Source organism: Natrialba asiatica DSM 12278, assembly GCF_000337555.1.
Lineage (GTDB): Archaea > Halobacteriota > Halobacteria > Halobacteriales > Natrialbaceae > Natrialba > Natrialba asiatica.
Genome location: NZ_AOIO01000009.1, coordinates 57,322 through 114,992 on the forward strand (window position 1 = coordinate 57,322; position 57,671 = coordinate 114,992).

The 57,671-nt window shown below is 57.7% G+C and carries 52 protein-coding genes and 4 pseudogenes (2 of these 56 only partly in view); 36 read left to right on the forward strand and 20 right to left on the reverse strand.

Annotation, left to right across the window (positions count from 1 at the left end):
* Positions 1-161 carry the 5' end (the start) of a TetR/AcrR family transcriptional regulator gene (locus C481_RS02880; protein ID WP_006107385.1) on the reverse strand. 478 nt of this gene lie to the left of the window's left edge, so the window shows 161 of its 639 coding nt (coding positions 1-161); its start codon is at positions 159-161; its stop codon lies beyond the left edge, outside the window.
* 108 nt (positions 162-269) lie between these two features.
* A complete protein-coding gene (locus C481_RS02885; RefSeq protein ID WP_006107387.1) occupies positions 270-1,247 on the reverse strand; it encodes a hypothetical protein in 978 nt (325 codons plus the stop codon).
* An 84-nt stretch (positions 1,248-1,331) separates the two neighbouring features.
* Between C481_RS02885 and C481_RS02890 the strand changes: the two genes are divergently transcribed.
* Positions 1,332-1,979, forward strand: coding sequence for a helix-turn-helix domain-containing protein (locus C481_RS02890; protein WP_006107390.1), 648 nt, complete (start codon positions 1,332-1,334; stop codon positions 1,977-1,979).
* Positions 1,980-3,171: 1,192 nt separating this feature from the next.
* On the opposite strand, the gene C481_RS02895 is transcribed toward C481_RS02890, so the two are convergent.
* Together C481_RS02895 and C481_RS22550 are read right to left on the reverse strand one after the other, a co-directional pair.
* The gene (locus tag C481_RS02895; protein WP_006107392.1) at positions 3,172-3,513 is read right to left on the reverse strand and encodes a hypothetical protein; all 342 of its coding nucleotides are present in this window, start codon (positions 3,511-3,513) and stop codon (positions 3,172-3,174) included.
* 88 nt (positions 3,514-3,601) lie between these two features.
* Entirely contained in the window at positions 3,602-4,111 is a 510-nt protein-coding gene (locus C481_RS22550; protein ID WP_241434638.1) for a hypothetical protein, read from the reverse strand.
* A gap of 255 nt (positions 4,112-4,366) precedes the next feature.
* Here C481_RS22550 and C481_RS02905 point away from each other — a divergent pair, with 255 nt between their 5' ends.
* The 6 genes from C481_RS02905 to C481_RS02930 are packed head-to-tail and all read left to right on the forward strand — an operon-like array spanning position 4,367 to position 10,905.
* Positions 4,367-5,476: a substrate-binding domain-containing protein gene (locus C481_RS02905; protein ID WP_049904377.1), complete on the forward strand. Its 1,110-nt coding sequence runs from the start codon at positions 4,367-4,369 to the stop codon at positions 5,474-5,476.
* A gap of 55 nt (positions 5,477-5,531) precedes the next feature.
* Entirely contained in the window at positions 5,532-6,665 is a 1,134-nt protein-coding gene (gene pstC, locus C481_RS02910; RefSeq protein ID WP_049904378.1) for a phosphate ABC transporter permease subunit PstC, read from the forward strand.
* Positions 6,665-8,233: a phosphate ABC transporter permease PstA gene (gene pstA, locus C481_RS02915; RefSeq protein ID WP_006107397.1), complete on the forward strand. Its 1,569-nt coding sequence runs from the start codon at positions 6,665-6,667 to the stop codon at positions 8,231-8,233. The genes pstC and pstA overlap by 1 nt, the downstream gene beginning before the upstream one ends.
* A 32-nt stretch (positions 8,234-8,265) precedes the next feature.
* A complete protein-coding gene (pstB, locus tag C481_RS02920) occupies positions 8,266-9,150 on the forward strand; it encodes a phosphate ABC transporter ATP-binding protein PstB (protein ID WP_006107398.1) in 885 nt (294 codons plus the stop codon).
* A gap of 5 nt (positions 9,151-9,155) precedes the next feature.
* Positions 9,156-9,824: a phosphate signaling complex protein PhoU gene (gene phoU / locus C481_RS02925; RefSeq protein WP_006107399.1), complete on the forward strand. Its 669-nt coding sequence runs from the start codon at positions 9,156-9,158 to the stop codon at positions 9,822-9,824.
* Between the two features lie 43 nt (positions 9,825-9,867).
* Positions 9,868-10,905, forward strand: a complete 1,038-nt coding sequence (locus C481_RS02930; protein ID WP_241434639.1) for a phosphate signaling complex PhoU family protein — start codon at positions 9,868-9,870, stop codon at positions 10,903-10,905.
* A gap of 1,428 nt (positions 10,906-12,333) precedes the next feature.
* Here C481_RS02930 and C481_RS02940 read toward each other — a convergent pair.
* Positions 12,334-12,681, reverse strand: coding sequence for a hypothetical protein (locus C481_RS02940; RefSeq protein WP_049904392.1), 348 nt, complete (start codon positions 12,679-12,681; stop codon positions 12,334-12,336).
* Between the two features lie 435 nt (positions 12,682-13,116).
* Positions 13,117-13,290 (reverse strand): hypothetical protein, encoded by a 174-nt coding sequence (locus tag C481_RS22070; protein WP_169331450.1) that lies wholly within the window; start codon positions 13,288-13,290, stop codon positions 13,117-13,119.
* Between the two features lie 503 nt (positions 13,291-13,793).
* Between C481_RS22070 and C481_RS02945 the strand changes: the two genes are divergently transcribed.
* Entirely contained in the window at positions 13,794-15,194 is a 1,401-nt protein-coding gene (locus C481_RS02945) for an ATP-binding protein (protein ID WP_006107405.1), read from the forward strand.
* Positions 15,195-15,676: 482 nt separating this feature from the next.
* Here the strand turns inward: C481_RS02945 and C481_RS02950 are convergent, their stop codons facing one another.
* Complete coding sequence (locus tag C481_RS02950; protein WP_006107407.1) at positions 15,677-16,582, reverse strand: helix-turn-helix transcriptional regulator; 906 nt, start codon at positions 16,580-16,582, stop codon at positions 15,677-15,679.
* A 150-nt stretch (positions 16,583-16,732) separates the two neighbouring features.
* Between C481_RS02950 and C481_RS02955 the strand changes: the two genes are divergently transcribed.
* A complete protein-coding gene (locus C481_RS02955; protein ID WP_006107408.1) occupies positions 16,733-17,815 on the forward strand; it encodes a class I SAM-dependent methyltransferase in 1,083 nt (360 codons plus the stop codon).
* A gap of 225 nt (positions 17,816-18,040) precedes the next feature.
* Here C481_RS02955 and C481_RS02960 read toward each other — a convergent pair whose 3' ends face one another.
* From C481_RS02960 to C481_RS02970, 3 genes are all read right to left on the reverse strand, one after another.
* Complete coding sequence (locus C481_RS02960) at positions 18,041-18,346, reverse strand: hypothetical protein (protein WP_152422136.1); 306 nt, start codon at positions 18,344-18,346, stop codon at positions 18,041-18,043.
* Between the two features lie 302 nt (positions 18,347-18,648).
* Positions 18,649-18,921 (reverse strand): PadR family transcriptional regulator, encoded by a 273-nt coding sequence (locus C481_RS02965; protein ID WP_006107410.1) that lies wholly within the window; start codon positions 18,919-18,921, stop codon positions 18,649-18,651.
* Positions 18,922-19,025: 104 nt separating this feature from the next.
* On the reverse strand, positions 19,026-20,069 hold the full coding sequence (locus tag C481_RS02970) for an NAD(P)-dependent alcohol dehydrogenase (protein ID WP_006107411.1): 1,044 nt from the start codon (positions 20,067-20,069) through the stop codon (positions 19,026-19,028).
* A gap of 167 nt (positions 20,070-20,236) precedes the next feature.
* Between C481_RS02970 and C481_RS02975 the strand changes: the two genes are divergently transcribed.
* The 6 genes and pseudogenes from C481_RS02975 to C481_RS20990 all read left to right on the forward strand — a co-directional run.
* Positions 20,237-21,301, forward strand: coding sequence for an amidohydrolase family protein (locus C481_RS02975; RefSeq protein WP_006107413.1), 1,065 nt, complete (start codon positions 20,237-20,239; stop codon positions 21,299-21,301).
* Entirely contained in the window at positions 21,301-22,101 is an 801-nt protein-coding gene (locus C481_RS02980; protein ID WP_006107415.1) for an iron-sulfur cluster assembly protein, read from the forward strand. Before C481_RS02975 ends, C481_RS02980 begins: the two co-directional genes overlap by 1 nt.
* Positions 22,102-22,489: 388 nt before the next feature.
* Positions 22,490-23,122: a hypothetical protein gene (locus C481_RS02985; RefSeq protein ID WP_006107418.1), complete on the forward strand. Its 633-nt coding sequence runs from the start codon at positions 22,490-22,492 to the stop codon at positions 23,120-23,122.
* 57 nt (positions 23,123-23,179) lie between these two features.
* On the forward strand, positions 23,180-23,425 hold the full coding sequence (locus C481_RS23145) for a transcriptional regulator (RefSeq protein ID WP_161605618.1): 246 nt from the start codon (positions 23,180-23,182) through the stop codon (positions 23,423-23,425).
* A gap of 778 nt (positions 23,426-24,203) precedes the next feature.
* Complete coding sequence (locus tag C481_RS21575; protein WP_152422137.1) at positions 24,204-24,665, forward strand: hypothetical protein; 462 nt, start codon at positions 24,204-24,206, stop codon at positions 24,663-24,665.
* Between the two features lie 117 nt (positions 24,666-24,782).
* Positions 24,783-25,212, forward strand: a pseudogene (locus tag C481_RS20990) (IS6 family transposase); the annotation flags it as partial.
* A gap of 219 nt (positions 25,213-25,431) precedes the next feature.
* Here C481_RS20990 and C481_RS02995 read toward each other — a convergent pair.
* Positions 25,432-26,085, reverse strand: a complete 654-nt coding sequence (locus C481_RS02995; protein ID WP_006107424.1) for a ribonuclease HI family protein — start codon at positions 26,083-26,085, stop codon at positions 25,432-25,434.
* A 495-nt stretch (positions 26,086-26,580) separates the two neighbouring features.
* On the opposite strand from C481_RS02995, the gene C481_RS03005 reads away from it, so the two are divergent.
* The 4 genes from C481_RS03005 to C481_RS03020 all read left to right on the forward strand — a co-directional run bounded on the left by C481_RS03005 (position 26,581) and on the right by C481_RS03020 (position 31,026).
* The gene (locus tag C481_RS03005) at positions 26,581-27,192 is read left to right on the forward strand and encodes a DUF1326 domain-containing protein (protein WP_083860877.1); all 612 of its coding nucleotides are present in this window, start codon (positions 26,581-26,583) and stop codon (positions 27,190-27,192) included.
* Positions 27,193-27,220: 28 nt separating this feature from the next.
* Complete coding sequence (locus C481_RS03010) at positions 27,221-28,018, forward strand: DUF2182 domain-containing protein (protein ID WP_006107427.1); 798 nt, start codon at positions 27,221-27,223, stop codon at positions 28,016-28,018.
* Between the two features lie 213 nt (positions 28,019-28,231).
* Positions 28,232-30,163 (forward strand): MEDS domain-containing protein, encoded by a 1,932-nt coding sequence (locus C481_RS03015; RefSeq protein WP_006107429.1) that lies wholly within the window; start codon positions 28,232-28,234, stop codon positions 30,161-30,163.
* A gap of 587 nt (positions 30,164-30,750) precedes the next feature.
* Positions 30,751-31,026 carry a hypothetical protein gene (locus C481_RS03020; RefSeq protein ID WP_006107431.1) on the forward strand — a complete coding sequence of 92 codons (276 nt, stop codon included), beginning with the start codon at positions 30,751-30,753 and terminating at the stop codon, positions 31,024-31,026.
* Positions 31,027-31,132: 106 nt separating this feature from the next.
* Here the strand turns inward: C481_RS03020 and C481_RS03025 are convergent, their stop codons facing one another.
* The gene (locus C481_RS03025; RefSeq protein WP_006107432.1) at positions 31,133-32,716 is read right to left on the reverse strand and encodes a potassium channel family protein; all 1,584 of its coding nucleotides are present in this window, start codon (positions 32,714-32,716) and stop codon (positions 31,133-31,135) included.
* A 680-nt stretch (positions 32,717-33,396) separates the two neighbouring features.
* Here C481_RS03025 and C481_RS03030 point away from each other — a divergent pair.
* Positions 33,397-34,017: a dihydrofolate reductase family protein gene (locus C481_RS03030; RefSeq protein ID WP_006107434.1), complete on the forward strand. Its 621-nt coding sequence runs from the start codon at positions 33,397-33,399 to the stop codon at positions 34,015-34,017.
* Positions 34,018-34,278: 261 nt separating this feature from the next.
* A complete protein-coding gene (locus C481_RS03035) occupies positions 34,279-35,508 on the forward strand; it encodes an HAD-IIA family hydrolase (protein ID WP_049904395.1) in 1,230 nt (409 codons plus the stop codon).
* 90 nt (positions 35,509-35,598) lie between these two features.
* On the opposite strand, the pseudogene C481_RS20995 reads toward C481_RS03035, so the two are convergent.
* Positions 35,599-35,814, reverse strand: a pseudogene (locus C481_RS20995) (transposase); the annotation flags it as partial.
* Here C481_RS20995 and C481_RS21000 point away from each other — a divergent pair.
* Positions 35,799-36,193: pseudogene (locus tag C481_RS21000) on the forward strand (transposase); the annotation flags it as partial. The pseudogenes C481_RS20995 and C481_RS21000 overlap by 16 nt on opposite strands.
* A 135-nt stretch (positions 36,194-36,328) precedes the next feature.
* Entirely contained in the window at positions 36,329-36,661 is a 333-nt protein-coding gene (locus tag C481_RS03040) for a DUF7344 domain-containing protein (protein WP_006107439.1), read from the forward strand.
* Between the two features lie 589 nt (positions 36,662-37,250).
* On the opposite strand, the gene C481_RS03045 is transcribed toward C481_RS03040, so the two are convergent.
* Both C481_RS03045 and C481_RS03050 read right to left on the reverse strand, forming a co-directional pair.
* Complete coding sequence (locus tag C481_RS03045; protein ID WP_006107441.1) at positions 37,251-38,564, reverse strand: hydroxyacid-oxoacid transhydrogenase; 1,314 nt, start codon at positions 38,562-38,564, stop codon at positions 37,251-37,253.
* Complete coding sequence (locus C481_RS03050; RefSeq protein ID WP_049904381.1) at positions 38,565-39,368, reverse strand: N-acyl homoserine lactonase family protein; 804 nt, start codon at positions 39,366-39,368, stop codon at positions 38,565-38,567.
* Positions 39,369-39,560: 192 nt separating this feature from the next.
* Between C481_RS03050 and C481_RS03055 the strand changes: the two genes are divergently transcribed.
* The 12 genes and pseudogenes from C481_RS03055 (at position 39,561) to C481_RS03105 (ending at position 50,858) form a co-directional block, all read left to right on the forward strand.
* Positions 39,561-39,899 (forward strand): ArsR/SmtB family transcription factor, encoded by a 339-nt coding sequence (locus C481_RS03055; protein ID WP_006107445.1) that lies wholly within the window; start codon positions 39,561-39,563, stop codon positions 39,897-39,899.
* Positions 39,896-40,816 carry an SRPBCC family protein gene (locus C481_RS21010; protein WP_006107446.1) on the forward strand — a complete coding sequence of 307 codons (921 nt, stop codon included), beginning with the start codon at positions 39,896-39,898 and terminating at the stop codon, positions 40,814-40,816. The genes C481_RS03055 and C481_RS21010 overlap by 4 nt, the downstream gene beginning before the upstream one ends.
* Positions 40,817-40,818: 2 nt before the next feature.
* Positions 40,819-41,895 carry an SRPBCC domain-containing protein gene (locus C481_RS21890; RefSeq protein WP_006107448.1) on the forward strand — a complete coding sequence of 359 codons (1,077 nt, stop codon included), beginning with the start codon at positions 40,819-40,821 and terminating at the stop codon, positions 41,893-41,895.
* Between the two features lie 94 nt (positions 41,896-41,989).
* The gene (locus C481_RS03070; RefSeq protein WP_006107449.1) at positions 41,990-42,736 is read left to right on the forward strand and encodes an SDR family NAD(P)-dependent oxidoreductase; all 747 of its coding nucleotides are present in this window, start codon (positions 41,990-41,992) and stop codon (positions 42,734-42,736) included.
* Between the two features lie 185 nt (positions 42,737-42,921).
* Positions 42,922-43,401, forward strand: a complete 480-nt coding sequence (locus tag C481_RS03075; RefSeq protein WP_006107450.1) for an SRPBCC family protein — start codon at positions 42,922-42,924, stop codon at positions 43,399-43,401.
* A gap of 12 nt (positions 43,402-43,413) precedes the next feature.
* Complete coding sequence (locus C481_RS03080) at positions 43,414-43,917, forward strand: SRPBCC domain-containing protein (protein WP_006107452.1); 504 nt, start codon at positions 43,414-43,416, stop codon at positions 43,915-43,917.
* Between the two features lies 1 nt (position 43,918).
* Entirely contained in the window at positions 43,919-44,563 is a 645-nt protein-coding gene (locus C481_RS03085) for a dihydrofolate reductase family protein (protein WP_006107454.1), read from the forward strand.
* 148 nt (positions 44,564-44,711) lie between these two features.
* Entirely contained in the window at positions 44,712-45,179 is a 468-nt protein-coding gene (locus C481_RS23150) for a DUF3995 domain-containing protein (RefSeq protein WP_161605619.1), read from the forward strand.
* Between the two features lie 131 nt (positions 45,180-45,310).
* Positions 45,311-45,544 (forward strand): annotated as a pseudogene (locus tag C481_RS21470) (IS5/IS1182 family transposase); the annotation flags it as partial.
* A gap of 893 nt (positions 45,545-46,437) precedes the next feature.
* Complete coding sequence (locus tag C481_RS03095; RefSeq protein ID WP_006107458.1) at positions 46,438-47,019, forward strand: maltose acetyltransferase domain-containing protein; 582 nt, start codon at positions 46,438-46,440, stop codon at positions 47,017-47,019.
* A 74-nt stretch (positions 47,020-47,093) separates the two neighbouring features.
* Positions 47,094-48,287, forward strand: a complete 1,194-nt coding sequence (locus tag C481_RS03100; RefSeq protein WP_006107460.1) for an MFS transporter — start codon at positions 47,094-47,096, stop codon at positions 48,285-48,287.
* A gap of 774 nt (positions 48,288-49,061) precedes the next feature.
* The gene (locus C481_RS03105; RefSeq protein WP_086009690.1) at positions 49,062-50,858 is read left to right on the forward strand and encodes a hypothetical protein; all 1,797 of its coding nucleotides are present in this window, start codon (positions 49,062-49,064) and stop codon (positions 50,856-50,858) included.
* Positions 50,859-51,311: 453 nt separating this feature from the next.
* Here the strand turns inward: C481_RS03105 and C481_RS21585 are convergent, their stop codons facing one another.
* The 5 genes from C481_RS21585 to C481_RS03125 form a co-directional block, all read right to left on the reverse strand.
* Positions 51,312-51,941, reverse strand: coding sequence for a hypothetical protein (locus C481_RS21585; protein WP_152422138.1), 630 nt, complete (start codon positions 51,939-51,941; stop codon positions 51,312-51,314).
* 471 nt (positions 51,942-52,412) lie between these two features.
* Complete coding sequence (locus tag C481_RS03110; RefSeq protein WP_006107463.1) at positions 52,413-53,723, reverse strand: aryl-sulfate sulfotransferase; 1,311 nt, start codon at positions 53,721-53,723, stop codon at positions 52,413-52,415.
* Between the two features lie 259 nt (positions 53,724-53,982).
* Entirely contained in the window at positions 53,983-54,948 is a 966-nt protein-coding gene (locus C481_RS03115) for a lysylphosphatidylglycerol synthase transmembrane domain-containing protein (RefSeq protein ID WP_006107464.1), read from the reverse strand.
* Complete coding sequence (locus tag C481_RS03120; protein ID WP_006107466.1) at positions 54,945-55,625, reverse strand: PHP-associated domain-containing protein; 681 nt, start codon at positions 55,623-55,625, stop codon at positions 54,945-54,947. The genes C481_RS03115 and C481_RS03120 overlap by 4 nt, the downstream gene beginning before the upstream one ends.
* 31 nt (positions 55,626-55,656) lie before the next feature.
* Positions 55,657-56,568, reverse strand: a complete 912-nt coding sequence (locus C481_RS03125) for a decaprenyl-phosphate phosphoribosyltransferase (RefSeq protein ID WP_049904387.1) — start codon at positions 56,566-56,568, stop codon at positions 55,657-55,659.
* Between the two features lie 320 nt (positions 56,569-56,888).
* Between C481_RS03125 and C481_RS03130 the strand changes: the two genes are divergently transcribed.
* Positions 56,889-57,671, forward strand: partial view of an NAD-dependent epimerase/dehydratase family protein gene (locus tag C481_RS03130; protein ID WP_049904388.1) — the 5' portion only. The gene runs 309 nt beyond the window's last position; only the first 783 of its 1,092 coding nucleotides appear in the window; it begins with the start codon at positions 56,889-56,891; its stop codon lies beyond the right edge, outside the window.

Here is a 57,671-nt window from a genome sequence, read left to right on the forward strand (position 1 = left end):
TCGAAATAATGGTGGATGAGTTGGCGGCTCTTGCTGAATTTAGCGTCAATGTCCCGCACACCGAGGTCAGCGTACCCGGTCTCGTATACTGCTGATATCGTCGCTTCGATGAGTTCTACGTACGTGTCCTCAGGAATTTCAGAAGAATTTTTGGACGCCATTATCTGGTGATAGGAAGGGTAGGTGACGAATCTTCTTGAATCATTCTGTGTCACCGGAAGGCAAGTTTCGGTGCACTCTCCAGAGAGATATTCGGTCGACGTAGTTTTTCACCCCAAGTTGTCGCCGTCTCGTGGTTCACCAGCGCCCTCGTGATGACCTAGGAGGTCTGATACTCGTCGTGGTCGATTCGGTGTAACGGCATGAGCGAGTAGTTCGAAGTCAGTTTCGAGCGGATAGTCAAGGATCGGGCTCGGATCTCTGAGCGCCCAGTTGAGAGCGATCTCCGACACACGAGCGACCGGATTCCACGTGTCGTAGTAAGCGTCGTAGACCCGTTGCATCTCGTCGGCCTCCATGTAACTCAGTAGTTCGTACCCGGTCGCGCTGCGTTCGAGGAACAGTGTTTCCGTATACATGTTCTCCATATCGATCATCTCGACGCTCCACGTCTCAATTGGGCCGAGATTCAATTCGCCTGTTTTAAATCGATTCGTGAGGTCCGTGAACCAGTCTGCGAGACGCTCGGGGAGGCCGGCGGTGAACCACACGCTCACTAACGCTATATCCGCCGTTCGCTCACCCCCAGCATCCGTGATACGCTGGGACGCCACTCCGTCGGAGACATCCGTCCGGGGCCGAAGCGGATTCACCGCGTGGACGAGTAGTTCACGCTCGACCGTATCGTCAGTGTCGTCCAGCGCGTCGTGGGTGAGGGGGAACGCCTCTGAGACAGTCGCCTCGGGATCATCCCAGTCGGCGATCGTAGACCGAGGCAGTTCGACGTACCAGACGAGTTCAGGAGTGGTCGGATCTCGGTTGAGGAAGAGCGACGCTGTCGTTGCGCCGTCGAGGCTGAGGAGCGCGCTTGGCTCGTCCTCGAACATCGCTTTTGAGACAGCCTCTCTGATCGCGTCGACGTGTTGTGGATCGATACGGCGACGAACGAGGAAAGCCCTCATGTGCCGCTCGTCGATGAACTCGTCCGTCGAAGAAGAGTCGGAACGACGCAGAGACCGGTGCAACCAGGCGGCGGTACCGAGCGCGAGTCCGCCGAGAATCAACCCTCGACGCGATCGAATTCGCATAGTATGACTTGATCGACAGTTGGGTTGGCTCCATTCCCGAAGCGTATCGGTGATTCAAGTAGTCTCGCTCCAATGGCGTAGCTAATGAAATCGATGTCTGTAGAGCTCCGGTACAGCGACGAGGCGCTTATCCCCCTCCACAGGGAGCTCTGTGAGTCACCTGCTCTGGACCGGGAGATCATTCTGGGTGGCCAGTCTGTCGACGGCGTTGAAACCATCAGTTCGTTCGTCTACGGGAGCCCGGACGCCTACGAGTCCATACTGGCCGAGCAGGAATCGGTTCTCGAGTACGATCTCACGCCCGACGAGGACGGGTTCTTTGTCTACCTCCGGCAGGAGCTCGGTCCGCAGGGACTGTCGATGATGGATTCGCTCGCACAGGACACGGTCGTGATCGTCCCTCCGATCGAGTTTCGTTCCGATCAGACAATGCGAATGACCGTCGTTGGTCATCCCGACGACCTCAGAGCCGTTTCGGATTCGATCCCTGAGGGAATTTCGATCGAGATCCTAAAAATCGGTGACGGCGTCATGACGTTTGAGACCTCGATATCCGAGCGCCAACAGGACGCACTCCGAGTCGCGTGGGATGTTGGGTACTTCGATGTGCCACGACGAAACGGAATCGAGACTGTCGCAGCTGAACTCGACTGTGCCGTCTCGACCGCCTCGGAACTCCTTCGTCGAGGAGAGGCACATGCGATCAGTCGACTACTCGAAACAGACCTGTAAGTCGCCGTATTCGTTCTAGAGCTAGTCTCCGGCCCTCGCGGATATATAAGAAGACGAAACGTATCGGATAAACAGTGTTCCTCCTGGTAGTACAATAACCGGTGTGGAACACACGACCGAGAAGTTCCGAATTACGACCGGCGTACTCACTCCACTCGCTGCTGTCGGGACTTTGGTGGTTAGTGCTGCGCTCTCGACTACCTACACGTGGCCAAGTGACCCGTTTTCAGTGATAGGCGGGGAAGCGACTCTCTTGGCGTTGCTATTCAATGCCAGCCTCGTCACGACCGGCCTCCTCACGTTTCCGTTCGCGACTCAACTCTGGACTACCACGAGTAGCAGGGTGTCATAGAAAAGTTCCCATACCCACTCTCTGACTACCCGACAAACAGTAAGTACAGGTTCAACATGTCTCGCTTAATATACCTCAAATTTTATTATAGAGTGTCAGGGCCGTGGTGAATCGCCATAGAGCGTTGGATTTTACTGTGTAACGGCACGCCTAATGTTGTAGACGACACATCAGGACGATTTCACGGAACTCACGTCACAACCTTCCCAGTGAAGAGAAAGATTTTTGACATCAACCATACGCCGTTTCCTGCTTCACCTTCCTAGATTTGACGGTCGAAGTCCGCGCTGTCTGGCGATTCACCAGAGCCCGAAAGAAATATATTTATTGGAAGTGAAATTTGGAACATGTACTTTCATGAGTAAGGACAATACCTCTGAACACGAGTCTATGAGGATGATACGCGTTCGATACGTTATTCTGACAATCTGTGGATTTCTTTTTGTTTGGAGTATTTTCTGGCTTTTTTTCGGCGAAGACTCCTTCTGGGAATCGATGCGTACCGGAGTAATCGCAGCTCTCATTTTTACTGTTATTGTCTATCTCGTAGATCATTTCTAAGAACAATATTTTGGTTTTCAATACGAGGGACCGGCGTCGTGGGGCGGTGAGGCGATTCGGTGGCGGGCGCGGGAAGCAGGTTTTGCATCTGAATTTCCTCGGTCGGGACGAGTGATCGTGTCGCCCCTCCACCCCTCTCTGAGGGTCGAACAACGCTCTCCCGAGACGTCCGTTCACTCTGGAAATCGAGTCAGTCGAAGCTCAACGTCTCCTCCTGGCAGAAGTAACAGTTGCACGTCTCGAACGGGATCTCCTCGGTCGTCTCGGCAATTCCTCCGCCTACTGTTGCTCCCACAGCGTCTCGATGCGCTCCTCGATGCGATCAAGGACGAGACGGCTCACGTCGCGGTGGTCGTCTGGCCACTGAGCGTTCTCCGCGTCGGTGCGGCTAGCGGCCGGCGGATGGAAGTGATCCCGTGAGTTGCGCACGTTCGGATGCCGATTCCATCGACACTTCCAGTCGCTGTCCCGCCGCTGCTCCCGGTAGTGAAAGTTGAAGTCGTCGTTGCGATACCAGCGAATCTCGAAGCGAGCAGTCGTGTCGTTCGGGTAGTAGTCGCCAGACAGTTCGACGCGGAGGTGCAGCTTCCCCTCCTCGACGATTGCCGCCGACTCGAACATGCGATGCACGACGAATCGGGAACGCATCTGCTCCAACACCGACCGGTCTATCGGTGTGGGACTCGCACCGTCATCCGCTGGCACCATCTCAGCTGTGCGATGGGGCCGTCGAGCCAGCGGCCTTTCTCCGGGCGCGTTCGTGTAGGCGACGCTCCTCGATGATGGTGCCCCAATCACCGAGTTCCACGTACACGTCGTCAATCCGCTCCGCGTCGAACTCGAGGACATCGACCTCGGCGGGCGAGTCGACGCCGTATTCGTCGCGGTACGCCTCGATTCGGTCGGTCAGCTCTGACACGCGGGCCTGCAACTCGTCGATAGCTTCGACCCCACGCTCGCCGCCACCCACGCCATCGTGTTCTGGATCTCGATCGTCATGATGAGGATCGGCCCTCCTCGGCGTTGCTGTCTGCGCTGAGTCCGTCGTAGGACAGTATCTGTTCCTCGCCGTCCCCGTCTCCGACGGCGGCTGTTCAGAGAGGGGAACGTCTTCGTCGAACGTGTGTTCGTATACGTCTAGAAGTGGTATGATGATCAGTCTTGGAGAGCGCGTATTGCTTGTACACGCTCCCTCCGCCCTCTGAGGGGTGAGCAACATCACAGGAAACTCCATCCTTAAGGAGCGAGCGCAAGCAAGTAGGGTGGGGTAGTTCGCATGCTTCTAGTTATCTGGAGATAGTTCCTTGTGACTACGCGTTTCTCTTTATAACAGTATCTTCTTCTCTATACCAGTATATACCCGAACATACCCCTATCCAGAGATAGTATTACCAACTATTGTCACGGAGAAATAGATATCCGGCTATATCACTATTATAAACCGGTTTAATATACTCATGCCTCGAATCAGGTGATGTCACGGGATGCGGAGCGCCAGGCGAACTGGGTATCACGACGAAAATATCTGCTTGCATCTGCTAGCGTGGGAGCAGCTGGTGTGGCCGGATGCCTCGGTAGCGGGGACTCTGGATCTTCGGACTCGGACACGCTGAGCGCCGAAGGATCCTCGACGGTGTACCCCATATCGAACACCGGTAGTTCCTACTGGAACTCCAACTCGCCGCCGGACGACGGCGAGTACTGGGGGGCAAATGACGAGTCGTCGGTCCCCGGATGGGATCAGATCGAGACCGATAAGAACATCGCCGACTACTTCGCGGGGCTGTACGGCTTCGAGGCAACCGGCGAGCGGTCGAACCCGCCGTTCAGTACGCAGATCGCATTGAGCCACTCCGGAACTGGCTGTGAGGCCGTCCGCGACGGCCTCGTCGACATCGGTAATTCCTCGGGACCGATCACCGCAGAGCTTGATATCAGCGAGGAGGAGCGCGACGAGAACTACGTCGATCACGTCGTCGGCCGCGACGGTCAGCCAGTCTTCGTCAGTCAGGAAGTGTACGATAGCGGCGTCGAGCAACTCACCGGCGAAGAGATCCGGGGAATCTACCAGGGTGAAATCTCCAACTGGAGCGAGGTCGGCGGTCCCGATCAGGAAATCTATGTGGTCGGTCGCGCCGAAGGGTCGGGGACTGACACCACCTTCCGAATGAACATGCTCGGCGATGCCGATGCGGAGATGGATGTTAATACCCGCCTCGGACAGAACCAGCAGGTTCAGCAGGTCCTTCAGGACAACGACAACGCGATCGGCTACATGGCACTGGCGTTCTCAGGGTCGGGCATTCAGGCAATTGCCATCGACTTTGATGGAACTGTCTACGAGCCAGATCCCGACGCCGAGAATACAATCTTCGACGCTGAGTACCCGTTAAACCGCGACCTGCACATGTACACTCGGATCACCGACGATACTCCCGACGGGACGGACATGCGCGAAGCCGCGTTCCTCAACATGTTCCTGACCGAATTCGGCCAGCAGTTATTCGTCGAAGATCAGAACTACATCACACTGCCGACCTCCGATCTGGAAGCTGAGAAGGAGAAGCTCCCCGATCAGGAGTAGGCTAACCGACCGTTTTGGCACGATTCACGGCAAGATACATAAATACTATGATACTATGAGTTCACACACTGGTTTGGGGATTCAGGATTGGAGGAAACCTGTTGAGCAGCGGCTTCAGCGGACTCGAGAGTTCGTTACCGAGACGGAGCCGGCTGCGCTCGCGATAGTCGTCCTGTCGATGGGGTCGCTCCTGACCGCATTCGCGGGCTTTCTGTTGGCGTCATCGTGGACGGCCATCCCTTTCGCCACGTTTCTCGTTTCGACTGGCTACGGGTGGGTCCGGCATCAGGCCCTCATCGCACGGGCTGTCACGTTCGCCATGACGACCGTGACCATCGTCACATTGGGGCTAATTGTCGTATTCATCTTCGTCGAGTCGATTCCGGCGTTCCAGTACGAAAGCGCGACCGTCTTCGGCGTCTCTGTGCCTGGACTGGGGATGTTCATCCAAACGCGATGGGACGCGGTCACTGATCCCGTTCGCTACTCGCTGCTGCCGATGATCCACGGAACCGTAATGGTGACGGCCATCGCGACCCTCGTGGCAGCCCCGCTAGGAGTCGCAGCGGCGCTGTTCATCGCCGAAATCGCGCCGCCGACCGTTCGAGAACTCGTCAAACCCGGCATCGAGATACTCGCGGGCATTCCCTCGATCGTCTACGGTTTCATCGGATTTACGATAATCAACCCGTGGGCGAGCGACGAGTTCGCGCTCAACGGCGGGTCGACGTACCTGTTTGTCGGATTGGTCGTCGGGCTGATGGCGCTGCCGACGGTCGTCTCCGTTGCCGAGGACGCCCTGACGAGCGTTCCCGACTCGATGAAGGACGGATCACTCGCTCTCGGCGCGACTGACTGGCAGTCAATGATATCAATCACACTCCCGGCGGCGTTTTCGGGCATATCGGCGGCCGTACTGCTCGGTGTCGGTCGAGCCATCGGCGAGACGATGGCCGCGACGGTGATGCTCGCAGGAACCCAGGCAATTCCTGATCCACTAACCAACGTCTTCTACGGCTACGAGACGCTTACGTCGCTGATCGCCGCCAATTACGGTAACACCAGCGGCGTCCACGAAAGTGCTCTCTTCGCTGCAGGCGTCGTTCTGTTCGTGACCGTGTTGTGCCTCAGTATCGCTTCGCAGTACATCGAGGCGCGCATGCGTCGACGCCTCGGGGGGGCCGAGTGATGAGCCGTGCGACCGAAACTGCACTAGTCCGCGAAGGACGCAGCAGCTATGAGGGCGCCGCCGCCACCGCGATCGGCCTCTCCGGAGTGGTGTTTGCTGTCGGACTGGGCACGCTGGTCGATATCCTTGACATCACTGCTCCCATTGCAGGCATCCGGTTATCGACAGTGCTGGGAGTAGCGCTGCTCTCGCTCGGAGTCGGGGTCATTGGATTCGGCCTCGCCTCACGTCTGGATTACGTCGATACCAAACCCCAACCCAGCGCAGGTATCGCTGCCGCAGTCGCGTTCGCAGTCGTCTGGTTCGCGATCGGCGCGCTCGTCGCTGGTGCGGCAGGTCTCGGATCGATCAGTTGGATGGCTGTTGGACTGGTCACCGGGACGATTGCGTTCGCTGCGACCGCGTTCTCCCGCGAGGATATCGGCTCGACGCTGCCAACTGGGAGCGTGGCCGTCCTCGGCGGATTGGCGCTCGCAACCGGCGTCATCGGTCCGGGTTGGGAGTGGGTGCTCGTCAGCTACAACGCGACGCTATTTGGTGACACTGCTGTCCCAGTCGTCGTGATGTTTGCATCGCTTCTAACTGGCTGGGCGGCCGCCAAGGCCTACGGAGGATTCGGTGCCCGTGGGCGCAACGTCGGTGCGTACGTTCTGATATATCTGATTGTTCTTTCGATCCTCTCAGTTCTGGTTGGGCTCGTCGCATTCGTCGTGGTCAAAGGGTTACCTGGCTTGTTCCATGGTTTCTCTATCGGTGGCGAACAAGTGATCAGCTGGCCGTTCCTGACCAACGGTGCGTCGCTGCTGGCCGATGTTGCGGGGGTGTTCCCCGCGCTGGTCGGCACGATCTGGCTGGTCATTGGCGCCGTCCTTTTCGCAGTGCCGACCGGTGTTGGCGCAGCGGTATTCCTCAGCGAGTATGCCGAACAGGGCCGGTTCACACAGGTCGTCGAAGTCGCAACAAACGGTCTCTGGAGCACGCCCAGCATCGTCTTCGGGCTCTTCGGCGCTGCCTTCCTCATTCCACGCTTTGGCAACAACAAGTCGCTGATCGCTGGCATGCTGACGCTCGGGTTCATGCTGCTACCGCTAGTGCTGATCACGAGCCGCGAGGCGATTCTGGCAGTCCCCGACGAATACCGCGACGCCAGCGCTGCGCTGGGCGTCTCTAAGTGGAAAACGATCCGCAGTGTTGTCCTTCCCGCGGCGATCCCGGGGATTACGACAGGCGTCATCTTGGGGGTCGGCCGCATCGCCGGGGAAACGGCACCCATCCTGCTGACGACCGGCGGGGGTGTCTTGCCTGGTAAGTCAGCCGCCCCTAGCGTCCTCGGCGGCTTCCAGGTGAGCGCCTCGCCGCCCTTCGTCACCAACCCCTCGCTACTCGAGGCAACCAGCGCGCTGCCCTACCAGTTGTACGCACTCATCACGGCGGGGCTCAGCGGAAACATCGAGGCTCCCGAGCAGTTCGCATGGGGACTGGCGCTGACGCTACTGCTCGTCGTGTTGGTGTTCTATGCGATCGGCATCGCAACGCGATACTACTTCAGAAAGAAACTCCACCAATGAGTCAAACAGACCCTGTCGACGCGACTGATGAGATGAACCGTACAGCCGAACAGACGATATCGACGACCGACGGCGAAACCGCCGAGGAAACACGTTCGGAGTGGGTCGACTACGATACCGGCGGCGAGACGAAACTCGCAGTCAAGAATCTGGACGTCCACTACGGCGACGACCACGCCCTGAAGGATGTCTCAATGGATATCCCCGAACAGAGCGTGACAGCACTCATCGGACCGTCTGGTTGTGGCAAGTCGACGTTCCTGCGCTGTCTCAATCGTATGAACGACCGCATCCGCAGCGCCAGCATCAACGGGACGGTCGAACTCGACGACGAGGACATCTACCAGGATGGGATCGACCTCGTCGAGTTACGCAAGCGCGTGGGTATGGTATTCCAGAGCCCTAATCCCTTCCCGAAATCGATTCGAGCGAACGTCTCCTACGGGCCGCGAAAACACGGTGATATCGAGACAGGATTACTCGCACGGCTGACCGGTCGCGCCGAACCCGAGAGCGAGGAGGAACTCGTCGAGCGCTCACTCGAGCGAGCCGCGCTTTGGGAGGAGGTCAACGACCGACTGGAGGACAACGCGCTGGGTCTATCGGGCGGCCAGCAACAGCGGCTCTGTATCGCCCGGTGTCTAGCAGTCGACCCAGAAATCATCCTGATGGACGAGCCAGCCTCGGCGCTCGACCCGATCGCTACCTCGAAGATCGAGGATCTCATCGAAGACCTCGCGCAAGACTACACGGTCGTCGTCGTCACTCACAGCATGCAACAAGCCGCCCGCGTCTCCGATCAGACGGCGGTCTTCCTGACCGGTGGCGAACTCGTCGAGTACGACAACACCGAGAAGATTTTCGAGGATCCCGAAAGCCAGCGCGTTGAGGACTACATCAGCGGGAAGTTCGGGTGATACGCATGGCCCGCGAGGACTACTGCGAGTCGCTCACCGAGCTACGTGACGGCGTCGAATCGATGGCCAAGACGGTACTGACCCAGCTCCGGCAGGCGCTGGAATCGCTCGAAGACGGCGATGAGACGTTGGCCCGCAAGGTGATCGACAACGATGAGATCGTCAACGAACGGTACCTCGACCTCGAGGGCGACTGCATAAACTTACTAGCGCTCCAGCAACCCGTCGCCTCGGACTTGCGGTTCGTCGCCGCCTCCTTCAAGATCCTCACCGACCTCGAACGGATTGGCGACCTGGCGACAAACCTCGCTCGCTATGCGCTGGCCGGTGCCTCAAGAGCGTTTTCCAAGGTCGATATCCACAGAATCGGCGATGAAGTTCGCAATCAAGTCCAGGCAGCTATCGATGCCTACGTCGCGGACGACACCGACGCCTGTCGGACGATCGACACCCGCGACGACGAAATCGATGCGCTGTGTCAGCGCGCCAGCGAGGCGGTCGTACGCGAACTAATCGCCCGCGAGGCCGACGCCTGGGGCATCGAACAGTTACTGGACGATGTCTCGCGGGTACTGCTGACGATCCGCGATTTGGAGCGGATCGGCGACCATGCCGTCAACGTCGCCGCGCGTACCCACTACATGGTTGAGAATGACCCAGAATTGATCTACTGATACTGATACTGATACTGATGATCCGACTCGTGTTGCCGAAGATATGACGCCACCTATGGAAACGAGAAAACTACAGGAAGCCGGCGGCTATACCCATACTGTCTCGATTCCCAAGAAATGGGTGACTAACCACCAGTTGGAGCCGGGCATGGAATTACAGCTGTACACCCATCTCGACGGATCGATCGTCATCCGGTCTTCGGCTGAAGATGTCGAACAACTGGCCGAGGCGACCGTCGAGATCGACGGTGACGATCCCGAAAGGATCCAACAGGCAATCCAGGCGGCCCACACGTGCGGCTTCGAGACCGTAACGCTAACACCGAGACAGCCGTTCACCGACGCTGGGCGTCGGAGTGCACGGTCGGCGGTACGAGACTTGGTCGGAACGGACATCCTTGCCGAGTCCGAGACGGAAATTACGGTCAAGCACCTCATGGACCCCTCGACCGTCTCAGTTCGCCAATCGCTTGTCCAAATTCAGTACGCCGCGGTGTTGCTACACGAGGACGCAACAGTGGCGTTTGTCAATGCTGACGACGCTCACGCGCACGTCGATGAGCGCGCCGACAGGGCCGCCCGCTTCGTGCAGATGATCGCCTGGCACTTTTCGCGGTCGCTAATTTCGCTCGATGAACTCGACCGACTGGACGTTTCGCGACCGGACCTGTTTGACTACTACGCGACCGCCAACCGGCTCAGCGCCGTCGTCGACCGGGCGGTCCGGACCGCCCGAATCGCCGAAAAACTCCCTGAACCGCTCTCCGAAGAGATCGCCGGGGACGTACGTTCGGCTGCCGAAGACGCCAGAAACGCCGTTGATACTGCGGTGGCCGCTATCCTCGAGGACGAAGACGGTGTTAGTACGGCTCACGAGGCGATAAAGTACCGCGACGATGCCGTCACGGCGGTCGATACGCTCGAACGGACGCTGTTCGACGGCTCACGCGTGGAGTCCGTTCCCACGGCGGTCGCGCTGACCAGCGCACTCGACCACCTTCGCAGGACCGCCGACCACGGCCACGCTATCGCCAAGATCGCCGTACGGGCCGCGATCCGCGCTGAGAATCTCGACAACTGAACTTGACGCTTCAACGGCCATCCCAGCCTTCCAGTCGCTGTCAGTCGGTTGCTCCTTCTGTCATCGGTTTTCCGTCTCGCTGTCGCCGGCGATAGCGTCGCTACTCGACGCTGGGTTGGTGCTCCGTGATGACTGCCTCGACTTCATTCCACGCAACTGGTGGCTCCATCTCACCCAGCGCATCGTCGATATCTTCCACCCGGTCGCCAAAGCGCTCGTACCACGTGGACTCGGCACAGTCGGCGAACCGCTCGCCCAGAGCGTCGTGATGCGCCTCCAGGTCGTTGAGTCGCTGGTCGACGCCCGCAGGTCGATCGGCCCCCTCACGATCAGCCCACTCTCGGAGCGTTGCCAGCTCATATTGTATGTCATCTACCATTAGTGCAGTAACGCGGTGTTGGATCGTCCCCTGTACCCACACAACCGCAGCGTCGTCCTCGAGTTCAGTATCGTCGGCCGCCAGATCGGTGGCGACGCCGTCGAGTTCGTCTAGCGACTGCTCGAATGCATCGATATCGTCAACGAGTTCTGCGACCCGGTGGTCGGGGTCTTCGAGCCACTCTTCGAGGTTCCCTAGTTCGAGCTGAAGGTTGTCGGCGGCGCGCTGGATTTCATTGGCCGTAGCTGTAACCCGCCGGATTTCCCGGGCGAGGTCGTAGAGATCGCCATCGTTCTTGTGATCGATGATTCTCTGAATGCGATCCCCGAGATCGGTTGTCCGATCCTCANGATCCTCGATAATCTCTAGACGCGTCTCAAAGGGGTTGAGACGGTTCGTGACGAGATCTAAATCCGAAACGGGTCCGGCGATGTCGCGGACATCTTCCAGCGAGGTGGCCGCCAGTTCTGCGCGCGTCTCTGCGGTCGCTACTACTTTCGAAGCGTTCGCCAGTGCACCGTCGACGGCCGTCCGGCGGATGACACCGTCCTCGGCGACGATAGCGAGCGTCTCACGTACCGTGTCTGACTCCGCCGGCTCGTCGACGACAGCGATCGCCGCCTCCAGCGATAGTCCGTCGAGGTCCGCACGGGCCTCACGGATCTCGCGTCTGTCCATGTTCGATCGTTACGACCGGTAATCCGTTAGTCGTTCGGTTCGTGTGTTTCATCATCGACTGAACATCGGTCTTGCTCCCCGGATAACTGGGCTGTGCCTTCGATACGAGACAGCCAGCAGTTGCTGGTCGTTTCGCCTTCCGGTGCGAGCGGTTCTGCGTGCGCTCGCAGATATTCGATCCCGTCGTCGGTCATCGACACTAGTCTCATCTATCACAGGCCCTCCAGGTTCTCTTTGATCCTCACAATACTGGCGTTTGCTGAGGCGCATGTTCAGGATCAGTCGTCCTTCTGCAGACCTGCAAAAGAGGACATAACCCCCGAGAAAGATAGGGGTCGACCTCCGACGAGCGGCTGCGCTATTCCGGTGGCTTAGTCGCCGCTATTGCAGCACGCAGGACCGAGCCGAGCGTACGCGTCTGCGGTGGTGCGGAGTTCAGTGAGCGAGTCGTTGAGCGTCAGTGGACCGGGGAGTTGTTCGTCGATCTCTCTAAGGTCACGTTCGGCGTTACGGAGTGCTTCGTGAAGGCCATCAGTGGGCGCCTGCCCGTCATCGACGGCGTCGCGTTCCGGCTGAGATCCCTGATCACCGTCCGCCGAGTCGTTCGTTTCGAACGTCACTGCTGTCCGAGCAGAATCGGTACTGACAGTGTCATTGCGACTCTTCTCGGTCCCACCTGCCGTGTTCGTGCTGTACTCGGGACCGGTACCGTCGGTCATGCTGAGCGCCACCTCAGAGGCCCTTCAATACCGCAGGAGAGCCGTGTTACTGCTTGAATAGTGCGATGCATCAGTCGTGCGGGATGTTTATATCCCGTGAGAATGTACGCAAACATGCTTGCAAACCCCGGATGGGTTTGGAAGCCACGTCTCGGATGGTGCAACATCCGGGACACTTTCGTGTCCATTTAATGGCTTCCGTTCTAATTGTTGAACGGTATCGACTTATATCTACCGCTGACCGGTGAGAAGGAGGGTGTTTTCACCACTATCTTCCCGTGTCAAACCACCGGACAGCGTCAATCACAGTCGATAAATTGGGTAGTGGTTACATGAAATAAAATCAAATAGAACTACTCTCCTCGAAGTGTTCGAACCTTGGTCGAGCATGTAGCGATGAGTAATGCTTTTCAATCGCTCTTGAGAGGCGTCTTGTTAGTCTGTGCGGGATTTGATTTCCTCATACGCAACCCCAGCAGCGGCTCCGAGTACGAGACCTGCACCGGTTGAGCCTGCTGCTGCACCTACGACCATTCCCATTCCAGCCCCAATCGCTATCCACTCCCCTTGTGTATCGGCGGATTGTTTGTCCGCTGTGGCTTCTGTCATACGAGTTCTACGCCGAACGGTGTGATATGTCTTTCTCTCATTGCGAGGCGGAATAGAGCGACAGAACAGTGATTAGAAGGGCTAAACGGCCGATTATCGATTCCGATGCGATTTTGTCCGAAACAGCCGTTGCAGAGATTCGAATCGAACACCCCGCCATACCAAAAAACAAATACATGCTAGTAATCTACTATTTGGTATGGTCGCTGAAACTATTCTTCTGCTTGTGATGGTGTTTGTAACCGCTGTCGTTGCGGCATACATCGGCTGCCGGATAGCACTCAACGACTTCCACGATGCGAAATTGAGGGCGAAGTAGAAGAAAGAGACAGTACATAGACACTGGCACGTATCGCCGGGATGTTGTCTCGCCGATTGCGGATTCCGATAGAACCGGTATAGTAGTGCTTTGAGTGGGGACTGACCCGCTGGTTCTCCCACCGGAACTGCACTCGAGACGGAGGAAACTATAAGTCATTATCGCAGTAATCATTATCCAGAGTATGACCTTCTACGACCGAGAAGCAGAACTCGACGCCCTTGAGACGGCGTTTGAGTCACCGGGACACGAGTTCTACGTCGTCTACGGCCGCCGCCGAGTCGGAAAGACGGAACTCCTCAAAGAGTTCTGTGGGGAGCAACCACATCTCTACTTCCTTGCGTCGCAGGAAGCCGAGAGCCGCCAACGTGAGAAATTCGTCGAAAAGGTTGCTGACTACTTCGACGACAGGGTTCCCCGTATCGATGGATGGGACGACGCCTTTGATTACCTCGGCGAGAAACTCGCCGCCGAACCGCTCATCGTTGTTATCGACGAATTTCCCTATCTCGTCGAAGAAAACGACTCGCTCCCGTCGTATCTCCAGTCGTTTGTCGATGAACGGCTCCAGGACACCGAGTCGATGCTCGCTCTTTGCGGTTCCAGCGTCAGCACGATGGAATCCGAAATCCTCGCCCACGAAAGCCCGCTCTACGGCCGCCGAACGGGACAAATCGACCTCCAACCGTTCTCGTTCCAGCAGGCCCGCGAGGCCATCGCGTACGACTTCGAAGACGCGATTCGATCGTACGCCGTTACCGGAGGAACGCCGATGTATCTCACGCTGTTCGACTATACCCAGCCACTCGCCGAAAACATCCAGACGGAGGTACTCTCTCCGACAGCGGTCCTCTACAACGAACCCGAATTCCTGCTGCGTACCGAGCTACGAAACCCGGCCCGGTACATGAGTATTCTTGAGGCAGTCGCAACGGGCCATACAACCCCGAATGAGATCGCCGGCGCGACGGGCATTGACTCGGGACCGTTATCGAAGTACCTTCAGACACTGCGCCGACTGCGTCTCATCGACCGCGAGGTTCCAGTGACCGCGTCAGCGAAGCAGTCGAAGCGATCCCGATACCTCGTCGCCGATGAATTCCTGCGGTTCTGGTTCCGGTTCGTCGAACCCAACCGCTCTAGCATCGAAGAAGCGCCAGCGGTCGTCTATAACAACACTATTGAACCGAATCTTCCCGATTACGTTGCGACGACGTTCGAAGATGTTTGCCGGGAAGCGGTCTGGGCAGCGATTCGACGCGATGAACATGAACTCGGCCCCTACTCGGAAGTGGGTCGGTGGTGGTACGGCGAAGACGAAATCGATATCGTCGGCCTTGCTCCGGATGATGACCGAGTGCTACTCGCGGAATGTAAGTGGACGACGGAGCCCGTGGGGTACTCACTCGCGACGACGCTGCAAGACAACGCTGAGCAGGTGCGGTGGGGGCCAAACGCTCGCGACGAGGAATTCGCCCTCTTCTCGAAAAGCGGGTTCGTTGATGGGCTTGCCGAGGAGCTTGACGACAACTGGTCGCTGTTCAGTCTGGCAGAGATGGATACGCTCCTGTCCCCGGCGTCGTAGGCTTCAGCCGTATCAAGCGTTCTCTCGGTGGAACAAATCGACTCAGGGCTAAGCTCTGGGTTCTCTTGCTTCGATGACGCGCTTTGCGGACACCGAAGTGGTGTCCAGAAAGGAGAGGACAGATACGTAGCGAGTCGACCGCGCGTTCCTCGAAGTGACGAAACACACCGGCCCGACGAATTGCTCGAGGATCGACTCCGAACGGCCGGCTTCGAACGTGTCCGACGACTCTCTCGGTGTCGACGGTGGGAGCCCTGGGAGAATAGCCGATGACTACGTGATCGACTGGAGGAGGCATTCGTGGTGAATTTCACTGCCACCAGTGGATGTGAAACCGAACGTACGTCACGTCCGAGAGACGCGACTCCAAAACTGCGGATCGCGTGCAACCTCGAAGAAGGGAACTGATACGCGCCTTCGATTCGGATGCGGGTTTCGACGTGTTTGTTGGCTGTTGATTCTAACGGTGATACGAATAGATCTCACTGCTCCATCCGGCTGTCAAGTGCCGTAGAATCTGCCGTGACTGATGCGTAGACCCGTTCGGCCCATTCGCGGGCCAGGGACGAATCCGTGTCGACGAACGCCTGCATCAGCCCCGTCTCGTCGTTGTATCCACCGATCCCAACGCGTTCATCGAAGATAGCGAGCCCGTAGGGTAACTCCTCGCGGGTCCGAAGGGTTAGCTTCCCGTGGTCGATCGCCTCGTTCGCCCGGGTCGGATACACGTCTAATATATTCTCGATGATGTGCGATGGATAAACGATCTCGCTTTCGGTAGCGTCGAATAGGTGGTGGTAGAATTCACCGATGTTCAACGGGGCCAGATGTGTTGTATTGAATCCCCGGAACGTCTCCGACTCGCTCACGAGGGAGATGAACCGCTCGACTGGCCGATACGGATCGGCCGGTTCCGCGACGGTCACGGTTGCATCAACCATCGGCTCGATGGCGAACTCCGCGTGATGCGGGCAGATCACGTCCAATAGCGGCCCCATCCGGTGGGCGGTGCTCACGTTCGCCTCGAACCGCAGTACTTCGTCAGTAACCGCCTCGCCCCGTCCGGTCAACTGGAACCGACCATCACTCTTCTCGACGAACCCCTGTTCGCCGAGCCACTTCGTCAGGCGGTGACTCGTCGCCCGCGAGACGTCGAGCTGTTCCTCGATCTCTCGACGGTCTAGTGGGTTCTCGCGGAGCGCTTCGAGTGCCGGACCGTGGCGCACAATGTCGACAAGGCGGTCAGGATCAATTCGGTTGCCAGTCGCATCGAGGCGCTTACCGAGGTACTGCTGGTTCCGCGCGTTCTGCAGGACTGCCTCTAGGATCGGCGACGCAGGTGGCTTGAATACGAGGTCAGCTGATCGGTCGTCTTCGTGAGGGTCCATGTCATTCACTAGCGCAGCGTAGGACAGCAGCGGTAGTAATTCTATCCCGCACGCGGCGCGAAATCCCTCTCACGTCCTGAAACGGCGTTCGCGTCGGCGAACGTCGTTTTAGTAGATGAGGCCAATACGTCTGCCGTCCACCATCCGAGTATGGCACCACCGACTACCGCCGACGCACCGGTCGACGAAGAAAAATTAGACGAACTCGTCGGAATGGCCGTCAACGAGCTCGGGGCAGCTTATTACGCGCCACTGATCGTCATTGGCGACAAGCTCGGCCTCTACGAAGCGTTGGCCGACGGCGGACCGTTCCTCCCCGTCGAGTTGGCCGAGCGGACCGACACCGTGGAACCGTACGTCAACGAGTGGCTCGCCGCGGGGGCGGCCGGCGGATACGTCACCTACGATCCCGAGACGGGCCGCTACAGCCTCACTCCCGAGCAAGCGGCGCTGCTGGCCGACGAAGACAGCCCTGCGTTTCTCGTTGGTGGGTACCAGGGGTTGATAGGCTATCAGAAGACCCTCTCAAAGATCGAAGCCGATTTCCGAACCGGTGACGGCGTGGGCTGGAACGAGCAAGACGAAGACGTGTGTCACGGTACCGAGCGTTTCTATCGGCCGGGCTACGAGACGAATCTCGTTGGTGAGTGGATCCCCGCGCTCGATGGGATAGAAACGAGGCTCAGGGACGGTGCGCGCGTGGCCGATGTGGGCTGTGGTCACGGTGCATCGACGATCGTCATGGCCGAAGCCTATCCCGATTCGGAGTTCGTCGCCATCGATTATCACGATCACTCGGTCGAGGTGGCCCGCGAGCGAGCCGAAGAGGCGGGTGTTGCGGACCGCATCCGTTTCGAAGTAGCGACCGCGAAGGAGTACCACGGGACCGACTACGACCTCGTGATGATGTTCGACGCGTACCACGACATGGGTGATCCGGTCGGCGTGGCGTCATACGTCCGGGAAACACTCGCCGGCGACGGGGCGTGGATGGTAGTCGAGCCGTTCGCCAACGACCGGATCGAGGATAACCTGAATCCGGTTGGGAGAGCGTTCTACTGCGCCTCGACGATGGCCTGTGTCCCGAACTCGCTCGACCAAGGTGGTGATCCCGTATTGGGAGCACAGGGTGGCGAAGCGCGCCTCCGTGAGGTGATCACTGAGGGCGGGTTCAGTCGGCTCCGTCGAGCGACCGAGACGCCGTTTAACCTCGTACTCGAAGCCAAGCCGTGACGACACCCTCGCCCTCAATCGTCGGCGGTTCAGCATGGACTACCGAGTACGAGAAATTAGTTTGGGTACGCTCACAAGCGCACCTGAAACCTCTCGGGGTTGCCAAACCTCGCTAGCGACAGCCGACAAAACGGCAAATCAAAGCCAGACAAACACATCAGAAAAACGCAGAGTGTCCATGAGCGGAGCAGGGCGAGTACCTTGGACTAGTCGTCCCGGGGCGATTTACTTGTAAGGTGGTTCGACTGTCGTGATTACCCGCGCCTCGCTCTCGTCATAGGTCGGCGTATGCAGCGTTTCGGTTGCGAACGACTCGGTCTCCCAGCCCGTGCCATCGACGGACAGATAGACGATCTCACTCGTTGACCGTTCGTAGGTGATCCACTCCCGTTTATCGCCTCCCTTCGAGTGATAGATGTTGATATCGAATGTGCCATCGTCCCAGAGCGTCACTCGACACGACTGTGGCTCCGGAAGTTCCTCTCGAGCGATCTCACGCATCTGATCGATTACCGGTGCAAGTGGTTCCATGGGTGGAATTTCGGTGGTTGTCATGGTGTGAGTATCCCGTTTTCCCGCAGCGAGCGGGAACTCGAACACTGCACACTACTGTCACGAAACTAACCACGCTGCCTTCGATGCGCTACGGACCGACAGAGATACCCACGGCCGCGAGAAAACAGTACGCTACCACGAAGCAAAGCGAGTGATGAAAATCTATCGGTTCTTTGAGCCGACTCCGCAACCCGGGCGGAAGGGGGCAGCAAACTCCGCTTGGAGGCCAGGTTGGACTCGCTACTAGAGACCGCACGCAATCACGACAGTTCTCGTAGCTAGTCGACGTACTGTGACTTCCACGCCCGTCGGTCCTCGATAACTTGCTCGCCGTCGTTTGTGATCGCGTAATAGTTCGTCCGTCTATCGAGTTGCCCTTTTTCGACGAGTTCGTTGGTGACGAGAGTGTCGAGATTCGGATACAGCCGTCCGTGATTGATCTCGCTACTGTAGTACCCCTCAATTTCGTCTTTGATATCCTGTCCGGATGGTCGATCAGCGCCAGCGATCACATACAGCAAGTCGCGCTGAAATCCTGTGAGGTCGTCCATAGGACAGGTTTTGAGTAATACGGTGTTTGTTATCTCGACCATAAACGGGTAGAATCCACGTGGCAGTCATCGGATCAGACCGCAAAATCGTTCACCACACAGCGTTAGGTCGGGAGGACGACCGCCCGGCCCTCGATCTCGTTGTGCTCGAGTCGTTGCGCAACCGCGTTGATCTCGTCGAGATCGTGGCGCTCGGTTCGCAACTGGACAGCGCCCCGTTCGACGAGCGCGACGAGTTCCTGCAATTCGGCGTACTTGCCGACCAACGTTCCCCGAAAGGAGAACTCGCCGTCGACGAGCGCCTGGCTGGGTTCGTGGATATGGCCGCCGTAACCGACGATGTGATGGTCGCCGCCCGCGGCGACGATTTCCGGCGCCAGACCAGTCGTCTCGTCTCGGCCGACGAAGTCGACCACCTGTTGGGCGCCTTCGTCGTCGGTTATGTCCGCGATAACGTCTGAGATGTCCTCATCGACGGAGTTGATCGTGTGATGGGCACCGAGATCGTCGGCCAGTTCGAGCGCTTCATCTTTGATATCGACGGCGACGATATCGGCGGCACACATTGCATCCAGACACTGGAGCCCAATGTGGCCGAGACCGCCAACGCCGATAACGACGCAGGTGTCGCCGGGGTTCAGTTCGTCGACCGCCTTCTTTGCGGCATGGTAGGCCGTGATGCCAGCGTCGGCATGGGGTGCGATCTCGGTCGGGTCGACACCGTCGGGAAGCGGGATCACCGCACGCTCGTTAGTCTGGAGGTACTCCGCAAAGCCACCGTCGGTCGTGAGACCGTTAAACGCGCTATTCTCACAGTACATATCCTCGCCGAGTCGGCAGGGACGACAGATGCCACACGTCTGGACGGGATGGCAAATAACGGGATCACCCTCCTCGACCAACGTCACTTCGTCGCCGGTCTCGGCAACAATGCCAGCATTTTCGTGTCCGAGCGTCATCGGTAGATCCTGCGGTGCGTAGTCGGCCCACATCCCTTCGATGATGTGGTTATCCGTCTGGCACCATCCCGCGCCCTCGACCTCGATTACCACCTGGTCGGATCGCTCGAGATCAGGCCGATCGATCTCGTCGATCGAGAGCGCGTTGCTCATGTCCGCTGTATACTCGTGGAGCCTGGCTGCTTGCATGGTAGCACACCTCAGTTCACGGCCAGGCATGATAACATTCCCCCAGCGTATCGCAACTCGAATACGTCCAGTTCGAGACTACCGAGAGTACGGCGGATAATGTTCCGTGGCAGTTCAGATGTCTATAAGAAAGAATAATGTAGTATGATAACGACTCCCATGGTAGGATGTATCAGCAAAACGGAGAGGAAATATTCGTCATCGACGGACACGTGCACCTCTGGGACGCCACGGAGGAGAACATCGACCACCGAGGTGGCGAGGAGTTCATCCAGTGTTTCTACGACTACCACACGACGTTCACACCCGAAGACCGACAGTGGGATCTGGACGAGTATCGGAAGTACGGTCCCGACCGAATGGTCGACGACCTGTTCGCCACTGCAGCCGCGGACATGGCGATCTTCCAACCGACGTACCTCACCGATTTCTACACGGAAGGGTTCAACACGACCGAGCAGAACGCCGAACTCGCGGCCGAGTACCCCGAGCGGTTCGTGCTCAACGGTACCTTCGATCCCCGCGATGGAGACGAGGGCCTCGAATACCTCGACGAACTCCACGATAAATACGACATCCCCGGCGTGAAGCTCTATACCGCCGAGTGGCGCGGCGACTCGAAGGGGTGGCGACTCGACGATGAGGAAGCCTTCGAGTTCCTCGAGAAGTGTTTGGAACTGGGCATCGAGAATATCCACGCCCATAAGGGCCCGACAATCCGGCCGTTGAACCGCGACGCCTTCGATGTCGGCGACATCGACGACGCGGCCTCGTCGTTCCCCGAACTCAACTTCATCGTCGAACACGTCGGGCTCCCCCGTCTCGACGACTTCTGTTGGATCGGCACACAGGAGAGCAACGTCTACGGCGGGCTCGCAGTCGCTGCACCGTTCGCCCAGAACCGACCGGGAAAGTTCTCGGAAATTCTCTCCGAACTCCTCTGGTGGCTCGGCGAGGACCGCGTGCTGTTCGGCTCGGACTACGCGATCTGGAACCCAGACTGGCTCGTCGAGGAGGTCCTCGAAGCCGAACTCACGCAAGAACACCGCGCGGAGTACGGCGTCGAGTGGGACGTAGAGACCAAGAAAAAGGTCATGGGTGAGAACATCGCCGATCTCTACGATATCGATATCGAGGCGAAGCGTGAGACGTTCCGAAACGACGACATCAGCCAGGAGTTCGGCCTCGAGGACCACTATGCAAGCGGAGATCCTGCACCCGCAGACGACTAATGACTACACACGACTCTGACGGCCCCGCCCTCCCCTCGCCTCCCACGCGGGCGGCCGTCCGCGACCGACTGGACCGCGTCACGGATCCCGAACTCGACCGTTCGATCGTCACTCTGGAGTACATCGACGCGATAGCGATCGAGGGACGGCGCGTGCGTATCGACCTCACGCTCCCAACTGCCTGGTGCTCACCCGCTTTCGCCTGGATGATGGCGATCGACGCACGAGACGAGATTGAATCCCTAGCGAGCGTCGGGAACGCACACATTACGCTTCACGAGCACATGCACGAGGCGGAGATCAACCGCGGCGTCAACGAGAATCTATCGTTCACCGAGGCGTTCCCGGACGCCGACGACGACGTCGAGGCGGTTCGGAGAGAACTCGACGAGAAGGCTCGCGTAGCCCGTCAGTATGATGCGGTCCAGACGCTCCTCGAGGCTGGTCTCGATCCGGACACGATCATCGAACTCCGGGGAAACGACTTCGAAACCGCCGAGAGAGCCGAATCGACCGGCACAAGCGATACGAACGAAACAATCGCCGTCTATGCCTCTGATCGCTCGTTCGCCGTCACCGTCCCGGCAACCCCGATCGAACGCTACCTCGAGAAGGCCCGCGAGACAGACCTCGTCACCTCCACGGACGATATCCTGTTCCGGACCCCGGAAGGCGAACCGATCGATCCCGGTTCATTCGATCTCGTCCATCGCCGCGGCCGCCTCGCGCAGGTCAATATGTCGGGTCAGGGGGGAATTTGCGACGGCCTCCGAAAGGCCAGAGAGGCTCGAGGAATCTAGCAGCACGACCGACTGCCGTGCATCGAATTCGCAGACACAACCTGTCTTCCCGGTTCCGTTGAGTTGGCTCGCGGCGCCACGACGGAAGCGGCACTAAGAAGTGCAGGTGGGACTAGCACCGCTAGCCGATCTCACGGTCGAACCTGTAGTACGCCGGAACCGCGTCCTTCGAAAGCGTAGCCGAAGACGCTGTACGAGTGAGCGCTGTTCCCCGTCCGAGGGGACGCGTTCACCAGCATCGAGTACCTAACCAGTCTGCGTTCGCTCGACCGGCGAACAGCTGTCACGCCGCCACGAGCAGCCCACGACACGTAACGAGTTCATCATTCAGCTCTTTGCGGAACAAAGGGTCGAATCTGATATATCTCCATAGCGTCGATGAGAATTGATGACGGAAGAGACAACTGATGACTTGCCACCTATCGAGGCTGTACAGGCTCTCACGGAGATTGAGGGATACGACGAAAAACTGACTGCTCGAACGTTTGGTCTCACTCTCATGGTGTTCGCGTTCGCCATTGCAGCGATTCCGATTTCCTATGCAGCAGCGGACCCGTGGCTCACGGCACACGAGTATGGCTCAGTCGTGCTTTCGGTTCTCTGGCTGCCGTGGATTGCAGCGGCTGTCGCTGTTACATCGGCAATCTGGACCACCCATTCGATCTCCCTTGGACGGAACTCTACGACCGGCAATGATTGGTTACTCGGTGCCGGATTTACGATTGTGTTCTTTCTGATCGCAACTGCCGTCTTGGCTGCTCTCGGTTCCAGCAGTAACATCTTCATTGCGATGGGGATTTCGGGGGGGCTCTTCACGGTTCTTCTCGGTGTCGTTTTCTCCCGCATATACCGGGCAAAATGGGTCTTGCTCCCCTTGGTTGTGGCCGGTACCGGGATCGTTCTCGGGAACATCTTTCTTTCTACCGTTGATCTCATGCCCATCGGCGCGGGTTTCACGACCGGATTTCTCCAGGGAGCAGCGTACTTTATTACCGGATGGGTCATTTCGATGAGAGGGTGACAGATGGATCTTCCTTCAGATCTTACACTCATCCATCAACCCACTCGACTTCGGATCATGGGATTTCTGTATAGGCACCGTGACGTCTCGTATACGCGTATCCGTGATTTGCTGGAGCTAACTGATGGTAACCTCGCCTCTCACGCGGAGAACCTCGAAGATGCAGGGTACATCGAAACCCGCCGAGCGTGGACTCAGAGTGGCTTTGAAACCCGCTATCGAATCACCCAGAGCGGTGTCTCATCGTTTCAGACATACCTGCAGGAACTACGCCGGTTTTTAGACGAAGTAGAGCCAGAATAACCGGCCCGGATTTCGACGTTACGAGGCCGGCGTTGACGACGATCCCGCTGGTCTGGTGATAATTCTGCTCACCCGTGCGCTCGGCCAGACAAGCTGGTGCATCGGATCTCTCACTCATCGCTATCCTCGAGTTCGCTTGCGTCAATCTCGCCATTGAGGTATCGCTTTCCTTTCTCTGATATCAGGTACGCTCCGCGATCTTTGTCATCTATTTGCCTGCTTTCAGTTACCGTTGCGTGTCAGCCTCCGGTCGGTGGAGCACCTGCACAAGCCGTCCCAGTCTGCGGGCAATGCCATTGGACAGATGGAGGGAAACGAGTCCCACCATAATTCCATCCATCGAGAAGAGCACGGCGGTCCCTAGCGTCTGAACCTCTGTGGAACCCACCCGATCGACAAATCGATGAAACTTCCGATGATTGCTCCTGCTATCTTAGCGATCCACACGTCCGTCTCGATAGTAATGATTGTCAATCGTGCATACATGTCTGACGTACCCGACGGTTCGAGACGATCACTGGAAACGTACGGATAACTCAGTCGTCCTTCTGCAGACCTGCAAAAGAGAATACGACCCCTGAGAAAGGCAGGGACCCACCTCCGACGTCGTCTCATTTATTAGTTAACTCATTCAAGTACGGCACTAGCTCCTTTAGGGAATTCAAATGGGACGATAAGAGTTGCATACCTATCATATAAATATTATCTTATAATATGAAATAATAATTTATATTTATTAATTATGATAATTATATTCTGAATTAAACAATGGAACTATGTGGATTGGTTTGAAATATATACTATGCGACGGCGAGATATTTTTGGGTTAGTTCTGACATCGGGATTAGCGGGGTGTTCATCAGTCCTTCAGTCAGATACTCGTTTAGGTGGCATATTAATCAGCAATGGTGACGATTCACATCATGAAATTGATGTTGAGGTGGGAAAAGATGAAGAAACAGTGTACTCAGCAGTTTATCAACTTGATCCGCCAGAGGAGGACACTGCTGATGCGGAGACTGTAGATTGTGAATGGCCTATTGATTCTGGACACTTTGTTATCAGAGCGCGAACTCAACAATCTGATTGGGTATCGATTGACTTATCGGAGGAAGATGACGGCGACTGCCACCAAGTTCACGTAAGTATTCCTCCTGAGTTCTCGGATAACCCTACCCTAGCTGCGGATCTCTGTCGTGACGAAGATTCAGAGTGGTTGTGCAACTCTATTGAGTTCTAACTCTTCAATTGCTCCATAGTATCTTGTCATTATTGATTTATATCTCTATAAACTTTACATCCGGTACTGTCTAAATGAGCGTTTGAGGAACGAGCAGATGGTGGCGAGAAGTGACCACAGATCGAGGTAGACGGCAAGAAAAAGTGACTGTACGCCGCGATCGACACAAAATCGAAGCTACTGGTCGAAATCGACGTGTTCAGCCGCTGTGAGACTGGCTCCGTGGCGGCGTTTTTGCACCGGCTTACCGAGAAACACGAAATCGACGAGGCAGAGTTTCCAGTCAATTCTAGCGGCTATCTGACTGCGCTCGCTCGCCATGAATTGAGCAGTCAGTTCGACTACGGCGACCGAAACGATGTCGAAAGTGGTTTTAGACCGTCTCAATGCGGATCGACCGCTTTCATTTTTCTGGCGGGGCAGTCCAGCCAGCGCACGCCGCTAGCTCAGACGCTTCAGACACCACTATAACCACGATCGACCGAATCAAGCGCTCGATGGTCGACCACCATCTGAGAAGGTGCTGAACTATACAGTGCCACCCTAGATCCCGTTATGCTGCCTATACCCATACTCTTCATAGCGGAAAAATATTCGGTGTAGGGCGTGTCCCGGTTCGTAGGAAGAACGCAGCGAGTCTCGTATCCTCGAGTGAACTCGGTCATCCCGAGGTTCGGGAACCTGTTGAGACAGTTCGATCGACAAGCGTCGAGCATGGCATTTCCGAGGCGGGTTTGGATTCGGGATTTGAAGCGGCGGAACTCCACTATCCAGGTCCGAAGGCCGCGATATCGGCTCCGACCGTCGCCAGTGCATCAGCGGGGTTCGGGTCGCTGTCGGCCAGGTGCGTGTACCGGTGGTCCGGGATGCTCGACAGTGCCGCCGTGACGGCCTCGCTGTATGTCTCGACGCCCGGTTCCGTCGGGTCATCGCCGCCCCAGACGTCTCGGATGACCGTCATCGAGTCGATACGTACTTCCAGCCTGCGAGGCTCGTAGCGGGCCAACAGTTCGGCGAGCCCGAGTTGGAGGGCGACGTACTCGGCGGTATTGTTCCCCGTTCGGGAGCCGACGGGTCGGCCGAGACGGGCGAGTTGATCCTCCGCAGCGTCCATGATGACAGCGCCCGCGCCGGCGGGGCCGGGGTTGCCGCGTGAACTGCCGTCGACGTAGAGGACGAACGTGTCGCTCGTCGGCTCGGAGATGGGTGGCCGGGTAAGTCCCGACCCCAATAGGCTTTCGAGCGCGTGACGCAACTCGGCTGGGGTGGTCGCGGGGTCGAATAGACCGCCGTAGCCGGGGACGGCGTCGTCGATGGCGTCGGTGGCGGCCGCTACTTCGTAGCCGACGCCCGCGAGTACCTCGTCGACGAGCGTGGCGAGCGGTGAGAGGTGTTCGGCCGGAAGTGGGTCGTCGGTCACGTCACTGCCCCTTCGGGCTTCGGTTCCGAGCCTTCATTCCCTCGCTCCCGGATGATCTCGTTGGCTGGTCGCACCATTGCATATTGGTCCTCGGTGGTCAAGCGGGATAGTCTCTTCAGGTGGCACCGGTGGCAGCCGTTTGAATCGATCGGCTCCTTGAGATCCTCAGCGGCTGATACAAATGGCCTGCTGAATAGAGAGGATAAGTTTAGCAGGACAACTACTATCATTCATATTATGTTCACAATATTTCCCAATCGAAAGTTATATGTGATTATATCTAATACAACTAAATCACATTTTGTACTGATGAATGTTCCCCCTTTCTTCAGCCCAGCGTTCTTGACACGGCAATGAGATAACGTGCACACATGTTTACTGATGAACTGCAACTGCAGGTGAATAGAAGGTGAATCCAAAGGTTTCACCGGGTGGTCTATTTTCACTAGATAGCTATATAATGGTACTTGCTGGCGTACCACACGGTGTTCATCAATGGCACAAGAATGGACCATCAAGGGAGACTACGTTGAAGCCTGCAACTGCGATGTTGCCTGCCAATGTGTATGGATGGAATCACCAGACGATGACGTCTGTACCGTCTCACTGGCTTGGCATATCGAGGAGGGAAGCTACGGCGATGTTGACCTGAGTGGGGCAGATGTCGGCATGCTCATCTCGACCGATGAGGGGGTCATGTTCGCCCCCGAAACGGAGTGGGACATCGTGTTACTCGTCGACGAGACAGCCAGCGACGACCAGCGCGAGGCCCTCGAGGACATCTACTCCGGCCGCGCCGGTGGCATCTGGGCGCCCGTCGCTGACACACACGTTCGATCCGCCGACGTCACAACCGCTCCGATCAGCTTCTCGCGGGACGGGGCGGACTTCTCCGTCGAGATCGGGGATGCCATCGAAATGGACGCGAACGGTGCGGTCGGATTCAACGAGGAGGTCGGTACGATCTCGCCCCACCCACTAACAAAGAGCACGGAGGTACAGACAGGGAAGTCAACCACGGCCACCGTCTCCTACGATGACCAGTTCACGTGGGACGTCTCCGGAAACAACGCCTACCTCGGCGATTTCGAATTGGCGAACTCCTGAGGACGGTAGGTCAGCGATATAGTCAATCATGGGGACACATGATTCATTCCGGGATCGAATTACCCACCGTCGCATCCCGATTATCGCGCTCGTTACCTACGTAATCGCGCTACTCGCGTGGGCAGCAATTATCGGTCGCTGGCTCCCGATGCCTGGCGGACAGATTGGTATGCAACTGCATATGTCCGACCCGGGAGCCCCGGAGGCGATGGCGCTCTCGAACGGGCTGACTGGTATCAGCCTGTATCTCCTCATGTGGGGGGTCATGATGGTCGCCATGATGTACCCGTCGTCGGTCCCGCTCTTCCGGCTATACGCTGAGACGCTCGAGGGGACGACGACCGCGGGTAAAGCAACACGAGTTGGAGCGTTTATCGGGACGTACGCGCTCATTTGGATGTTGACAGGAATTGTCCCGCTTGTTGTCAATGCGCTGGTGCCGATTGTCAGCCTCGCGAACGCCCACGGCAGGCTCCTGATGGGTGGGTCGTTGCTACTCTTATCGGCGTACCAGCTTTCACCGTACAAATACCGGTGTCTGCGGTATTGTCGGTCACCGCTCGGGTTTCTTTTGGGCCATTACCGGCCGGGAGTGCGTGGTGCCGTCCGGATGAGCTGGCAGTTCAGCGTCTTCTGTGTTGGGTGTTGCTGGGCGCTGTTCGCGTTCATGGTGATCGTGGGCTCGATGAATATCGTCTGGATGGCGCTCATCGCGATTGTGCTCTCGCTCGAACGGACGGTTGCGTGGGGTGAGCAACTGGCACGTGGGGTCGGTATGCTTGCTGGTATTGGCGGCAGTGTCGTTATCGTGATCTCACTGGTCTAGAACAGCCGTTCATCTGATAAGCATGCACCTGTAGCTACCGATGGATTCGGATTACTCTATCTGGAGAAAATGCAGCGTCTGAATTCGGCATAGCGTTGTCCCATGAGAATATTTTTTCTTAAACCAATCGCTAATGATTAAAATGACGTGACTTATTAGGGAGACTCCCCGAATGACACTCTGTCCCCTCCATTTCAGCACCCAATTCTGAGTATGAGCAAACAGCAATCTAACAAAGGTACGACGTTCGGTCTTGACGGTGCCCTCTCTGGCGTCGAAACGCGGCAGAAGGCGAGCGCGATCCACGATCATCAGTCCGGGGACGGATCAAATGATCATCTCGCTTCCGTGTACGATAATCAGGACGATCAGTTCGCCGCGGTCGTGCCGTTCATCAAAGAGGGGTTGGAACAGGGCGAGCAGTGCCTCTACGTCGCGGATGACAATACGACGGAAACCGTCCTCGACGCACTTCGCGAAGGTGGTATCGACGTCGAAGCTGCCCAAGAGACCGGCGCGTTATCGATCTGCACAAAAGCGGACACGTACCTCCGGACGGGCGAGTTCGAGCCGGAGACGATGGTCGAGTTCTGGGAGGAAACTCTCGCTGAGGCGCGCGATCGCGAGGGGTACGAAGGTGTGCGAGCCGCCGCCGAGATGACGTGGGCGCTTGAAGAGGACACCGGACTCGATCAATTAGTCCGGTATGAAGCACTGCTCAATACGATTTACGAAGGCGATGATTACGTCGTCCTCTGCCAGTATAATCGTGATCGGTTTTCTACGGATGTGCTTTCGGACGTGATTCGGAGTCATCCGCTCGTCGTATACGACGGGACGGTCTGTCAGAACTTCTATTACCAGCCTCCGGACGAGTTCTTTGGCACGGACCACCCACCACTCGATGTAGATCAGACAGTCGAGGGGTTACTCAGGCACGCACAAACCCAACGTGAACTAACCGAGCGCGATCGATTCCAGAGCCAACTCTACGAAATTACGTCGGAACCCGAGCGATCGTTCGACGAAAAACTCCAAGATATATTTGAGCTTGGGTGCGAACGATTCGATCTCGATCTCGGCGGAATGGCTCGTATCGATCCACGAGCGGACCTCCTTGAAGTCGAGTACGTCAGCGATTCGCACGACCACCTCCAACCCAACGTCACAGTGAGCCTCTCCGAGACGTACTGTCGCGTCCTGACCGACAGTGGCAACCCGATCAGCATTACTGCACCCGCAGATGAAGGATTCGAGGGAACGGTAGCCTACGAGGAGTTCGGCGTGAAATCGTATTTGGGAACGCGGCTCCGAGTGAAAAACGGACTCGACCGGTCGTTCTTTTTCGTGTCCCACGAATCTCGGAACACGCCGTTTTCGGATGCCGAGCGTACGTTTCTGAAATCGATGGGGCAGTGGGTCCAGCAAGAACTCGAACGCCGTGAATACGAGCAGCGTCTCAAAGAGTCCAACAAGCGCCTCGAACAGTTCGCCCATGCCGCCTCTCACGATCTCCAAGAGCCCCTACGGATGGTCTCCAGTTACTTGCAGTTACTCGAAGCCCGGTATGCTAACGATCTGGACGCAGATGCGGAAGAGTTCATCGAGTTCGCGGTCGATGGGGCGGACCGAATGCGGGACATGATCGATGGACTCCTCGAATACTCACGGATCGAAACCGAAGGTGAGTCGTTCGAACCCGTCGACCTCGATGCCCTCGCCGACGAGGTACTGGCTGACTTGCAGCTCCGCATTGAGGAGACAGATGCTGAAGTAACGGTCGAAGATCTTCCTCAGGTCGAGGGGGATGCGAATCAACTCCGGCAACTGTTGCAGAACTTGATCGACAATGCAATCGAGTACAGTGGCGATAAGCAGCCACAGGTGGCGATCTCCACAGGCCGTGCCGGCAAGATGTGGCGCATCTCCGTGCGCGACGAAGGAATCGGTATCTCTCCCGACGATCAGGATCGCATCTTCGAGGTTTTTGAGCGCCTCCACACACGCAATGAATACGAAGGTGCGGGCATTGGACTGGCACTTTGTGAGCGAATCGTCGAACGCCACGGTGGCAAGATATGGGTTGACTCCGAGCCCGGAGACGGGTCGACGTTTTCGTTTACGCTCCCGGCCCTCTACACGTAAAATTCTGTATTGACAACTCGCTATCGTTCTTATTGTGCAACGATACGTTCTGCACACACCCTGCGTCTTCATCACGACCCCTAGAACCGATCATCGTCTGCGGGTTTCAACGAGGCCAGTTAGTTCCACATCGCTAACGCAATCGTCTGAAGGATAGAAGTTCGATAGAGCCTGGTTGGGCGTTATTCGGTAACTCAACAACGGATGTGCTCCCACACCGGCATGGTAATCTGTTGCTTTCACGTATCAGTGTTCCATCAGGGAGACGAAAGGCAGGATAGACGGCATTACAGTTGCTACAACGGATCGAAATCGCCTCCGTCTGATCCTGATTGTCCATCCTTCAGTAAGTACCCGCCAGTAGAGACAGAGATGTACCGACGTTCTCCAATTTCTGATCTGACCGATACCGTTCTACGGATAGCTACATCCGGTCTCAACAGTGCATAGAGAACAGCAGCATCTCATGTAGAGAATCGTGGAGTCAAATCGGGAACCCACCTGAGAGCCTTCTCTTGGTCTGGTTTGGTTATATTTCAGGGATATTCTTAAGCGGTTCAAGATAGAGCATTCAGTACGAGGACAGGATGACCGATATCATTGATCCACGGCCGCCGCTTCCGGAGTGGATTCTGGATGCCTATAATGTCATTCGTACCCGCGGCATCAGTTCTGAGACCGACGGAAGCGGGCAAGCCGTTCCTCGCGAGTTCGCACTGGATCTCCTGCTCAGTGCCGATGAACTCGCGCTTGAACCCAGGGACGCAGAGCATGCACTCACCCGCCTGCTTGAGCGAGGCTACTTCTACGAAGTCGACGACGAACTCCGAGTGACATCCCCAGAGGAACTAGGTTCTGTCTGACCCGTCGGTGCCGTATTGATCTCTCGGCGGTAGTGAACGCTCGCTACACGTGCGAATTGAACGCCGGAGATCCTCTCAAATATTGAAAGAGTTCGGCAGCCTGCAGTCACGAGTCGGCGACCGTTCGCTCGAACTCCTGAATCGCCTCGTCGCTTCCCGCGACGAACACGTCATCGTCGGCCGTGATGTCGGTACGTTCGTCGGTATGGACAGTCCCGTTGCGCGAGACACCGATCACGGTCCAACCGCGCTCGGTGTCGCGACGGGCCTCCGCCACAGTCTGGCCGACGAATGGAGCTGCGTCGGCTCGAACGAGTCGGATCTGGCTCACTGGATCCATGATACGTTCACCGTGTACCTCCGACGCGACCAGCCGAGCCGATACTCGCTGGATGGAAAGGACGTAGTCAGCGCCTGCTCTGAACGCCGCCCTCGTCTTCTCTCCATCTGTCACGCGTGCGAGTATTTCCACTCCGCTGGAGAGCGAGCGGGCGACGGCGATGGCCATCAGTGCGGTCGAATCGTCATCGACGGTGACGATCAGCGCCGAGGCATCGTTGATCCCCGCTTCGCGGAGTGTTTCGGGTTCAGTCACATCGCCGACGACGTCGGGATTGCGCCCCTCCGATTCGTCGACGGTCGTCACCGAGACGTCTGCTGGGAGCGCATCGACGGCGGCGGTTCCGCCCTCACCGACGCCGGCGACGACGACCCTCGATGGGGTTGCGATTCGCCGCGGTCGGACGCCGCCAATCTCGGTCGTCATCTCACCGATCTCGTTTTCCGGCCCGGCGACAGTCAGAACGGTATTAGGCGTGAGTTCGTCGTCGGGGGACGGCGGCAGCCGCAACTCACCGTCAAACCACCCGGCAACCAGCGTCAGATTCGGGTGGTTTGCGATCGGCGAGTCACGCACCCGAACGCCGTGGAGCGGACTGTTTCGCCGGACGAGTATCTCGCGAATGTCGATTTCATCCCGTTCAGACTGCTCGCCGACTGTGACCGGTGTCGTCGCTTTCTCCGCCAGTCGCCGGCCGATCAGCGCGTGTGGAGCAACACTGCGGTCAACGCCGATTTCCGCGAGCGCCGCTTTATGGCGCGTCGACCCGGTGAAACTAATCACCCGCAGATCTTTATTGGCCTCTAGCGCGGTGAGAACAATGCTCGCGGTTTTGTCGCCAGCGTCGGTGATGAGTAGCGATGCTCGCTCGATCGTCGCACGGTCGAGATCGGCCCGGTCCTCCGGATCGCCGTTGATCGCTTGATAACCATCATCCGAGAGACGCTTCGCTTCCTCCTCGTCAGATTCGATGAGGACGTAATCGATATCGAATTCTTCGAGTTCGTCGAGCAGTATATCAGTATCGCGCTGATACTCCGCAATGACGACGTGGGCGGTCTTGCTCGTGAGACGGCTGGCGAGGTTCAGCGGCGTCTGCTCGAATAGCGGGATGACTAAGACGCGTAATGCGACGAACCCGATGACGACGCCGGTCAACTGAATCGTCACCAGCAGAATATTCATCGTCGGCGTCGTCCAGGGCGAATCCGCACCGAACCCAGTCGTCGTCATCGTCTCGATCACCGTCTGGAACGACCGAAAGATAGACTGGGGGCGATTTTCGAGTGCGTGCATTCCCCAATTGTAGACGAGCGTGTAGAAGAGGACGACTATGCCGAGACCGACCACGAAAATCGCTAACAGCCGTTGACGTTTCGTGAGATCCCGTGGATGTAGCCCTCGATGTCCCGGAGCTCGCGCATATGATGGCCCCTCTCGTTAACGACAGGTCCTCTGGCCGATTAAATAATTAGTCGGCTGTTGCTGGGGTGCGCTGGAGAGAAGCAACTGTACCGACCGAGATTGAGTTGTGCCCCCGGTCGGTGAACGAGTGATGAGCGCACTTTACGGACCAGTCTCCTCGTTCAAACACGGCCGAATCGAGAGCAGGTGGCGCCTTCTGTGATACCCCTTAGATCGACGACTGTCTACTTCCGGTCGCAGTACACTGTTCCCCTGTACTTACCGATCTGTGTGTTCGCTAAAAATGTGAAGAAGAGCGGGCAGAACGCCCTGTGACACTCTCTGTCTATTGTGAGTGTGCCAGAGAAATCACCCCACAGTGGTAATTCCACTTTCGTTTACGGTGAACTGACCGCTAAGTAGGCCTGCAAATCTACTGCTGGCACTTCTATCACCTATCGGGAATTTCGGGAGAGCCATGCTAAATCCACAGCGTGAATGTAGTACGATATTTGACTCAATTTGCGAAGATGGTGATCTCTCAGTACAGACGTAGTAACCGATGGATCCGAAATGGAGTCCGGGCAAGATACGTACCCTCTATTTAGGAGCTACGAGTATACGGTGTGCGTGGCGGACTGGTGGTGGTCATCTTTATGCTAGCAGAACGTTTCCTAAACCTGGTTGAAACGATGAAGACCCAATACTACACAGCAACGAGCATCAACGGGTATCTCGCTGATGAAAATCACTCACTTGACTGGCTCTTCCAGTTCGGAGATATTGAGGAGATTGAGGGCGTACAGGATGACTACCCGCAGTTCATAGATCAGGTTGGTGCCTTGGCCATGGGCTCGACGACCTATGAGTCGGTCATCGAGCAGGAAAACCTACTGGACAACCCGGAAAAGTGGCCGTATGAGGTTCCGGCATGGGTATTCAGCAGTCGGGAGTTACCGGTGGTTGATGGTGCGGACATCCGCTTCGTGCGGGGAGATGTTGCGCCAATCCATGCGGACATGGTAGAGGCCGCAGGTGGTAAGAACGTCTGGCTTGTCGGTGGCGGTGACCTTGTAGGACAATTCCACGACCACGGTTTACTCGACGAGATTATTCTCACCGTTGCTCCCGTTACGCTCGCTTCGGGTGCGCCACTACTGCCACGCACTATCACTACTCCGCCACTGAAACTAGTTAATGTGCAACAATATAGCGATGTTTTTGCGGTTCTAACCTACGAAGTGTAACGGCCCAGTCCGAGCCACTGAAAGGATACATTCAGCAGGACAGTATCGGCAGGACGTATTTTCAAAACATTGGATATATTGAAACTATCTATGGATGATTGTTTTTGGGCGTCGTGCTGAATACAAAGCGCGGGCCTTGTTTAGACGCGGAGCAACAGACCATTCTTTCCGTTAATGACGCTACAAATCAGCCGCTCAGTTAAATTGCGGATGTAACCTCCTATAAAAGGATACAAGTGGCAGATGGTGCTACAAAATGGCATGGTTTCTGAGCAATTCGACGCGTTCTTGCTTGACCTTGACGGGGTAGTGTATCTCGGGGACGAGGCCCTACCGGAGGCGGTCGAGTCGGTGAATCGCCTCGATGAGCGGGACAAGGAACTTCGATTCCTGACGAACGACCCACGCCCTCAGCGTCAGACGATCGCGAACAATCTTCGCAAACTGGGGATCGACGCGGAAGAAGACGAGATCATCACGTCGGGCTGGGCGACCGCCCGCTACCTCTCCCAACAGGATGTGACCACCGCTGCTGTCGTCGGTAGCGAAGGGCTGGAAATCGAACTCCAAGAGGAGGGCATCGAGGTCACGGACGACGATCCCAATGCGATGGTCGTCGGCGCGGACGAGAAGACGTCGTATCAAGACATCCAGCGGGCGGCGAGACACATCCATCGGGGAGCGACGTTCGTGGGGACGAACCCGGATGGGTCGTTCCCGACCCCGGACGGGCCCGCACCCGGGGCCGGGGGCATTGTCCGAGCAGTCGAAGCTGCGGCAGGGACAGAGCCGACGGTCGTTGGCAAACCCGAGCCGCTTATGTTCGAGATGGCTCTCGACGGGCTGGCCGACGACGTGCAAGCGGTCGTGATTGGCGATAATCCTGCCACGGACGTTCTCGGCGCCCACCGTGCGGGGATCACCGGGATTCTGGTGGCCGAGGACGAACCGACTGCCGCATCTGCTCGTGATCTTCAGCAACCAGATTTAACGATCTCGACGCTTGCAAACCTCTTCACGGACACAACCGGCACGTGGGAGGCACCTCCCTATTCGTGGCCGGACGAGATACGTCCGGGTGTCGCTGCTGTCGTAGTGAATAACGCAGATGAGGTGCTGTTGCTGAAACGCGCCGACAAAGAGCAGTGGGCGCTCCCGACGGGCACGGTCGAACGGTGCGAACCAGTCGGGGACGCTATCACACGGGAGGTTGAGGAGGAAACGGGACTGCAAATAGCGGTTGAGCGGTTGATGGGCGTCTATTCACACCCGGAACAGCAGGTGTTTTCGTATCCCTCAGGCAAGGCAGTTCACTTCGTCACGAATTGCTTTCGGTGTACCATCGAGGGGGGGACACCCGAGGCCGACGAAGAGGAAGCCCTCGAGGTCGGATTCTTCGACATGAACGATTTGCCGTCGGACATCCTCCCGATGCAACCGCAGTGGATAGCCGATGCAAATGATACGGATGGCTCTCCCGCAATTCGATAAATACACATGCTGTGCTGACCGAAGTTACGGAGCAAGTTCGACGTTTCTCACAGCCGCTTTCAGAACGAGTTCACGGAACTGACCGAACTACGTCCGCACCCGAAGCGTGTCGCCGTACCGCTGCTTGAGCGCGAAAAACACAGCCTCGACGATTGACCGTCGATGATAGGTATCGTCGTCATGGCGAGCGTTATGCGCCATATCTAGCGGGGAGAACCCTCGGTGTTTAATCACTGGCCGAACGTCGGCCTCCCGAAGCTCTTCGCGGAGGTCGTCCCAATCATAGCCCTTGTCACTCGTGGGCGTTCGCCCGATTCCAAGGGCGTATCGAGGACAAAACGACGAAAGCGGGTATCCCAGTTGAGTACGTGAATCCGGCGTACACCTCGCAGACGTGCCACTCGTGCCACCACATCGGTCGGCGGGACTCACAAGCCGAGTTCCGGTGTCAGAAGACGACTGCCACGCTTCGACGTTTCAGGCCGACATCGACGCTTCCGCGAATATCGCACGACGGATTGACCCGTGGGGAGAGAGCGTCCCGCTTGATAAGGTGGAACGCGATAACTCGCCTCGGGATGGGAGCGGTTGTGACACCGCCGCGACTCACCGTGAGAAGAGCGTACCAGCGCAGATGACGCACACGGCGTTTCGAGAGTCGGAACCCTCTACCAGCGACAACTAACTGGTATCCCCCGTGCGTGGGAAGCTTCGCCGTTTACGGCGAGGTGGGTGTCACTTCGTGAAATTACCGGTGGGAAAAGGTCAAGAGTTAGAATAATCGATGAGGCTAAATCAGCAGTACGACTCTTTACAACATATGGTATCACTAGACACGATATTCGACCTGCTCAGCGACGAACGCAGACGGTATGCTCTATACTATCTGTACGAACGGGATGGTCCTGTACCGATTGAGGAGCTTGTAGAGACGATCGCTGATTGGGAAGATGATCCTCCGGAAGATGATTCGTGGGAAAAGTTCGATGAGATAGTGGTGGACCTACAGCATACTCATCTTCCCAAGACTGCGGAAGTTGAGTTCATCCAATATCATCGTGATCGGGGGGTTGTTCAGGTGCAGGGTGCGCCACCGAAATTCGATGCGTTCATGACTGTCGCCAGATTGCTCGAGCAGCCTGAAGATGGTTGACTGCGATTTGGAGCGGGATTTTCTGGTTTATCTGAATTGAGGCGCTAAGACACCTTTCTCAGCAATCGTCATCAGAACGCAAGTGTTCTGATTGGCAATCAGCAATCGATGATTTCTGACGACGCCCGAAGGCGCGAGCAGGGAGGGGTACAGCGTTCACAAGAGCAGGAGTTTGTGCTGTAGTGAATGCAGTCCCTGAGAGGGGGCGAAGCCAAGCCGATTCTGAGACCACTCCCATTAGCGGCGCACACGTCGGCTCATTTTACACCGATCCACGACAACATCGATATTTAACATATCTGTGGGAAAATGGTAATCCCTCTATTTTTCATACAGGTATAGATATACTTGCAACCTACTGCCTATAACCCCTACACTGCTATTTTTCCTCATCGAAAGCAGTGCTGCTCGGTTCGTGGACGAGCACGTGGTCCTCGGGGACGGGCGTGACAGCGTCCGCGTCGGCGAGCTTACCTGACCACGTTGCGGGCCGTCGCGTCGTCGACGTCCGTCGAATCGGTCTCGTAGGTCTCGATGCGTTCGCCCGTCGCGCGGTTGATCGCGTCCGTGTTGGGTGGTGTAGTGTCGCTTAGTCTTCCCAGTTGTGCAGCGTGTCGCGGAACACGTCCGCGACATCCTCCTTGGTCACCGGTCGGGGGTTACACCGCAGCAGGCGCTCCTGCGTATCGACGGTCTGTTGGGCCAGCCAGTCGATGTCCTCCTCCGTGATTCCGGCAAGCTCGGTGAGGCCGCTGGGGAGTACGTTTAGGTCCTGCTGGAGCTGGATGTACGCCTGTTTGAGTGCGTTGGCGGCCTCGCGGTTCGTCATCCCCGCGGTGTCGACGCCGAAAATCTCGGCCACCCTGGCGAACCGCGCGGGGTCGCTCGCGGAGTTGTAGTCGATAGTGCTCGCGGGGGTGAGTACGGCGATGGTCTCACCGTGGTATGTGTGGTACTTGTTTCCGACTGGATACGCCATCGCGTGACAGAGGCTGGCGCCGGCCGTGAGCCCGGAAATGGCGCCGAACAGTGCACCCAGCAACATATCCTCTCGGGCGTCGAGGTCGTCGCCATTGTGGACGGCAGTGCGTGCACTCCCTGAGAGGAGGCGGATCGCCTTCTCGGAGAACATCTCGGTGAGCTGGGTTCGGCCGGCGTATACTGGGCGCTCGGCCGGGTCGCTCGCACGCAGCAACGAGTCGTGCTCGTGGGTGGTGTACCCCTCAATCGCATGGCCAAGCGCGTCCATCGCCGTCCTTGCGGTGAGTTCCGGCGGGAGCGTCGTCGTCAACGTAGGATCGAGAACAGCAGCATCGGCACGGACGTGGTTGCTCGAGATGGCCTCTTTGATCTCTTTCTCCGGTACCGAGAGGATGGCGACTGGCGAGATCTCGGCGCCGGTGCCGGCCGTGGTCGGTAGCAGCACTAGTGGCGGCCCGGACTCAGTGAGGCTTTGGCCGTCGCCGGTCGGTTCGGAGATGTAGTCGAGCGGGCTGCCGCCGTTGGCGATGATCGCGCGAGTAGCTTTCGCGGTATCCATACAGCTCCCGCCGCCGAGGCCGACGTAGAAGTCGTATCCGTTGTCGGTCTGCTCCCGGACAAACGAGAGGCAATCCTCGATAGCACTGATCGAGGGTTCGCGCTCTGACTTGTCATACAGGTCGGCGCCGAGGCCAGCGTCCTTGAGGTGGGCAACGACACGGTCCGCGTGGCCGGCATCGGCGACCCCCTCGTCGGTGATCACGAGCCCGGTAGCCGTCCCCTCAACGCCGAGATCGCGCAGTTGGAAGGCGAGTTCGTCGGTGGCGTCCCGGCCGAACCGGATTTCCGGCATGTCGATATGCCAGACGGTCTCGGGGGAGAGTTCGTGGCTGTCGGCCGAGACGGAGCGGTCGTAGCTCATTCAGGACCACCCTGACCGGATCTCTTCGAACTGGTCGGGATCGTGACCGTACACCACCTCGGCGTCGTGGGAGCGTTCGAGGTCCTTCAGCGTCTGGAGGCTATCGAACCACTCCTGGTTGCCCCAGAGCAGGCCGGCACCCAGCGGCACTTCGTCTTCGTAGTTGACCGACTGGTAGATCTCGTCGCCCGCGAACACAAGCGTCCCGTGGTTGTCCAGGTGGATTATCGTCCCCATGAGTCCGGGCGTGTGACCAGGGAATCGAATGAACTCCACGTCCTCGAAGTGGCTCTCGCGGTCTTGGTGGACGATCTGCCAGTTCAGGTCGTGGTCGAAGTCTTCCAGAATGTACGCGGCGCTTCCCTTGTCGGTCTTCTCGGAGTAGTACGCGAACTTGAGTTCCTTCTCGTGAACATACACTGGAACGTCCGTACCGCCGAAGTGGTGGAGTCCGCCGGCGTGGTCCAGATGCAGGTGGGTCTGAAACACAGCGTCGATGTCATCGAGGCTGTAGCCCGCGTCCGCGAGGTCTCCCTCCAGCGTGTGTTCCTGCACGTCGTGGGGGTAGAACGCTTGCTTGAGGCCTTCCGGCCAGTGGCCGTTGAGTGCGTCCTCGTGGTTACCCGTGTCCCAGAGGATCGTCGCCTCCGGGTGGTCGATGACGAGGTTCCACACCGGGATCTCCTCGTAGTCGGCGTCGGGATTAGGTTCGTCGTAACTCCCAAGCGTGTTGCCCTGGACCAGGTAATTGAGATCACACTTCAACCCGCCGCGATGGATCACATCAATGCTAGCATCTACCATATATTCTTAATTAATATTCAATAACAAATAGGTTTGGGAGACTGACTTGTGGTGATCTTCTGATGAGTGACATCCACCGCCACGCGGGCCATTCGATGTACCGAGTGTTTCACGCAGCGTGAGCGCTGGGAAGACGAATCCGAATTGTTTAACCTGTAGGTTTAATATATTGCGGGCTGTACGCTTAACCGGATGGTTGAACAACAGCCGGACGACCTGGATCTCGACGCGGTCTTCAAGGCGCTGGGCCACCCGATCCGTCGAGAAATCATCGAACAGCTCGCCGACGGGCCAAAGAGCGTCAGCGAGCTAGCCGACCCTCACGACGTGTCGCTGGCAGCGGTCTCGAAGCACCTGCGCGTGCTGGAGGACGCGGGCCTGCTCGACATCGAAGAGGACGGCCGGGTTCGACGGTGTCACCTCGACGCTGCGCCGCTGAGCGACGCGTTCGGGTGGCTGACCCGGTACCGCGTCCTCTGGGAGGACCGCTTCGACGCGCTGGCCGACCATCTGGAGAACGAAGACCGATGACAAACAACGACACGATCGATGAGACCGAGATCGAAACGACCGACGCGACGCTTACCCTCCGCCGGACGTTCGACGCGTCGCGCGAACGGGTGTGGCAGGCGTTCACCGACCCCGAGGAGCTCGAACAGTGGTTCGTTCCCGACGGCATGACGGCAGCGGTTCACGCCCAGGAACTCGAATCCGGTGGCGACATGTCCATCTCCTGGACCGACGGGGAGAATCGCATCGACAACGAGGGAACCTACGTCGAAGTCGTCGAGCACGAACGCCTCGTTACTGGTGAGGAGACCGAAGCGGGAGAGCTACGTGTCATCTACGAGTTTCAAGATGTTCAGGATGGGACGGAAGTCGTCGTCACCCAGGAGTTCCCCGGAGAGGTGCCCGACGGTGCCGCCGAAGGATGGGCGGGAATGCTCGAAAACCTGGCGGCGCTACTTCAGGAATCCGGCGCAGATCCCACCGAGGCCGACGAACGAAGCATGACCGCGAGTCGTGTCGTCGAAGCATCGCCCGAGCGAGTGTACGAGGCGTTCCTCGATCCCGACGAACTCGCCCGGTGGTTGCCACCGACCGGCTTTTCGGCCGAGGTCCACCACCTAGAGGCCGAGGAGGGCGGGACGTTCCGCGCCACGTTCACCGGAGAGACCGAGGAGTTCGCGGACTACGGCCACTCCTTCGGGGGCACCTACCAGGAGCTGGTCCGCGGTGAACGCATCCTCTACACGGAATCGTTCGAAACCGACGACCCGGCGATGGCCGGCGAGATGACGGTGACGGTCACCTTCGAGACGGTTTCCGAGGGGACTGAGATCACCGTCCGCCATGAGGGATTCCCCGAGGCTACCTCCCCAAGCGATGCCAACGAGGGATGGACCGACTCGCTCGGGAACCTCGCGGCTGTCGTCGAGGAGGCGTAATCATGAGGAAACTCGTCGTAAGCGAGTTCCTGACGCTCGACGGCGTGATGCAGGCCCCGGGCGACTCCGACGAGGACACCGAAGGCGGGTTCGAGCACGGCGGCTGGCAGGTGCCGTACTTCGACGACGTGGACCCGGCCGTCGCCGAAGGGTTCGACGACGTGGACGCGCTCGTGCTCGGCCGGAAGACGTACGAGATCTTCGCGTCGTACTGGCCGACCGCGAGCGAAGATGAGCCCTTCACCGAGCAGATGAACAGCGTCGACAAGTACGTGGCCTCCCGGACGTTGGACGCGGCCGACTGGCAGAGCTCGACGGTCCTCGAGGGAGACGTGGCCGACGCGGTCACCGAATTGAAACAGGAGCCTGGCGGTGACCTCGTAGTTTTCGGCAGCGGGGACCTCGTCCAGACGCTCATGGCCAACGACCTCGTCGACGAATACCAACTCATGGTCCACCCGCTGGTCCTCGGCACCGGCAAACGGCTCTTCACGGACGAGAGCGAGCCAACCGGTCTGGAACTCGTCGAGATGGAGACGACCGACTCGGGCGTCGTCGTCCTCACCTACGAGCCGGCGGAGAAAGAGGAGGGAAAACCAACGACAGACGACGCGCCGAACGCCGAAGCCGAAATCGAAACCAGCGAAAACCAGCTGACAATTCGGCGGACGTTCGACGCGCCGCGCGAGCGAGTCTTCCGTGCCTTCACGGAACCGGGAGAACTGGAGAAGTGGTTCGTTCCTTCACCGGGCGACGTTACGACCGACGTCCAAACTTTCACTGCCGAGCCGGACGGGGAGCGCTCGATTCGCTTCCACGCGGACGACGAATGGTTTGGAAGTGACGGTGCGTTCGAGGAAGTCGTCGAGAACGAACGGATCGTCTACACCGACCGGTGGGTTAACTTCCCGGAAGCCGATGTCGACAGCCGCGTCACCGTCGAGTTTACTGACGTCGAGGACGGCACAGAAATCGTCCTCACCCACGAACAACTCCCGACGGGCGACTTCGTCGGGGGCGCCAGGATGGGCTGGGAGATTTCCTTCGACAACCTGGCACCAGTACTCGTAGAATCATGACCAAATTCGACGCAACCGACACAAGCCAGACCATTCAACGAATGATCGAGGTGTCACCGGAGTACGCCCAAGCCTCAGGGAGGGGATCGCAGTGATGCTGGATGACAAAGTCGCCGTGATCTACGGTGCGGGCGGGTCGATCGGCGGTGCCGTCGCACGAGCCTTCGCCAGCGAGGGCGCTGACGTCTTCCTCGCAGGTCGCACCGCAGCACCGCTCGAAGCGGTCGCCGATGACATCCGTTCGGACGGCGGCGAAGCCGACACTGCCGTCGTCGACGCCCTCGACGAGCAGGCCGTCGACGAGTTCGTCGATGCGGTGGTCGAGGAGACCGGACGCATCGACATCTCGTTTAATCTCATCGGAATCGGGGACGTTCAGGAGCCGTTGACCGAGATCTCGGTCGGGGATTTCATGCAACCGATCACGACCGCGATGCGGACGCAGTTTCTGACGACGAGGGCGGCAGCCAGGCACATGATCGAGGGCGAATCCGGGGTTATCTTGACGTTCGGCGGCTCGAATCCCGACGCGCCCCCTGGGACGGGCGGCTTCAAAGTCGCTCTCGACGCCATCGAAGGGCTTCGTCGGCAGTGGGCAGTCGAACTTGGTCCGCATGGCATCCGTGTCGTCACCCTGAAAACGGGGAGTGTGCCAGAGTCGATCCCAGACGATATCGAATACCGCGATGAGGTCGCTGCTGCGACGAAGGAGGCAACCCTGCTGGATAGGGCAGCGACACTGGCCGACGTGGGGGACGTCGCAGCCTTCGTGGCCTCTGAGCAAGCCCGCACCATCACCGCCACGGAAGTCAACATCTCCTGTGGCGCGATTATGGAGTAGATGTTCAGATGAGCAAGGTAGTATTCGATACCAGCATGTCGGTGGACGGGTTCATCATCGCAGGAAATTCGAGCGAACGATCGGCGAGTCGACCTGGCACGAACGGAAATCGTAGAGGGCCCCGGCGTCACGCACCACCTCTATCGCGTCGACGGCAGGCAGGAAGAAATGGAGTACGACAAGCAATGACGAACGACACGACAAACGACACAGAGATCGAAACGAACGAACGAAGCCTGACCATCCGACGACGGTTCGACGCGCCACTCGAGCGCGTCTGGGAAGCGTGGACGGACCCCGACCAGGTCGATCAGTGGTGGGGTCCGGACGGCTTCACGACCACGACCGACGAGATGGAGGTCCGGCCAGATGGAGTCTGGCAGTTCGTGATGGTCGGCCCCGACGGTGACGAGTACCAGAACCGGATCGTCTACGACGAGATTGTGGAACCCGAGCGCTTGGCCTACACTCACGGGTCCGACGACGACCCCGAGCAGTTCCGAGTAGCGGTCACCTTCGAGGAGTCCGACGGTGGCGGGACCGAACTCACCATGGAGATGCGTTTCGGGTCCGCGGATGAACTCGACGAAGCCGTGGAGTTCGGCGCAGACGACGGGGCGAAGCAGACCCTAGAGCGTCTCGCCGATCACCTCGTGGCGAAATAACCGATATGGCCAATGACTGACAACGAACTCGACGACCAACCGATCGAAGAAGAGACTACCGAACTGAGGATCACGCGGACAGTCGACACTCCGCGAGAGCACCTCTGGGAAGCGTGGACCGATCCAGAGCAAGTGGCGAAGTGGTGGGGTCCGAACGGGTTCACCACCACTGTCCACGAGATGAACGTGCGGCTGGGTAGCGTCTGGCGGTTCGTCATGCACGGGCCCGACGGTGCAGATTATCGTAACGAGTTCGTCTCCGACGAGATCGTAGAACCGGAGCGCCTGATCTATACCCACCCCCCGAACGAAGAGAACGGTTTCCTGCGGTTTCAGGTGACGGTGGCCTTCGACGAGGGCGACGGCGGCAGGAACGACCTGACTTTCCGGATGGACTTCGACTCCGCTGCGGAGCGCGAAACGCTGGAGGAATTCGGCGGAGTCGAGGCGGCGGATCAGACGCTAGACCGTCTGGGAGGGTTCCTGACGAACGGCGGAGCCGGAGGAGGCGAGTGACGTGACGGAAGTCTTCGTCGACATGTCGATGTCGCTTGACGGGTTCATCGCCGGGCCGAACGACGGTCGAGAGAACCCTCTGGGCGAGGGGGGCGAGCGGCTCCACGAGTGGGTGTTCGATCTGGCGAGTTGGCGCGAGCAGCAGGGACTCGACGGTGGGACGACTAACCGGGACGCCGAAATCGTAGCCGAGTCCATCGAGCGGACCGGCACCCACGTGATGGGTCGGCGGATGTTCGACAACGATGATGGGCCGTGGGGAGACGAACCCTTCGAGGGCCACTGGGGCGAGACTCCGCCGTTCCACGGACCGGTCTTCGTGCTCACCCATCACCCCCGCGAACCGCTGGAAATGGACGGCGGGACGACGTTCCACTTCGTCACGGACGGGATCGAAACGGCGCTGGAGCGGGCGAGGACGGCAGCCGGCGACGGGGACGTCCGAATCTCGGGCGGTGCGGATGTCGTCCGCCAGTACGTTGAGGCGGGACTCGTAGACGAGATTCAGATTCAACTCGTGCCCGTGCTGCTCGGCGACGGCATCCGACTATTCGAGCACCTCGACACCGAACCGATCGAACTGGAACGGACGCGGGTGGTCGACTCTCCCGACATCACCCACCTTCGGTACAGCATTGTGGACTGATAGATGGTGGCGAGAGGGAGAGATACCGGACCAGTCTACAACGGAGTGAACGGTGGTTACCGAGGCGATCTCGGCCCGGACGGAATGACGAAGGCAAGATACGGAATAAGACCAGTATCGTTTTCGTCTGCCGCGTCGGAGCATGCTCATGCCTGCATCACCCTCGTCGACTGGCCACTCGTCAGCAGCTGTCTGGCCTGGCTACGCGGCGGGCGCGTGGGCGCTTCTCTTCACCCTTCCACACGTTTACTGGGCGCTCGGCGGTACTCTCGGGCTTGCGGGTCGCTCGATGACAGGGACGCTGTTGCTGGTGAATCTCGTCGCCATCCCGTTGCTTTTCCTCGCCGCGGGTGTCGCACTCGGAACCGTCACGTTGTGGGGCCGGATAATTCCCCGCTGGATGTTGCTTTCCGCTGTCTGGGGCGTAAGCCTAATTCTGGGTGCGCGGGGTATCGGCGGTCTTGTTCAACGCGGCCTATCAGGCGGACACGATGGCAGTCAATCTCTCCTCAGTCTGATCGCCGACCCGTGGTTCGTGCTCGGAGGCGTCCTTTTCGGCATGGCAGCCGCGACTTACTCCCGGAAGTCGTCTGTCCGAGAGAATCGGAGAACCTGATATCGACGTGTGTTCTATCCTTCGACAAAACTTGCGTTGCTTCCACCCTACGACGAGAAGAGTGGGTACGTATTCTGACTCCCGAGTTCTGTTGAAATCCTCAAGGAGTTACAGGATTGTCCCGTAGTTCCATGAGACGAACCCCCAAAGTCGAGATTTCACGTTTCACTGAGAAGGTAATTCATCTGGCACGCCGAGTCGTTTCTCGGTGTTCCTCGGGGTCCTCCAAACACCGCTATACGCTCCATCAGCACGTTGTTCTGCTCTGTCTCATGATTCGGAAAAATACGACCTACCGCGAACTACTTGACGAACCGATCGAAATGCCACGCTCTGACCGGTCAATACAGACGAAGCAGTTACCGGATCTAGGGGTGTTATTCGGGAGCCGCCTGTCACTGACAGATATACGTAGCGTAGAAGTCCTCATATTTCGATTCAAGTGTCTCGAAGCCAACTCTCCAGCATCGATTCGAGGAGGAACCAATACGTGCTGTATTCTTCCCGAAAATGGCGATGGTTTCTTCGTCAGTGACGGGTTTTGAATCTTTTTCTCTTTGATCCATGCATCAATCTCGTCGCGACTATCCAGCGGATCAATCCCGTAATCAGAGCATTCCACCCATCTCTAGCGTCTCTCCGATGTTTTTCAGTGCTTCGACTTTCCCGAAATTGGGAAGGTAATGGAGGGCGTCCTTCGAGAAGACGAATGATGCGGAGTCTCCCTTTATGCTTGTACCTCAAAAACCCACCGTGGACGGTCTCTATTTGCCGAATGCTGCTCTATTCGAGTTTCCAATCTATCACGTCTAACACCATCTCGGAGATATCAACCGCCACAACGCGCCCACAGTGTTCGGAGACTGCAAGCGAAAACACATCAGTCTACTTCTCAAACGTCGGCTCTGTTGAGTTCCTCAGAGAGGAATAGGTTTAGATGGTTGTTGAGCGGCGTTCTATGTGCTTATCAGTTACCGTAACCGCATCTTTCTCCTCAAGTCGGCTCACGATATCCTGTAACTCAGTCGCGGTGTAGTCGACCATCGGTTTCGGTTCGTCAAGGGTAGAAGCGCTTCAACTGCGGGCTGTCGTATGGCACCCACCAAGTGGTCAAAGCCCTCTCATCAGAGAGCCATAGAACGACTTACACGGCATTGATCTCGACCGAACGGAGCGGCGTAACTGCTTCGTAGGTGTGCGAGGTGACCTACCGAGTGTTCCAGAATACATATCCCGATTCGGATGGGTAATCGGAGCAATGGGTAGTGAAAAGGAAAAGATGCTACACGGGGAACTGTACGACGCCGACGATCCGGAGCTCGTGGCCGAACGAGAACACGCACGCGACCTCACGAGACGCTACAATCGCACGGTGGCAAACGATAGCGGAAAACGACGAAACCTGCTAGAAGAACTCCTCGGATCACTCGGCGATGAATGTCACATAGAGCCGACGTTTCGCTGTGACTACGGGTACAACATCCATGTCGGGGAGAACTTCTACGCGAACTTCGACTGCGTCGTCTTGGACGTGTGCCGAGTGAACATCGGACGGAACTGTCAAATTGGGCCGGGCGCCCACATCTACACTGCGACCCATCCGCTTACTGCAGACGAGCGAATCAAAGGGCCGGAATACGGCAAATCAGTCACAGTCGGTGACAACGTCTGGATTGGTGGCCGAGCGGTTCTCAATCCCGGCGTGACGGTCGGCGACGACGCCGTCATCGGATCAGGGGCAGTCGTCACAGAGGACGTTCCCGACGATGTTATCGTCCAGGGTAATCCCGCGACGGTAGTGAAAGAACTGAACTCGACGAATGACGGTTATCCACAATAGCCACAGCCTGTACTAACTGATGCAGTGGATAACCTAGAAAAAGTTCGACAAGCGAATTTCAAGCGACAGCACCTATGAGAATTCATCTCTCCAACCCACTTGCAGACATCCAGCGATCACAGACGGTCCTCATTATCTTTGCGAGTACGCTCGTGAGTGTGATGGGCGTCTCCCTCATCAGCCCAGCACTGCCGACGATTCAGGCGGCATGGAACATCTCGGCGAGCCAAGCGAGTCTCCTCATCTCGGCATTTACCTTGCCCGGCATCGTTCTCACGCCGTTCGTCGGGCTCATCGCCGATCGTGTTGGTCGCAAGCGTGTGCTCGTCCCTTCGCTATTCTTGTTTGGCGTGAGTGGCATTGCAGTCGTGTTTGTCGACGGGTTCACGACGCTTCTCGGTCTCCGCGTCGTACAGGGAACTGCCGGCAGTGCCATCATGAGTCTCACCGTGACGTTGCTCGGCGACCTGTTTTCGGGAGAACAACGGAGTCGTCTCATCGGACTGAACGCAGCGATCCTCGCCATCGGCGCAGCTGGCTACCCCCTACTGGGTGGTGGCCTTGCACTGCTCTCGTGGGCTGCGCCGTTCGTCTGCTTCGCACTCGGTATTGCCGTTGCCGTCGCCGGGTCTGCAGTCCTCCCTGAACCTGAGAGTAACGTGAACTCGTCCGGACTCTCGTATGTCGCTAATGCAGCGAAATCGGTGCCAACACGGGCTGCTTTCGGATTGTACATTGCTATTTTCGGCATTTTCTTTATTCTCTATGGCGCACAGCTCACGGTCATCCCGTTCATTCTCGATGAATCCTACGGCCTTTCATCCGGAACGATCGGGCTGTTGCTCGGACTCCCGGCGGTGACGATGGGGATGACGTCTTCACAGGCGTCTCGTCTCATTCGCCATCTCTCGCCCCCGCGGCTCATCACACTCGGGTTTGTGACCTACGGTATCGGTATGACGCTTGCTGCACTCGCTCCCTCAGTTGTTGTTCTTGCCAGCGCACTGTTTCTGTTCGGTATCGGACAGGGATTTGCGGAACCAATTACTGATACAGCATTGAACACTCTCGCTCCTGATGCGTTTCGTGGCGGAATTATGAGTATCCGAACGAGTGTTCTTCAATTTGGAACGACTCTCGGCCCACCAGTGTTCGTTGCTGTCGCCTCACGCGTCGGCTACACCAATACACTCTTCATCGCCGGTATCGCTGCCCTCGCCCTCGGTGTCTCTGTTTTCAGCGTTCTCATGCTTTCAGATATTGTGTGATCCACTTCACTTCGAACATTCTTGACATCCCCACGGCCTGAAGGCCGTGGAATCCCGAACGTTGGGATATTAGGGTTTGCAGTCTGCCTGTTCTCTCGGTGTGAACCGTCCGCTCTCGCAGTCAAACAGGAAGACTCCAAGTTCCCATCGATCCCAATCAAGCAATTCGAACCCTCGCAGAACGAGACAATAACAACATTGTACACTGGTCAGAATTCGACCGCGGCGGCCACTTCGCTTCGATGGAGGAGACGGATCTCCTGCTCGACGATATCCGGAAGTTCTTCCGTCGATATCGATGACGGGTGACGTTCTCGATCGGCGGACACTCAATCGAGCTCTGCTGGACCGTCAGCTACTGCTTCACCGTTCAGAACTGTCTACCACCGAAGCGATTGAGCAACTCGTCGGTTTACAGGCGCAACACCCTGACGATACATACATCGGATTGTGGAGCAGGTCCTAAATCTCAGCCCAGGAGTTCTCTGGAAAATCGGCGTGTTGGCGCTTTCCGAACTCTGGGCGACTGTTCCGGGCTAAAATGTGTGCCCTGGATGTCAGCAGATATCTCGCCTGTTACCCCCTCGCAGACTTTCGCGTTCCTCCACTTTGTAATTCTGATTATAGGTAAGTAACAGTAAAAGTCCCCGTTTGGTTAATTCACTCATTATATGGAACAAAATATAAGGCGGGCGGTTAGCATTATTTGGTATGGTACACCAACCCACACACGGCCGAATACGGAATATCAGTAGACGGCAATTTGTAGCAACAATGAGCGTCGCAGCAGGGGGCGTCCTCGCAGGGTGTTCAGAGGGGGATGTCGAAGGGAAGTCGGAGGCAGATGAACCACCGGAGGAGCCGCCAGAGCCAAACGAGCAGATCACAGACGCACGTCGGATCGGCCCCCGCGATGTTAGTGACTTTGGATACAAGGAGCTATGGGGATATCGGAAACGGCAGGCCGCCGAAACATTGCTTGCCGATCCCGCAGTCAACGACTTGGCAAGTGACTGGGTGGCCTCGTTCGAGGCGTACGACCCGTTGACTAACCGTCTCGATGCTATCAGCATTCAGGGAACAACTGGAATGAGTGTCGACGGCGGCCGAGAGTCTGGAGAGTTCGAGGTCACAGCGGAACAGCGACAGGTCGCCTACGGGCTCGTCGACCGTCGAACGGAGGAACTACGCGGACTCCACATCACTGACCCTCTCGACGTGACGTGGAACCGCGACTACCCAGACGAAGAAGGACGTAAACGCCACGAGTTCGTCCTAGATCACGACGAGGTCTGGAACCATCTTGAAGGGAACGACTGGTATCCCATGGAGAAGGCCGCAGAGATCATCACCGCTTACAGCGATTTCCCCCACGGAGAAGTCTCGCCTTCGATGTACTACGTAATGCAGGACGGCCAGCTCAACGTCGTGAGCACGTTCATCCACGTTGCGGGCGATGACATCGAACTCCTAGATGTCGTCCTCATCGAGGATTTCACCGAGCATCCACCTCAGCAGATCGCCCGGGAGACGAACCCGGTCGGCGAGACGGTTCTCGGTTACGTGCCGGAACCACCGATGATGCAACGGCCGCAGATTACAGCCCCAAATGGCTTTCACCGCATCGAAAAACCCGATGAGATCATCGAGGAAGCAGGGTGGACCGTCGAGTGGTCTGGCCCGCGTACGGTCGGCGCAGAGGTCAATGCCAGCTACAACGGAACGCCGGTGTTCGAGTACATCGCACCCGTAAGCACGTCGACGGGCTACGCCCTTCCGGAACGGAACGGCCGCAATACCTTCGAGTTCATGTTCCCCACCGACGAGCCAGTCTTCAGCGGAGAACTGCTCTACTGGGACATTCACAGCCCCGACTTCGGCGGTCCGGGGGTGCTCGGAAAGACGGATTATCCGGAGACACCCGCCCACCCACAGGGGTTCCGCCTTCGGACGCACTTCCATACCGGGGCTGTCCCTAACGCTCGTGACTTTCACTCCGGCCACCGGTTTGCACCCTACAACTACTATATCAACTATGATTTTTACGAAGACGGCGTCTTCATGCCGGTCTGGCAGCGCCAAGGCCCGGGCTACGTGACGGAGTTCGAGACCTATCGTGATCAGGAGTACGACGGTCCGACGATATTTTACGTCTCAAAGTGGGTGACACGGCCGACACCGGGGACAACAGACGGCGTCGAGACGCAGATCTTCGGCGGGAGCGAGTGGACCACGCCGGAGACCGAGTTCTACCTCGAGGGCGATGAGGAGACGCTGGTCAGGTTCCGAAATCCCGATGGCCCCGAGAGCATTACGCTGGCACTTGACGATCTCAAGGAGGTCGTCGTTGTCCGCCCCAAGGAAGACGAAATCGGTGAAGCGATCCGTGTACTCGATTCCGAAGCCGAATTTAGTTTCTACCACCCAGCACAGTACGTCGACGACGAACCGATCCAAGGCGAAGAGGTCCTTGCATGGCTCCTCATGGAAGGACGGCCCGACGAAGTCTCTCACCCCTCCGGGATAACAACGTACACGAGACTCGGCGAGTTCACTCTCAGAGGATACTAGTGTGGGACAGCATTGATATTTCGCTAGACTTCAGCTCTCGGTTGTATAGCGGTAGTGAGCGTCACTTAGAACAGTGGCCATTGCTGATGAATCTTCGTTACCTCTTCATCCGCCGTTCCAACAGCGGTGGCGACGAGTGACCGAAGTACTCAACGACGAATTGGTCGCCGACGCCAAGACAGGGCGCTCGCTGGTGCGAAAACTAGTCGTGGTGCAGGATAGAACCGATGGACGTACGTTCGATGGGCCAATCATTGATCTACCGGTTACCGACATTAAGCTCTTGAAAGGGCCTGGCAAACGGAACTGAGTTTTTCTCGCGAAAACAACAACTCTAAAGCAACTAGTCGTCGTCCGAGTTCGGTGAAAGGAATTGAGCAAGGAATTTTGGTCCCTTGTATCCCCGTTGGCTCATCGCCGCACGGCGGGTTCGTGTTGGGCGATTTTTCTTCCTCATATGACCATCATTCCTCCCAGAAACTCATAAAGGTTCTCATCAGTTACGCCAGTAAATGCTCCGTACGCTAAGCAAAGTAATCCAAGAACCAGAAGTAGCTGTGTTACGAGTAGATATGTGCCGTTTCGACGGACAATACGCTCGTTTTCATACATCCAATATGCGCAACTTCTTAACGCCTCAACCCGTTCCTTTTTCTCCGTATTTGCTTTCGAAATTACATCAATAAGGTAATTTGGGCCGGGCCCCAGGTGCAAATCCGAGGCAGAATAGGTTCCGGCACCTGCAATTATAGATAGTAGCAGCAATCCACCACCAAGGACAGTTATTCTATTGAAAATCGGATCTGTACCTTCAACCTGCGCCGCAGCTACCAATAGTCCGAAGACAACCATTGTAATCCGGACTGTTCGCAGCGCTTTGTCGTCAATATCGTCAAGATCATCTATTTGATGATCAATGACATCCCGGGATTCAGAACACAGAAACCGAAGCGATTCAATCTCATATTCCTCAATTTCTGGGAGAGATGGCTGCTGTTCTGTCTCCTGTTCTGATTCGACTTCAGAATAAGCTAAATTAGGTGAGTCTTGACTACGATCTGTTTCAGAATCTCCATCACCCATGCCAATCAGTCAATTTGCTTGATTTGTCTTATCTAATCTACTGTTTATTAATCTTACTAGGTTGGCGACACGCATTGAGTCGAAGTTGCAACGATTTCTGTAGTTCTCGTCGAGGACAGTGACACGAATCGCGACTGGCCAGATAGAGATTGAAATGTACTCTCTGAGCACTTCAGTGCGGCCTTCGCTAGGAGCACACCTCTGGATTACGGGCGAGCGTGATGACGTCTTATGCTCGAGATTTGTGCGTTACTTCGGGTAGAAATTAGCCGTCTTCAAGGATCATCTTGCAGGGTCGCTCAACTCGTTCCACCTCAGCGTTCACCCTGCTCTCTGGTGTGGTAGCGTTCTATGACACCCTCGAATATTCTGTCACTTCTACCGACCTCGTCCCCGTTGACGTTCTTGGAGAAGTCCTGCAGTTCTTCGATGGACCGAATTGAGAACACGGAGTCCAAGTTGATAGCGAGTCTAGCCCTGCTCCAATGCAGCCCGAATTCGTCGCCACCCGATAAGACACCCTTCAACACAGAGCCAGAGCACCCCCAGGGCGATACCGACCACGTGCAATATCTGCGGAAGGCGCATCCACATCGGGAAGACGTACTGCGCCATGGCCTCTCCTTCTTGCACGGCCGACTCGATAGCGCCGGGTTCTTCGTCGAGCCCAGTCAGTTCGTCCCCCGGCGGCACATCCGACTGTTCGCCGGCGCCGATCCGGTCGGCCTCGTACGGCAACGGAATAACCGTTCCGGCGCCGTCGAACTCCCAGACGATCTCACCGTCGGAGTCCACCTCGAGCACGCGGTTGTTTCGCGAGTCGGTAATAAGCGTGTTCCCGTTGGGCAGTCGATCGGCGTCGCGAGGCCACTGTAGGGGGTTGTTCTCGGGGGCAGTGTAGCGCCAGATCTCCTCGCCGGACTCGAGGTCGAGTTCGACGATCCGATTGTTTCGACTGTCGGCGACGACCATCGTCCCTTCGTCTTCGATACGATGGGGATTGTGCTGTTCGTCCAGCACGGTTTTGTTCCCCGGTTCGCCGATCACATCGACGATCTCGTTGGTCTCCGGATCGACTTCGATGATCGAATCGAAGTTGCGGATGCTCATTTGGAAGTTTCCGTTCTCTAAGTGGTCGATGTCGTTCATGTGCGTCCAGTCGTCGTGTTCGCCCTCCAGTTCGGGACCGCCGTACTCCTCGTAGAACGACGTACCGGGTGTCAGGTGGTTCTCGGCGTACCACTCCCAAGTGATTTCGCCGTCGCGGTCGACGGTAAACGAGCGATCGTTACCCATGTCGATGATCGCCGTTTCCCCGTTATCGAGACGCTCGACATCGTGGACTTCCTGGTAGTCGATGAAGTCATCGTACCAGTTGTACTCCCAGATAACCTCCTTTGACTCCTTGTCGATCTCGACGACGCGATTCTGGACGCAGTGGTCGTCTTGCTCCTCGTATTCGAGGTACTCCTCGGCACACGCCTCAGCAGGCATCTTGACGGCAACGGCCGCCAACACCGTCGCGTCATCGAGTTGTTCGACGCCGAACACGCGCGAGTCAGACACCGACCACTCCCAGACGACATCGCCAGCGGGTGTTAGCTCGACGACCCTCCCATCGTCGGTATACGAATGCACGCCGACGAGGGTGTTTCCGGGATAGCGATCGTCCTCGTTTACGACGTTTGGTTCGCGATCGATGAGGATTGCCTGAACACTGAGTGAGGCGGTCAGGAGGACGATAACGACTACAGCGATCGCGATACGGGTATACTGGTTCATCTGTCCTGGCTCCGTTTTGTCCGGATGAGCGTTGTCGAGCGTTGCCGATTCCAGAAACGAACAGGCTCGGGTCCAAGCGAGGACACGCAGGTTGTAGACGTATTTACATGTACTTTGCGCCGAGATTTGATCAGGCACAAGAACGGTAGTGAAACCGGTAGTACGTCTCCAGGTAAACCGTTCAGAAACGAACTCGAACGGGGTTGTGAAATCAGCAGATACAATCCGAATTCGACAAGAGGAGGTCGCTGCAAATCGCTCATCGCGTCACCTTGTACGTGAGGAATGTGGCCGTTCCGAGCGCGGCAGCGTACCACAGCGTTCCCACGCGGATCACGATCGTTGCGGCGGCCGCCACGGTTTCCGGGTAGCCGATCGAGAGCAACACACCGACCATCGACGCCTCCGTCGCCGCGAGGCCGCCAGGGAGCATCGACACCGCGCCGACAATCGACCCAAACCCGAAGACGAACAGGCCGATCACGACGCTAGCATTGACGCCGAGTCCATCGAGTACCAGCCAAAAGGCGACTCCTTCAAGTCCCCACGCTACAAGACTGAACAGCGTCGAAATGACCAGCGGGCGAAACTGGAACAAGCTGTACGCGCTTTCGTAGAACTGCTCAAGTTCGGTCGCGTACTCGCCGACGATCGGGGTCGACTCGAGCCGTTCTAGGAGCCCCAGACACCCCCGTCGCCACTGCAGGAGTGAAATTCCGACCGTGATGGTGCCGAGGAGAGCGATCACGGAGAGCGGTGAGTGGCTATACGCCAGTACGCCAAGCGCCGCCAGCGCGCTCAGTGCGATGAGATCGGTGATGCGCTCTGCGCCGACAACGGAGGTGGTCTTACTCGCTGGGACGCCACGCGTGCCGCGGAGGAACCACGCCTTCCAGACCTCGCCGGCTTTCCCCGGCGTGACGACCATCATCAGGCCACTGAAGAATGTGATAGCACTGGCCTCGAGTGGGACGCCCACGTCGAGACGTCGGAGGTAGTAGTGCCATTTGGCGAACCGGAAGCCGTAACCGAGGGTCGTTAGGCCGATGACAGCTCCAAACGTTTTCCAGTCCAGCGCCGTGAGAGCGTCCGTTACATTGCCCATGTCCGCGTAGGCGACGAGACCGAGAAAGACGACGACTGAGAGCAACGCCGTCAGCCAGATACCATGGTCGCGGACAACCGTCCAGCCGCGGTCGACGACAGCCTTACTGCTCGTTGTCACGGTGATCCCCCCGGTGAGAGGGTCGCGACGATGCGACCGGACGCAGTGCGAAACTGGTGGACCTTCGTTGCGACGTGCCCCGAGAAGTACCGTCCGCGACCAACCGGCTGCACGCGCCCGTCGTGTACAGCGTCTGCAAGTGACCCGTCGCCTTCGACGCGTGTATACGCGCGGCCGACCTCCATCGAGAAATGGGCGTCGCTTCCGCCGGTCGCCGGCAGGACGTGGTCGGCCGCAAACGCCGCAGCACGCTCGTTGAATCGGCGGCGAACACAGCGGGAGTTTACTGCCTCAACTCCATCGATGGCTTCGGCGAGGGCGTCAAGGTTCATCTCGTAGGACTGTCGCATCGAGTCGAACGGGTGCGAGAGGATGGCGATACCCCCCTGCTCGTGAACATGATCGACCACCGTCAGCGGGTCGGCCTGGGGCGGCGGCTCCGTCACGTCGAGTGCCAAGAGATGACCCTCGGTGGTGGTCACCTCGACCCCGGAGATCACGTCCACTGACTCGGGGGTGGCGTCCCGAACAGCGTCGACATTGGCCAGCGTATCGTGGTCGGTGACGGCGATGCCGTCGAGTCCGGCGTCCGCCGCCGCCGTGGCGACGCGCTCGGGTGGCGTACTCGAGCAGGGCGAAGCATCCGTGTGAACTTGCAGATCGTATCGACGGATCATGGTTGTCAGTGGGTTCGTGGCATGCTGATGGTCAGGCAAACATCTCGACGAGGACGAACGGGATATCGTACAGAATTCCAACGACGACGAGGCCCCAGACGAGGAGGTTGAGGAAGAACGGGCGGTCGGCGAGGAGGAACTTCGGATCGCCGCCGAGGTCCCGCGTGTGGGCGAGGTAGTAGTACCGGAAAGCCGCGAAGAAGGCGAACGGAAGGGTAGCCATCATCCAGATGCCGCTGCCGAAGAACGTGTACATCGAGTAGGAGACGAGCAGCGCAGTCAGCACGACGACGAGAAACTGGTCGAGTATTTCCTCGGTGTAGTCCGCGAGAATCGACCGTGACGCGGACGGATCGTCGTTGACGACTGTTTCGTGGCGGCGCTTGCCGAACGCGAGCATTAGTGCCCCGAGGAACGTACAGACGACGAGCCAGGGACTTAGCAAGACGTCGATGGCGACCACGCCAGCAATCGCTCGCAACACGAATCCGATAGCGATCACCATCACGTCGACGAGGACGACTTCTTTCAAGAAAACGGAATAAAGCGCATTCTGCGCGAGATACGCGAGGACAGTCAGGAGAAACAGGGGCCCGAGGTAGCCCGAAAGGGAGATACCGCCGACGAACAGCACCGCCGCGAACGGTACCGCGACGACGATCGGTACTTGTCCGCTGGCGATGGGGCGATGTTTCTTCCGCGGGTGTTTGCGGTCCTCCTTGAGGTCGCTAATGTCGTTACCGATGTACGTCGCGCCTGCGATAGCACAGAAAGCAACGATCCCGATGGCGGCGTTCATGACGGCGGCCGGATCGAAGAGACTTCCCGAAAAAACGAGGCCCAAAAGCAGAATGCTCTGCTTGTACCATTGCCACGGGCGAATTTCCTTGATCAAACCGGAGAGAGTTATTGCGACCCGGCTTTGAGAATAGGCCCCAGCCATCAGTCTCTATCGACTTGCCCACAAGTCGAGCAAAAAAGATTGTGCCGGCTCTCTCATATTTCTTTTTCTGCAAGCTATTAACGGAGGGTGCTGATCGTCGGATCTATCGTAATGGAAATCGCAACTCCACTAATTCATATGACTATTTCATGGCGTGGCTACGGCCAAAGCCATACTGATCTATGTGAGTAAACTACTGGACGAGAGCGACCTCACCGGGGGGCTGAACAGCACACGTTTCACGTTCAGATCTGTCTTCTGCCAGTATTTTTCGTCGATACGCTTTTCAGGTACCGTATGGACGGGTAGTTTAATTCACGATGCCTGGAGGTAATCGCACCCGCGACCGCTCGAATGGCTCACTTCTCGTGACGGGGGGAACCGGATTCCTCGGCCTTCACGCGTGCCAGTACTTCCGCGATCAGGGATGGGACGTCACCGCGTTCGATCTCAAGCCATTCGAGGAAGAAGATGGCACGGACGGAATCGACTACGTCGAGGGAGACGTGCGAAGCGAGCGCTCAGTGGCCGACGCGCTCGAGGAGAGCGACGCCACGGCCGTCGTGCACGCCGCGGCCGCACTCCCGCTGTGGGACGCCGACCGCATCCGAGAGACGACCATCGACGGGACGCGAAACGTTCTCTGGGCGGCACACGAAGGCGGCGTCGAACGGGTCTGTTATATTTCCTCAACAGCGGTGTACGGGACCCACGATACGCATCCCATCACCGAGGAATCGCCACTCGAGGGGGTCGGTCCTTATGGCGAGGCCAAGATACAAGCCGAAAAGGTATGTGAGGACTTCCGGCGTATGGGCCTCTGTGTCCCCATCCTTCGCCCGAAGACGTTCATCGGTCCTCAACGACTCGGCGTGTTTCAGGTGCTGTTCGACTGGATTGAAGACGGCGCAAACGTCCCGCTCGTCGGATGGGGAACCAACCAATACCAGTTGCTACACGTCCACGACCTCCTCACCGCTATCGATCTGCTGCTCACTGACGACAAGGAGGCAGTGAACAGTACGTTCAACGTCGGTACTGACGAATTTACCACGATGAAAGCGGACTTTCAAGCCCCCATCGACTACGCGGGTACGGGCAAG

Bases quoted from the DNA above. Each gene is read 5' to 3' on its own strand.
- C481_RS02885 (WP_006107387.1), bottom strand. From the start codon at position 1,247: ATGCGAATTCGATCGCGTCGAGGGTTGATTCTCGGCGGACTCGCGCTC.
- C481_RS02890 (WP_006107390.1), top strand. From the start codon at position 1,332: ATGAAATCGATGTCTGTAGAGCTCCGGTACAGCGACGAGGCGCTTATC.
- C481_RS02895 (WP_006107392.1), bottom strand. From the start codon at position 3,513: ATGTTCGAGTCGGCGGCAATCGTCGAGGAGGGGAAGCTGCACCTCCGC.
- C481_RS22550 (WP_241434638.1), bottom strand. From the start codon at position 4,111: ATGTTGCTCACCCCTCAGAGGGCGGAGGGAGCGTGTACAAGCAATACG.
- C481_RS02905 (WP_049904377.1), top strand. From the start codon at position 4,367: ATGTCACGGGATGCGGAGCGCCAGGCGAACTGGGTATCACGACGAAAA.
- pstC (WP_049904378.1), top strand. From the start codon at position 5,532: ATGAGTTCACACACTGGTTTGGGGATTCAGGATTGGAGGAAACCTGTT.
- pstA (WP_006107397.1), top strand. From the start codon at position 6,665: ATGAGCCGTGCGACCGAAACTGCACTAGTCCGCGAAGGACGCAGCAGC.
- pstB (WP_006107398.1), top strand. From the start codon at position 8,266: ATGAACCGTACAGCCGAACAGACGATATCGACGACCGACGGCGAAACC.
- phoU (WP_006107399.1), top strand. From the start codon at position 9,156: ATGGCCCGCGAGGACTACTGCGAGTCGCTCACCGAGCTACGTGACGGC.
- C481_RS02930 (WP_241434639.1), top strand. From the start codon at position 9,868: ATGACGCCACCTATGGAAACGAGAAAACTACAGGAAGCCGGCGGCTAT.
- C481_RS02940 (WP_049904392.1), bottom strand. From the start codon at position 12,681: ATGACCGACGGTACCGGTCCCGAGTACAGCACGAACACGGCAGGTGGG.
- C481_RS22070 (WP_169331450.1), bottom strand. From the start codon at position 13,290: ATGACAGAAGCCACAGCGGACAAACAATCCGCCGATACACAAGGGGAG.
- C481_RS02945 (WP_006107405.1), top strand. From the start codon at position 13,794: ATGACCTTCTACGACCGAGAAGCAGAACTCGACGCCCTTGAGACGGCG.
- C481_RS02950 (WP_006107407.1), bottom strand. From the start codon at position 16,582: ATGGACCCTCACGAAGACGACCGATCAGCTGACCTCGTATTCAAGCCA.
- C481_RS02955 (WP_006107408.1), top strand. From the start codon at position 16,733: ATGGCACCACCGACTACCGCCGACGCACCGGTCGACGAAGAAAAATTA.
- C481_RS02960 (WP_152422136.1), bottom strand. From the start codon at position 18,346: ATGGAACCACTTGCACCGGTAATCGATCAGATGCGTGAGATCGCTCGA.
- C481_RS02965 (WP_006107410.1), bottom strand. From the start codon at position 18,921: ATGGACGACCTCACAGGATTTCAGCGCGACTTGCTGTATGTGATCGCT.
- C481_RS02970 (WP_006107411.1), bottom strand. From the start codon at position 20,069: ATGCAAGCAGCCAGGCTCCACGAGTATACAGCGGACATGAGCAACGCG.
- C481_RS02975 (WP_006107413.1), top strand. From the start codon at position 20,237: ATGTATCAGCAAAACGGAGAGGAAATATTCGTCATCGACGGACACGTG.
- C481_RS02980 (WP_006107415.1), top strand. From the start codon at position 21,301: ATGACTACACACGACTCTGACGGCCCCGCCCTCCCCTCGCCTCCCACG.
- C481_RS02985 (WP_006107418.1), top strand. From the start codon at position 22,490: ATGACGGAAGAGACAACTGATGACTTGCCACCTATCGAGGCTGTACAG.
- C481_RS23145 (WP_161605618.1), top strand. From the start codon at position 23,180: ATGGGATTTCTGTATAGGCACCGTGACGTCTCGTATACGCGTATCCGT.
- C481_RS03005 (WP_083860877.1), top strand. From the start codon at position 26,581: ATGGCACAAGAATGGACCATCAAGGGAGACTACGTTGAAGCCTGCAAC.
- C481_RS03010 (WP_006107427.1), top strand. From the start codon at position 27,221: ATGGGGACACATGATTCATTCCGGGATCGAATTACCCACCGTCGCATC.
- C481_RS03015 (WP_006107429.1), top strand. From the start codon at position 28,232: ATGAGCAAACAGCAATCTAACAAAGGTACGACGTTCGGTCTTGACGGT.
- C481_RS03020 (WP_006107431.1), top strand. From the start codon at position 30,751: ATGACCGATATCATTGATCCACGGCCGCCGCTTCCGGAGTGGATTCTG.
- C481_RS03035 (WP_049904395.1), top strand. From the start codon at position 34,279: ATGGTTTCTGAGCAATTCGACGCGTTCTTGCTTGACCTTGACGGGGTA.
- C481_RS03040 (WP_006107439.1), top strand. From the start codon at position 36,329: ATGGTATCACTAGACACGATATTCGACCTGCTCAGCGACGAACGCAGA.
- C481_RS03045 (WP_006107441.1), bottom strand. From the start codon at position 38,564: ATGAGCTACGACCGCTCCGTCTCGGCCGACAGCCACGAACTCTCCCCC.
- C481_RS03050 (WP_049904381.1), bottom strand. From the start codon at position 39,368: ATGGTAGATGCTAGCATTGATGTGATCCATCGCGGCGGGTTGAAGTGT.
- C481_RS03055 (WP_006107445.1), top strand. From the start codon at position 39,561: ATGGTTGAACAACAGCCGGACGACCTGGATCTCGACGCGGTCTTCAAG.
- C481_RS21010 (WP_006107446.1), top strand. From the start codon at position 39,896: ATGACAAACAACGACACGATCGATGAGACCGAGATCGAAACGACCGAC.
- C481_RS21890 (WP_006107448.1), top strand. From the start codon at position 40,819: ATGAGGAAACTCGTCGTAAGCGAGTTCCTGACGCTCGACGGCGTGATG.
- C481_RS03070 (WP_006107449.1), top strand. From the start codon at position 41,990: ATGCTGGATGACAAAGTCGCCGTGATCTACGGTGCGGGCGGGTCGATC.
- C481_RS03075 (WP_006107450.1), top strand. From the start codon at position 42,922: ATGACGAACGACACGACAAACGACACAGAGATCGAAACGAACGAACGA.
- C481_RS03080 (WP_006107452.1), top strand. From the start codon at position 43,414: ATGACTGACAACGAACTCGACGACCAACCGATCGAAGAAGAGACTACC.
- C481_RS23150 (WP_161605619.1), top strand. From the start codon at position 44,712: ATGCCTGCATCACCCTCGTCGACTGGCCACTCGTCAGCAGCTGTCTGG.
- C481_RS03095 (WP_006107458.1), top strand. From the start codon at position 46,438: ATGGGTAGTGAAAAGGAAAAGATGCTACACGGGGAACTGTACGACGCC.
- C481_RS03100 (WP_006107460.1), top strand. From the start codon at position 47,094: ATGAGAATTCATCTCTCCAACCCACTTGCAGACATCCAGCGATCACAG.
- C481_RS03105 (WP_086009690.1), top strand. From the start codon at position 49,062: ATGAGCGTCGCAGCAGGGGGCGTCCTCGCAGGGTGTTCAGAGGGGGAT.
- C481_RS21585 (WP_152422138.1), bottom strand. From the start codon at position 51,941: ATGGGTGATGGAGATTCTGAAACAGATCGTAGTCAAGACTCACCTAAT.
- C481_RS03110 (WP_006107463.1), bottom strand. From the start codon at position 53,723: ATGAACCAGTATACCCGTATCGCGATCGCTGTAGTCGTTATCGTCCTC.
- C481_RS03120 (WP_006107466.1), bottom strand. From the start codon at position 55,625: ATGATCCGTCGATACGATCTGCAAGTTCACACGGATGCTTCGCCCTGC.
- C481_RS03125 (WP_049904387.1), bottom strand. From the start codon at position 56,568: ATGGCTGGGGCCTATTCTCAAAGCCGGGTCGCAATAACTCTCTCCGGT.